55 protein-coding genes, 1 rRNA gene and 1 pseudogene (1 of these 57 only partly in view) are annotated in these 55,039 nt (G+C 35.7%); 24 read left to right on the plus strand and 33 right to left on the minus strand.

What is annotated here, in order from left to right:
* From plsB to I593_RS13040, 8 genes are all read left to right on the plus strand, one after another.
* Nucleotides 1-2,345 carry the 3' portion of a glycerol-3-phosphate 1-O-acyltransferase PlsB gene (gene plsB, locus I593_RS13010; protein ID WP_016168044.1) on the plus strand. 157 nt of this gene lie to the left of the window's left edge, so 2,345 of the gene's 2,502 nt are visible here — the last part of the coding sequence; the start codon falls outside the window, past its left edge; it ends in the stop codon at nt 2,343-2,345.
* Nucleotides 2,346-2,521: 176 nt separating this feature from the next.
* Nucleotides 2,522-2,842 carry an ArsR/SmtB family transcription factor gene (locus I593_RS13015; RefSeq protein ID WP_016168045.1) on the plus strand — a complete coding sequence of 107 codons (321 nt, stop codon included), beginning with the start codon at nt 2,522-2,524 and terminating at the stop codon, nt 2,840-2,842.
* Between the two features lie 79 nt (nt 2,843-2,921).
* Nucleotides 2,922-4,655 carry a SulP family inorganic anion transporter gene (locus I593_RS13020; protein ID WP_016168046.1) on the plus strand — a complete coding sequence of 578 codons (1,734 nt, stop codon included), beginning with the start codon at nt 2,922-2,924 and terminating at the stop codon, nt 4,653-4,655.
* A 227-nt stretch (nt 4,656-4,882) separates the two neighbouring features.
* Entirely contained in the window at nt 4,883-6,076 is a 1,194-nt protein-coding gene (gene sstT / locus I593_RS13025) for a serine/threonine transporter SstT (RefSeq protein WP_016168047.1), read from the plus strand.
* 52 nt (nt 6,077-6,128) lie between these two features.
* Entirely contained in the window at nt 6,129-6,797 is a 669-nt protein-coding gene (locus I593_RS13030) for a YoaK family protein (protein WP_016168048.1), read from the plus strand.
* 17 nt (nt 6,798-6,814) lie between these two features.
* Nucleotides 6,815-7,351 (plus strand): DUF2058 domain-containing protein, encoded by a 537-nt coding sequence (locus tag I593_RS13035; protein WP_016168049.1) that lies wholly within the window; start codon nt 6,815-6,817, stop codon nt 7,349-7,351.
* A 69-nt stretch (nt 7,352-7,420) separates the two neighbouring features.
* On the plus strand, nt 7,421-7,573 hold the full coding sequence (locus tag I593_RS20455; RefSeq protein WP_016168050.1) for a hypothetical protein: 153 nt from the start codon (nt 7,421-7,423) through the stop codon (nt 7,571-7,573).
* A 203-nt stretch (nt 7,574-7,776) separates the two neighbouring features.
* Nucleotides 7,777-9,063: a mechanosensitive ion channel family protein gene (locus I593_RS13040; protein ID WP_016168051.1), complete on the plus strand. Its 1,287-nt coding sequence runs from the start codon at nt 7,777-7,779 to the stop codon at nt 9,061-9,063.
* Nucleotides 9,064-9,164: 101 nt separating this feature from the next.
* Here the strand turns inward: I593_RS13040 and I593_RS13045 are convergent, their stop codons facing one another.
* From I593_RS13045 to I593_RS13055, 4 genes are all read right to left on the minus strand, one after another.
* Nucleotides 9,165-9,485, minus strand: a complete 321-nt coding sequence (locus I593_RS13045; protein ID WP_016168052.1) for a hypothetical protein — start codon at nt 9,483-9,485, stop codon at nt 9,165-9,167.
* Between the two features lie 123 nt (nt 9,486-9,608).
* Nucleotides 9,609-10,220: a LysE family translocator gene (locus I593_RS13050; RefSeq protein WP_016168053.1), complete on the minus strand. Its 612-nt coding sequence runs from the start codon at nt 10,218-10,220 to the stop codon at nt 9,609-9,611.
* Nucleotides 10,221-10,498: 278 nt separating this feature from the next.
* On the minus strand, nt 10,499-10,693 hold the full coding sequence (locus I593_RS20460) for a hypothetical protein (protein WP_016168054.1): 195 nt from the start codon (nt 10,691-10,693) through the stop codon (nt 10,499-10,501).
* Nucleotides 10,694-10,905: 212 nt separating this feature from the next.
* Nucleotides 10,906-11,133: a hypothetical protein gene (locus I593_RS13055; protein ID WP_016168055.1), complete on the minus strand. Its 228-nt coding sequence runs from the start codon at nt 11,131-11,133 to the stop codon at nt 10,906-10,908.
* 304 nt (nt 11,134-11,437) lie between these two features.
* Between I593_RS13055 and I593_RS13060 the strand changes: the two genes are divergently transcribed.
* The 5 genes from I593_RS13060 (at nt 11,438) to I593_RS13080 (ending at nt 16,793) form a co-directional block, all read left to right on the plus strand.
* On the plus strand, nt 11,438-13,291 hold the full coding sequence (locus I593_RS13060; protein ID WP_016168056.1) for an ABC transporter ATP-binding protein: 1,854 nt from the start codon (nt 11,438-11,440) through the stop codon (nt 13,289-13,291).
* Nucleotides 13,291-13,743 (plus strand): MaoC family dehydratase, encoded by a 453-nt coding sequence (locus I593_RS13065; RefSeq protein ID WP_016168057.1) that lies wholly within the window; start codon nt 13,291-13,293, stop codon nt 13,741-13,743. The genes I593_RS13060 and I593_RS13065 overlap by 1 nt, the downstream gene beginning before the upstream one ends.
* Before the next feature lie 143 nt (nt 13,744-13,886).
* A complete protein-coding gene (locus I593_RS13070; protein WP_016168058.1) occupies nt 13,887-14,915 on the plus strand; it encodes a helix-turn-helix domain-containing protein in 1,029 nt (342 codons plus the stop codon).
* Between the two features lie 72 nt (nt 14,916-14,987).
* Nucleotides 14,988-15,362, plus strand: a complete 375-nt coding sequence (gene gcvH, locus I593_RS13075; RefSeq protein ID WP_016168059.1) for a glycine cleavage system protein GcvH — start codon at nt 14,988-14,990, stop codon at nt 15,360-15,362.
* A 258-nt stretch (nt 15,363-15,620) separates the two neighbouring features.
* Nucleotides 15,621-16,793, plus strand: a complete 1,173-nt coding sequence (locus I593_RS13080; RefSeq protein WP_016168060.1) for an MFS transporter — start codon at nt 15,621-15,623, stop codon at nt 16,791-16,793.
* 44 nt (nt 16,794-16,837) lie between these two features.
* Here the strand turns inward: I593_RS13080 and I593_RS13085 are convergent, their stop codons facing one another.
* From I593_RS13085 to I593_RS13100, 4 genes are all read right to left on the minus strand, one after another.
* Nucleotides 16,838-17,884, minus strand: coding sequence for a 3-deoxy-7-phosphoheptulonate synthase (locus I593_RS13085; protein WP_016168061.1), 1,047 nt, complete (start codon nt 17,882-17,884; stop codon nt 16,838-16,840).
* A 441-nt stretch (nt 17,885-18,325) separates the two neighbouring features.
* On the minus strand, nt 18,326-19,468 hold the full coding sequence (locus I593_RS13090) for a fatty acid desaturase family protein (protein ID WP_016168062.1): 1,143 nt from the start codon (nt 19,466-19,468) through the stop codon (nt 18,326-18,328).
* Nucleotides 19,469-19,492: 24 nt separating this feature from the next.
* Entirely contained in the window at nt 19,493-20,518 is a 1,026-nt protein-coding gene (locus tag I593_RS13095) for a flavin reductase family protein (protein WP_016168063.1), read from the minus strand.
* 249 nt (nt 20,519-20,767) lie between these two features.
* A complete protein-coding gene (locus I593_RS13100) occupies nt 20,768-21,883 on the minus strand; it encodes an S-(hydroxymethyl)glutathione dehydrogenase/class III alcohol dehydrogenase (protein WP_016168064.1) in 1,116 nt (371 codons plus the stop codon).
* 166 nt (nt 21,884-22,049) lie between these two features.
* Between I593_RS13100 and I593_RS13105 the strand changes: the two genes are divergently transcribed.
* Entirely contained in the window at nt 22,050-23,558 is a 1,509-nt protein-coding gene (locus tag I593_RS13105) for a phospholipase D family protein (RefSeq protein WP_212750024.1), read from the plus strand.
* 41 nt (nt 23,559-23,599) lie between these two features.
* Here I593_RS13105 and I593_RS13110 read toward each other — a convergent pair whose 3' ends face one another.
* Nucleotides 23,600-25,042 carry an aminotransferase-like domain-containing protein gene (locus I593_RS13110; protein ID WP_016168066.1) on the minus strand — a complete coding sequence of 481 codons (1,443 nt, stop codon included), beginning with the start codon at nt 25,040-25,042 and terminating at the stop codon, nt 23,600-23,602.
* Nucleotides 25,043-25,183: 141 nt separating this feature from the next.
* Between I593_RS13110 and I593_RS13115 the strand changes: the two genes are divergently transcribed.
* Nucleotides 25,184-26,047: a DMT family transporter gene (locus I593_RS13115; RefSeq protein WP_016168067.1), complete on the plus strand. Its 864-nt coding sequence runs from the start codon at nt 25,184-25,186 to the stop codon at nt 26,045-26,047.
* 33 nt (nt 26,048-26,080) lie between these two features.
* On the opposite strand, the gene I593_RS13120 is transcribed toward I593_RS13115, so the two are convergent.
* The 3 genes from I593_RS13120 to I593_RS13130 form a co-directional block, all read right to left on the minus strand.
* A complete protein-coding gene (locus I593_RS13120; protein ID WP_016168068.1) occupies nt 26,081-26,671 on the minus strand; it encodes a uracil-DNA glycosylase family protein in 591 nt (196 codons plus the stop codon).
* A gap of 362 nt (nt 26,672-27,033) precedes the next feature.
* Nucleotides 27,034-27,726, minus strand: a complete 693-nt coding sequence (locus tag I593_RS13125) for a hypothetical protein (protein WP_016168069.1) — start codon at nt 27,724-27,726, stop codon at nt 27,034-27,036.
* Between the two features lie 286 nt (nt 27,727-28,012).
* Entirely contained in the window at nt 28,013-28,468 is a 456-nt protein-coding gene (locus I593_RS13130; RefSeq protein WP_016168070.1) for a hypothetical protein, read from the minus strand.
* A 117-nt stretch (nt 28,469-28,585) separates the two neighbouring features.
* On the opposite strand from I593_RS13130, the gene I593_RS13135 reads away from it, so the two are divergent.
* Together I593_RS13135 and I593_RS13140 are read left to right on the plus strand one after the other, a co-directional pair.
* Entirely contained in the window at nt 28,586-29,518 is a 933-nt protein-coding gene (locus tag I593_RS13135) for an IS5-like element ISAha1 family transposase (protein WP_016165566.1), read from the plus strand.
* A 626-nt stretch (nt 29,519-30,144) separates the two neighbouring features.
* Nucleotides 30,145-30,477 carry a hypothetical protein gene (locus tag I593_RS13140; protein ID WP_016168071.1) on the plus strand — a complete coding sequence of 111 codons (333 nt, stop codon included), beginning with the start codon at nt 30,145-30,147 and terminating at the stop codon, nt 30,475-30,477.
* Between the two features lie 320 nt (nt 30,478-30,797).
* Here the strand turns inward: I593_RS13140 and I593_RS13145 are convergent, their stop codons facing one another.
* From I593_RS13145 to I593_RS13170, 6 genes are all read right to left on the minus strand, one after another.
* Nucleotides 30,798-31,754 carry a hypothetical protein gene (locus tag I593_RS13145; protein ID WP_016168072.1) on the minus strand — a complete coding sequence of 319 codons (957 nt, stop codon included), beginning with the start codon at nt 31,752-31,754 and terminating at the stop codon, nt 30,798-30,800.
* The gene (locus tag I593_RS13150) at nt 31,751-33,088 is read right to left on the minus strand and encodes a glycosyltransferase family 2 protein (RefSeq protein ID WP_016168073.1); all 1,338 of its coding nucleotides are present in this window, start codon (nt 33,086-33,088) and stop codon (nt 31,751-31,753) included. The genes I593_RS13145 and I593_RS13150 overlap by 4 nt, the downstream gene beginning before the upstream one ends.
* 586 nt (nt 33,089-33,674) lie before the next feature.
* Nucleotides 33,675-34,418 (minus strand): SDR family oxidoreductase, encoded by a 744-nt coding sequence (locus I593_RS13155; protein ID WP_016168074.1) that lies wholly within the window; start codon nt 34,416-34,418, stop codon nt 33,675-33,677.
* Nucleotides 34,419-34,431: 13 nt separating this feature from the next.
* Nucleotides 34,432-35,130, minus strand: a complete 699-nt coding sequence (locus I593_RS13160) for a histidine phosphatase family protein (protein ID WP_016168075.1) — start codon at nt 35,128-35,130, stop codon at nt 34,432-34,434.
* Nucleotides 35,127-36,248: a phosphotransferase family protein gene (locus I593_RS13165; RefSeq protein WP_016168076.1), complete on the minus strand. Its 1,122-nt coding sequence runs from the start codon at nt 36,246-36,248 to the stop codon at nt 35,127-35,129. The genes I593_RS13160 and I593_RS13165 overlap by 4 nt, the downstream gene beginning before the upstream one ends.
* Nucleotides 36,249-36,303: 55 nt before the next feature.
* Nucleotides 36,304-37,542 (minus strand): acyl-CoA dehydrogenase family protein, encoded by a 1,239-nt coding sequence (locus I593_RS13170; RefSeq protein ID WP_016168077.1) that lies wholly within the window; start codon nt 37,540-37,542, stop codon nt 36,304-36,306.
* 92 nt (nt 37,543-37,634) lie between these two features.
* Between I593_RS13170 and I593_RS13175 the strand changes: the two genes are divergently transcribed.
* A complete protein-coding gene (locus I593_RS13175) occupies nt 37,635-38,552 on the plus strand; it encodes a LysR family transcriptional regulator (protein ID WP_016168078.1) in 918 nt (305 codons plus the stop codon).
* A gap of 233 nt (nt 38,553-38,785) precedes the next feature.
* Here I593_RS13175 and I593_RS13180 read toward each other — a convergent pair whose 3' ends face one another.
* Nucleotides 38,786-39,388 carry a nitroreductase family protein gene (locus I593_RS13180; RefSeq protein ID WP_016168079.1) on the minus strand — a complete coding sequence of 201 codons (603 nt, stop codon included), beginning with the start codon at nt 39,386-39,388 and terminating at the stop codon, nt 38,786-38,788.
* 281 nt (nt 39,389-39,669) lie between these two features.
* Nucleotides 39,670-40,164, minus strand: coding sequence for a hypothetical protein (locus tag I593_RS13185; protein WP_016168080.1), 495 nt, complete (start codon nt 40,162-40,164; stop codon nt 39,670-39,672).
* A 578-nt stretch (nt 40,165-40,742) separates the two neighbouring features.
* On the opposite strand from I593_RS13185, the gene I593_RS13190 reads away from it, so the two are divergent.
* From I593_RS13190 to I593_RS13200, 3 genes are all read left to right on the plus strand, one after another.
* On the plus strand, nt 40,743-41,390 hold the full coding sequence (locus I593_RS13190; protein WP_016168081.1) for a hypothetical protein: 648 nt from the start codon (nt 40,743-40,745) through the stop codon (nt 41,388-41,390).
* Nucleotides 41,359-41,844 (plus strand): hypothetical protein, encoded by a 486-nt coding sequence (locus tag I593_RS13195; protein WP_016168082.1) that lies wholly within the window; start codon nt 41,359-41,361, stop codon nt 41,842-41,844. The genes I593_RS13190 and I593_RS13195 overlap by 32 nt, the downstream gene beginning before the upstream one ends.
* 176 nt (nt 41,845-42,020) lie before the next feature.
* Complete coding sequence (locus tag I593_RS13200; protein ID WP_016168083.1) at nt 42,021-42,506, plus strand: GNAT family N-acetyltransferase; 486 nt, start codon at nt 42,021-42,023, stop codon at nt 42,504-42,506.
* A 374-nt stretch (nt 42,507-42,880) separates the two neighbouring features.
* Here I593_RS13200 and I593_RS13205 read toward each other — a convergent pair.
* Nucleotides 42,881-43,297: pseudogene (locus tag I593_RS13205) on the minus strand (DNA breaking-rejoining protein); the annotation flags it as partial.
* 259 nt (nt 43,298-43,556) lie between these two features.
* Between I593_RS13205 and I593_RS13210 the strand changes: the two are divergent.
* Nucleotides 43,557-44,006 carry a hypothetical protein gene (locus I593_RS13210; RefSeq protein ID WP_228130580.1) on the plus strand — a complete coding sequence of 150 codons (450 nt, stop codon included), beginning with the start codon at nt 43,557-43,559 and terminating at the stop codon, nt 44,004-44,006.
* Nucleotides 44,007-44,263: 257 nt separating this feature from the next.
* Here I593_RS13210 and I593_RS13215 read toward each other — a convergent pair whose 3' ends face one another.
* The 4 genes from I593_RS13215 to I593_RS13230 all read right to left on the minus strand — a co-directional run bounded on the left by I593_RS13215 (nt 44,264) and on the right by I593_RS13230 (nt 45,978).
* Entirely contained in the window at nt 44,264-44,785 is a 522-nt protein-coding gene (locus tag I593_RS13215; protein ID WP_016168086.1) for a hypothetical protein, read from the minus strand.
* Nucleotides 44,786-45,183: 398 nt separating this feature from the next.
* Nucleotides 45,184-45,381, minus strand: coding sequence for a hypothetical protein (locus tag I593_RS13220; protein ID WP_016168088.1), 198 nt, complete (start codon nt 45,379-45,381; stop codon nt 45,184-45,186).
* A 62-nt stretch (nt 45,382-45,443) separates the two neighbouring features.
* A complete protein-coding gene (locus tag I593_RS13225; protein WP_016168089.1) occupies nt 45,444-45,671 on the minus strand; it encodes a hypothetical protein in 228 nt (75 codons plus the stop codon).
* Between the two features lie 91 nt (nt 45,672-45,762).
* On the minus strand, nt 45,763-45,978 hold the full coding sequence (locus I593_RS13230) for a cold-shock protein (RefSeq protein ID WP_016168090.1): 216 nt from the start codon (nt 45,976-45,978) through the stop codon (nt 45,763-45,765).
* Nucleotides 45,979-46,481: 503 nt separating this feature from the next.
* On the opposite strand from I593_RS13230, the gene I593_RS13235 reads away from it, so the two are divergent.
* Entirely contained in the window at nt 46,482-47,696 is a 1,215-nt protein-coding gene (locus tag I593_RS13235; RefSeq protein WP_171069599.1) for an alpha/beta hydrolase family protein, read from the plus strand.
* Between the two features lie 99 nt (nt 47,697-47,795).
* On the plus strand, nt 47,796-48,572 hold the full coding sequence (locus I593_RS13240) for a glucose 1-dehydrogenase (protein WP_016168092.1): 777 nt from the start codon (nt 47,796-47,798) through the stop codon (nt 48,570-48,572).
* A gap of 154 nt (nt 48,573-48,726) precedes the next feature.
* On the opposite strand, the gene I593_RS13245 is transcribed toward I593_RS13240, so the two are convergent.
* From I593_RS13245 to rrf, 8 genes are all read right to left on the minus strand, one after another.
* The gene (locus I593_RS13245) at nt 48,727-49,083 is read right to left on the minus strand and encodes a hypothetical protein (RefSeq protein ID WP_016168093.1); all 357 of its coding nucleotides are present in this window, start codon (nt 49,081-49,083) and stop codon (nt 48,727-48,729) included.
* Between the two features lie 44 nt (nt 49,084-49,127).
* Nucleotides 49,128-50,087, minus strand: a complete 960-nt coding sequence (locus I593_RS13250; protein WP_016168094.1) for a hypothetical protein — start codon at nt 50,085-50,087, stop codon at nt 49,128-49,130.
* Nucleotides 50,088-50,364: 277 nt separating this feature from the next.
* Nucleotides 50,365-50,907, minus strand: coding sequence for a GTP-binding protein (locus I593_RS13255; RefSeq protein WP_016168095.1), 543 nt, complete (start codon nt 50,905-50,907; stop codon nt 50,365-50,367).
* Nucleotides 50,908-51,441: 534 nt separating this feature from the next.
* Nucleotides 51,442-51,771, minus strand: a complete 330-nt coding sequence (locus I593_RS13260) for a DUF2834 domain-containing protein (RefSeq protein WP_016168096.1) — start codon at nt 51,769-51,771, stop codon at nt 51,442-51,444.
* A gap of 530 nt (nt 51,772-52,301) precedes the next feature.
* Nucleotides 52,302-52,631, minus strand: a complete 330-nt coding sequence (locus I593_RS19800; protein WP_154653745.1) for an energy transducer TonB — start codon at nt 52,629-52,631, stop codon at nt 52,302-52,304.
* 378 nt (nt 52,632-53,009) lie between these two features.
* On the minus strand, nt 53,010-53,447 hold the full coding sequence (locus I593_RS13270) for an invasion associated locus B family protein (protein ID WP_016168098.1): 438 nt from the start codon (nt 53,445-53,447) through the stop codon (nt 53,010-53,012).
* A gap of 1,012 nt (nt 53,448-54,459) precedes the next feature.
* On the minus strand, nt 54,460-54,789 hold the full coding sequence (locus I593_RS13275) for a cupin domain-containing protein (protein WP_016168099.1): 330 nt from the start codon (nt 54,787-54,789) through the stop codon (nt 54,460-54,462).
* A 113-nt stretch (nt 54,790-54,902) separates the two neighbouring features.
* Nucleotides 54,903-55,017, minus strand: a 5S ribosomal RNA gene (gene rrf, locus I593_RS13280).
* Nucleotides 55,018-55,039 lie beyond the last annotated feature (22 nt).

Genomic DNA, 55,039 nt, shown 5'->3' on the forward strand with positions numbered 1-55,039 from the left:
CTCTCAGTAATGCTGTATTGATTGATCATGAAGCGCAAAAGAGACAGTTACCTTCAGTCTATCAACCTTTAAAGATTGGAACGGTACAAGAAGAAGATTCCATTTTAGTTTTGAATGAAAAGAACCATCTTAAACAAGGATTACATTATCCTGCGAAACTTATTCATTTAATTGAAGTTCTGGATAAAAACCCAGAATTGGATGTCGATTTAGTACCTGTGACTATGTTGTGGGGACGTGCACCAGAATACGAAGATTCTTGGTATAAAGCCTTATTTGCTGATGCATGGTCAACACCATCTCCACTCAAACAAGCCATGAATATTTCATTGTATGGCCGTGAAAACTATCTAGAGTTTCATAAGCCACTTTCTTTAAGAAAGTTACTTACTGAAGCGCAGGAATTGAGCCCGAATTTCTCGCCTGCTCACTACATAATGAAAGAGCTGAATGCCAACTTTAATAAATATAAAGAGGCAATTTTAGGGCCAGACTTATCTGACCGTCGTAATGTCATTAATAACCTTTTGATTAGTGATAACGTTAAACATGCCATTCGGAAAGAAAGTATTGATGAAAATATCAGTATGTTTGAAGCTGAGCATCGCGCACGTCGATATTTAACTGAAATTGCTTCTGACTTTTCCTATTCCACGTTACGCTTTGGCTATCTTGCTTTAACCAAATTATGGACTCAACTTTATGATGGTATTGAAGTTCATAACTTTGATACCGTACGTGAATTGGCTCAGGACTATGAAATTGTTTATACCCCCTGCCATCGTAGCCATATTGATTACTTGTTACTGTCTTATGTAATTTTTAATCGTGGTTTGATGGTGCCGCACATTGCCGCAGGTATTAACCTGAATTTACCGATTGTCGGTCAATTGTTCCGTGGTGCGGGTGCTTATTTTATTCGCCGTAGCTTTAATGGTAATGAACTGTATACTTCTGTATTTAAAGAATATTTACATAGTCTACTGATGCGTAATACCCCTTTAGAATATTTTATTGAAGGTGGACGTTCACGTACAGGGTTATTGTTACCAGCCAAAAAAGGCATGTTGTCGATGACCATTCAAAGTCACTTAAGAGGCAATTCCAAGCCTATTGTCTTTATCCCAACTTACTTTGGTTATGAAAAATTATTGGAAGGAACTTCATACCTAAATGAACTCAGTGGCAAACCTAAAGAAGCTGAATCACTTTGGGGAATTTTAAGTTCTGCACGCAAAATTGAGAAAGTGTTTGGTCAAGTTTATGTTAACTTCGGCGAACCTGTTTTTCTAAATGATGTATTAAAACAGCAAGATGCTGAAAATATTAAACTAAAAATCAATGATAAACTGCCCGCTTCAGTGGTTAATACTGTTGATCAAACAGCACAATCGATTTTAGAAAATATCAATAAAGCTGTGGTGATAAACCCGATATCTATTATTTCTTTAATTTTATTGAATGCTCCAGAGCATCAATTGACTGAATCAAGTTTAGTTGCAACGCTTGATCAATATCGTAAATTACTGGAACAGAATCGGTATGATGACCGCATGATCATTTCTGGGCTTTCTAGTGCAGACATCATTCAATATGCTGTGAAGTTAAAGCAAGTTGAAATTCATCATCAAAATTCAGAAACGTGGGTTCGTGTTGCCGACAGCCAAAAAATTCTATTAAGTTATTTTAGTAATAATATTCTGCACTGCTTTATTTTAGCTTCGCTAGTGGCACGAATTATTCAGCATCATGAAAAAATTGAAATTTCTGAGTTAATTCAATTGGCACAGTCTTTATATCCATTTATTCAAGAAGAATTTTTCTTAAAATGGCAGCTTGAAGATGTCGAAATTCAGATACATGCTATTTTAGATCATTTTGAGGATGCCGAGTGGATTGAGCGTGATGCTAGCCACGTTATGCAATCATCAACGGAAAGCACAGGATTACAGACACTCGCTGCCTTATCCGAGCGTAGTTTAAATAACTTTATTGTGATGCAGAGCATAATCTCTCACTATGCAAATACGCAAACATTCTCAGAAAAAGTGTTCGAAAAAATGGCAAAAGCTGCATTGCAGCAGCTAAGCCAAAATCAGGTTATTACTCAAGGTTACTATTTTGATAGTGCAACTTTAAAAGGTTATTTAACGACCTTGAAAAAGCTAGGACTTGCCGAAATTACCCGTGAGCATCTACTACTGGCTCCAGATTTTGTACCCCAAATGCAACATCGTTTAGCATGGTATGCGCAAGATCACCAAGATGCATTTGACCATGCGACACAATTTAATGAAAAAGAATTGAAAAATTTTTATGACAGTATAAAGGTCAAAAAAAGTTAAGTTCGATGTTTAACAGGCATGTGATTGAAGTCGAATGACATGCCCGTTACATACGGCCCTTATAAATAAATCTGATAATTGTTTTCATTAAAAACCATCGACATTGAAATCTTAGCTACATGTAATCTCTACGTTGTACGCTTATAATATCAAACTGATTTTAGTGAGGCGTTCTAATGGAAAATGATTTTGAAATTACATCAATGCGTAATTCCGCTGAGCATGTTGTGAGTATTTTAAAATCACTAGCCAATACTGACCGTTTACTGATTTTGTGTCATTTAGCCAAACAAGAACTGAATGTGTCTCAAATTGAACAAATCACACAAATTACCCAACCTACACTTTCTCAACAACTGATGATGTTAAGAAAAAGTGATGTGGTTAGCACACGCCGTGACGGCAAGCAAATTTTTTATTCAATTAAAGATGAAAAATTAGTACAGGTTTTACAGACTTTATATGAACTGTATTGTACCAAGTCTGTATTAAGTTAAATAAAATCATTATTCTATTTCTCATTATTACTGTGATTTCTGTGCATAATATATTCAAATTTGCGCTTTAGATCAGTCTATGTCTAATTCAAAGAAATCATACTCGAAGTATTTTCCAGCTTATATTTGGCTTGCAGATTATAGTTTCGCTAAATTCAAATCTGACCTACTTTCCGCACTCATTGTAATCGCAATGTTAGTACCACAAGGTATGGCATATGCAATGCTTGCTGGCTTACCACCAATTATGGGCCTATACGCTAGTATGTTGCCCATGATTGTTTATGCTTTTTTTGGCAGTAGTCCGACACTTTCGATTGGCCCCGTGGCCATTATTTCGATGATGACTTTTGCCACACTGACCCCATTTTTTGAGGTAGGTTCGGAAGCTTATATCCAAGCAGCCTGTTTACTGGCGATGATGGTTGGGACTATTTCTTTTTTATTGGGCATCTTTAAATTCGGATTTCTCATCCAACTGATTAGCCACCCTGTCATTCATAGCTTTATCATTGCCTCTGCGCTACTCATTGCTTTAGGGCAAATCAAGTTCTTACTGGATATTCCGCTGCAATCCAATAACATTCTTGAATTGATCGTTAGCTTTTATCAACATGTAAACCAAACACATTGGGGTACTTTGCTATTTGGCATGGCAGCTATGCTGTTGTTAATTTATATACCCAAATTGCTCAACTTAAGTCATATCCAACAACGGTTTAAATTTTCAACATTTCTAATTAAAGCAATACCGCTATTTCTCGTTGTTTTTTCAATTGCTTTGGTTTCTGTTTTTCAACTTGAAAGTATTGGAATCAAAACAGTAGGCGAAATTCCATCTGGCTTTCCACCGTTAAGTATTCCAAACTGGAACTGGGATTTAGTGCTGCAACTTCTGCCAGGAGCCAGCATGATTGCCATGATTAGCTTTGTAGAATCACTTTCAATTGCTCAGGCAACTGCTTTGCAGCAACGCAGCGCATTAAATAGCAATCAGGAACTGATTGCTCTTGGACTTTCCAACTTAAGCGCAGGTATAAGCTCTGCTTTTCCAGTGACTGGAAGTTTGTCACGTACCGTCGTAAATGCCGATGCAGGTGCCAAAACACCGATGGCAGGTATTTTATCGTCCTGTTTTATAGTGGTTGTCAGCTTATTCTTTACGGTTTTTTTTAAAAACCTCCCTTTAGCCATTCTTGCTGCAACCATTATAGTGTCAATTTGGAAACTGGTTGATTTGAAACCATTTTTGGAAACATGGCATTACTCTAAAGCAGATGGGATTGCCATGTGGATTACTTTTTTTGCTGTGATTTGCATTGATATTTCTACAGGATTAATTTTAGGGGTTATTTCAACCTTTCTATTAATGCTCTGGCGTATTAGTCGTCCGCATATGGCTGTCATTGGATTGGTGGAAGGTACACAACATTTTCGGAATCAGCAGCGTTATCCTGTCAAAACTGTAGATACAATTCTCTCCCTACGGATTGATGAAGGCTTGAACTTTTTAAATGCCAGTAGTTTTAAAAGCTTCTTTATTAATGCGGTCAGTGAACAGAAACATGTGCAATTTGTAATCGTAAATTGCTCTGGGGTAAGTAGTATTGATTATAGTGCCTTGGAAGTATTAGAAGAATTAGATGCTGAACTGCATAAACTTAATATCGAACTTCATCTTTCTGAAGTTAAAGGTCCTGTAATGGATAAACTGATTCATTCCCGACTGTATGAAAAGTTAGATGGACGAATTCATTTAACCCATTACCAAGCCATTCAGGCTTTAAATCCAGAATTTTTAAGTTCAACTTGAAAAGCTAAGTAAATAATTTCAAAGCTGTTATTACAGATAAAATGCATTAAAAACCGTTTTTTGCAATAAAATTCTGTTTTTTGTCATTTTAAATCAGAAAATATCAACTTTAAAAAGAATAAGTTAGTTTTTATATCAAAATATCTTTTATTCATTTTAAATTTTAGGTATAGAATTGCACACTTAATTTTAACTCTCTGCCCTCGTAATACTGACAAGGCTAACCTATGTTTTCAGCTTTTGCGCGTTTAAGTTTAGTTACGCGAATCCTCATCGCCATTATTTTAGGGATGGTCGTTGCCTTTGTATTCCCTAATGCTGCTCCTTACTTGAGCCTTTTAGGTGACTTATTTATTAAGGCCCTAAAATCCGTTGCGCCTATTTTAGTTTTCGTTTTGGTCATGGCCTCCATCTCCAACTTTAAAGTTGGACATAGTGCAAACCTTCGCCCAATTATGATCTTATATGCGGTGGGTATGTTACTTGCTGCATTTAGTGCAGTGGCTGCGAGCTTGGTTTTTCCGAGTACGTTATTTTTGGACATTCCTGCACAGGGTGAATTACAACCACCAGGAAACTTGGCAGAGATTTTAAAGAATTTACTTTTAAGTTTTATTGCGAACCCAGTTACAGCAATTAGCGAAGCAAACTTTATTGGTATTTTAGCTTGGGCGATCGCACTAGGTGTAGCTTTCCGTCATGCACATGACAGCACCAAAGTGTTTATTGCAGATGCTGCAAACGCAGTAAATCATGTTATCCGTGTTGTAATTAACTTTGCCCCTGTCGGTATTTTTGGTTTAGTCGCAGTTACATTTGCAGATTCAGGTTTAAAAACCTTGTCAGCTTATGCGCAGCTTTTAGCTGTATTGCTTGGAACAATGTTCTTTGTTGCATTGGTGATTAACCCAATTTTAGTTGCTTTAACAACTCGTCAAAACCCTTACCCTCTAGTATTCCAGTGCTTACGTGAAAGTGGAATTACTGCATTCTTTACGCGTAGTTCGGCTGCAAATATTCCCGTCAATCTTGATTTAGCAAAACGCTTAGGAGTAAACGAAGCTACAGCCAGTGTTGCCATTCCTTTGGGGGCGACAGTCAATATGGCAGGTGCATCAGTGACTATTACGGTATTAACTTTAGCAGCAGTCCATACTTTAGGTATTTCTGTAGATTTCACAACTATGATGATTTTATCTGTTGTGGCATCAATCTCAGCATGTGGTGCTTCAGGCGTTGCAGGTGGTTCTTTGTTATTAATTCCAGTTGCATGCGGATTATTTGGTATTACTTCAGATATCGCAATGCAGGTGGTGGCTATTGGTATGGTTATTAGTGTACTACAAGACTCAACAGAAACAGCATTAAACTCGTCTACAGACGTTTTATTTACTGCAGCAGTTGATCGTGCGTCACGTTAATACTATTTTATAAATAATCATTTAGACAACTCTTGGATGGTTGTATCGCGATATGCCATTTCAAACTTTACCACTTTGGATGCAATTTGGGGCATTCTTTCTCGCAACCAATGCGGGCATGATTAATGTCCTCGGACTGGTGACCGTATTACACCAGTCCGTTTCTCATATGACTGGAAATGTCAGTATGTTGTCGATGGCAATTGTCCATTGGGAACCTGCGTCAATTCTCTATCTTCTTCTCGTCATCCTGTGTTATGTCGCAGGGTCTTGCTATAGTGGACTGATACTGGGAAATGGCAATTTTCAATTGGGACGGCGCTACGGTGTTCCGCTCAGTTTGGTTGCTTTCTTTATTCTGCTGTGTTGGTTACTTTTGCCCTATTTTCCACGTTATGCCTTATTGTGGGCATGTGCTGCTATGGGCGTTCAAAATGCAATGGTCAGCCATTATAAGGGGACAATTATTCGTACCACACACTTATCCGGTGTTTTGACGGATCTCGGACTCGCATTAGGCTATGGACTGAGAGGTTTAAACGTCGGCCGACGGCGAATTATTTTACATTTGCTTATTTTATTTGGCTTTCTACTGGGTGGACTGGTTGCAAGCCTGATTTATCCTTATTTAAAATTAGACGCATATCTCATTCCAGTCGGTTTAAGTTTCTTCTTAAGTCTAGTGTACTGGATCATTTACTTTAAACATCGTCATCATTAACCCTTTTGGAATTTCTTATGGTTAAAAATGCTTTACAGGCACAGTTATTAAAAGCGGGTCTGGTAGACAACAAAAAGGCAAAAAAACTGTCTAAACAAGCGGTGCATGAGCAACGTACTGGGCAAAATGATGATGCTGAAATCAAAGCAAAAATTGCTCAAGATAAACAAGATAAAATGGCAAAAGACCAAGCTCTTGAACAAGAAAAGAAAAGCATCTTACAAGAGAAAGAATTAAAAGCTGCAATTGTACAAATGATTCAGCAACACAAAATTAAAGACGTTGCTGGTGATGTGGTCTATCAATTTATTGATGACTCAAAAATCAAAAAAGTGTATTTACAGCAGCAAATATATAACGCCTTGGTTTCTGGTAGTTTAGTGATTGCGAAGGATCTAGACAGTTATGCATACTTGCCTAAAGCACTGGCAGATCGTATTAATGAAAAAATGAAAGGCTTCATTATTGTGAATAATTCTGAAAAGAATGAGCAAGTAACAGATGAAGAAGATCCTTATGCAGCGTATGTGATTCCAGATGATTTAATGTGGTAATCAAAATCAAAAGGGCGTCATTTAGACGCCCTTTTCAATAATGATAAAAAATATCTTTAGGACTTCATCGTGGCTTTTAACACTGCTGAAGTATTGGAATTGAGCATTTCTACTGATTTTGACGTAAGTGAAGAATTATTCGTCTATGATTGCAAGGGTTTAAATCTTCAAGATATTGATTTGAAAATATATTCTAGTGATCGCCACGAAAAAAGAGAATAACTAATATCTATCTTATTCAACGCTTTGAATAAATTCCCATATTTGTTTAATTATTTTAATAAGAATGGGCCGTATTCAGAATTTTTAGCGCATCAAAGAACACTGAAAAATAATGATATGTTTAAAAAATGTTATTCAACTTCAATCAAAAGCTATTAATTTATAAAATATCAATTAAGTAAAAAATTACATTGAGGAAAATTTTGGAGCATTTCACTTTTATTGAACGTATTACAGCGTGGTCAAATCAATATGCTTGGTTAGATATGTTTTTATCATTAAGTCTATTGATATTACTCGCGATTTTAACCAATTTTATTGCGAAAAAAGTTGTTGTTCGCGGTATTCGTAAAGTGATCTCCAAATTAAAGTTTGCCAATCATGATATCGTTACTCAGCATCATGTCATTAGTAGAATTGCCAATATTGTTCCTGCTCTAGTCATCATGAATGGGATTGTGGCCATCCCTCATCTATCTGTGAAAATTATTAGCTTGGTTCAAATGGCAGCCCAAGCTTTTATCTTTCTTACTTTTGCACTTGCAATCGGTGAAAGTTTAAATATCTTTAATGCAATTTATCAGCGTAACCCCAAGTCTAGAAACAAGCCGATTAAAGGCTATTTACAGTTGGTGAAGCTGGTCATATTTGTGGTCTGTGCTTTGATGATTATTGGTACATTCTTAAAAAAAGATGTATTCACCTTGTTGGCTGGTTTTGGCGCTATGGCTGCCGTATTAATGTTGGTGTTCCAAAATACCATTTTATCCTTAGTGGCTTCTGTACAAATTTCATCTTATGACATGGTCCGCATTGGAGATTGGATTGAAATGCCTTCTTTAAATGCGGATGGTGATGTCATTGATATGTCATTACATACAGTCACCGTTCAGAATTTTGACAAGACTTTTACCACCATTCCAACCAATAAACTGGTGACCGACACCTTTAGAAATTGGCGTGGTATGGCGCAGGCAGGTGTACGTCGTATAAAACGTTCGATCTTTATCGATCAAAGTAGCGTGCACTTTATGAATAAGGAAGAACAACAGAAATTGAAGGAATTCTTACTCCTAGATCAGTATTTAAATACGAAACAAGAAGAACTAGAAGAGTTTAATTTGCAACTCTCAAATCAAGCCGTTTATAACCAACGTCGTTTGACCAATTTGGGTACATTTCGTGCCTATGTCGAGTTCTATTTAAAACAACATCCTGGTATCGCTCAACATCAAACTATAATGGTACGTCAATTACAACCAACCAGCGAAGGTCTACCTCTGGAAATTTATAGTTTTGCCAACACTACGGTGTGGAAAGATTATGAAGCCATTCAAGCCGATATTTTCGATCATTTAATTGCAATTTTACCTGAGTTCGGTTTAAGAATTTACCAAGCGCCGTCTGGTTCCGATATGAAAGTTTTAGCACAACATTCGGTACATGCACCGAATGACTACCTGCTAGACCGTACTAAATCGCATATCTAATCGTATGTATCCCCTTGCTTTTTGTGAGGGGATTTTTTAACTCAAATGTACTATTCAAGGAATCAGTAAAAATACTTGATTTAAATTGTTCTGCCTGAAAATTATTCACTGACTTCAGCATGTTCACAATAATCAAAATATTCTAATTTAAAACTTTCTACGGCTTGCTGCTTTTGGGCATCGTTGAGAAGTATAGGTAAATCATAAGCATCTTCTACAATTGCCTCATACAACTCTCTTGCACCATCTTCATATTCAAGTGCAATACTTTTTTGGACACTGAGAGGCACATCATCTTGTCTTTCTTGCATCACATTCCCTGCGACAATCGCAATTGCTTCGCAGAGGCTGATATTGTCTTGAACAGAGGCAAATAGCGCGCCAGAATACAAACAGCAGAAACACATTATTATTATTTTCATAATGCACCTGTTTTATATGCTTTAGTTGTATTTTAACAAGCAAAATGTGAAGCTGTTGTAATTTCTTGTTGGACCAAAACGAAGTTACCCGCCCTTCATTTTGTTCTGTTCCTCAACTTTGAACTAACGCTTACTCATTACAAGCTTGATAGCAAATAACAAGAAAATAGTTCCTGTGATTTGATCTAAACGTCGAACAATTTTGGGTTGTTTCAAAAATCTGGAAATTGGCTGCATCATGAAAATAAGTATGCTTGACCAAAGTAAACCCAATACAACATGTATCGCAACCAGTCCCATAATCCAGAAAAATGGGGTTACATCGCTAGGAATAAACTGCGGTAAAAAAGTGACATAAAACAGTCCAACCTTAGGATTAAGAATGTTGCAGAAAAAGCCTTTAAGAAAATAGTTGGTTGTTTTCTTAATTTCTATTTGATTTTCTAAATGACTGCGTGGCTTTATTAATAACTGTAGTCCTAACCAAGCCAAATAAGCTGCCCCTATCCACTTTAAACAGTTAAAAGCGAGTTCTGAGGTGGCTAATAATGCGCCTAGTCCACATGCAACAATAATCCCCCACACCATACATCCAAAGCTAATTCCTAATGCCGTTTGAAAAGCACTTTGACGGGTTTCAAGCGAAGCTGTGCGAATAATTAACGTGGTATCTAAACCAGGCGTAATCGTTAAAATAATAATCGCTATAGTAAAGGGTATGAGTATTTCAAGCATGTCTAACTCACTTTTTAAGTATGAGTACAATGAATAGTGGATTCATTCCGATTTGGCAAGTTTTTACTTAAGCCTTTAATATAAAAAGTATTGTAATAAAGATAGTATGAACACTTCATTCTACTTTTAAGAATTTGCAAGCAGCCAACCTTACATTCAGACCAAGTATTTCGGTAGCGAAATTAATTCTGTAGCAAATGCAGAAATTAATGAATAAGGTCTACCTAAGTAGACCTTATTCGATATTTTTTGAAGAGCGGGTAAAGATGAAAAGAAAATTAATGTGTATTTTTTACTTCCCAAACAGAAGTGACTTCAGCACCGTCTATAATAAAATCAACAACGAGACCATCAATCGGTAAATTATTCGGATCATTCCATTGCTCTACAGCAAAATAGAACCATTCACCACATTCATCACGAATCATCCCCAATTGTGTTTGGGAGTCGTATCGTTCTACACTTCCTCTCATATTGTCACCTTTATTATTGATTCAATTATTTAAGTTAACAATTACAGGATTTTAAAGTTATCAATAAACCTGTATCGATAAAAATATTATCATCTTTTTTTCAAAAAATACGATGCTTTGCACATTCTTTTAATAATTTTCGACTGTGTCTGCTATGTTGCAACAAATTTTAATCGAAATCACTTTCGTCTATTTTCAACTCAATTGTCTCATTATTTCACTTGAAAATAGTGTTTATCCGTGACTAAGGTAATTTTGAGTTTTTTATAAAATCTAACGATTGGATTTTCAGTCCCTTTCATGATCTGGTCTGCGAATTTATCATCTTGCATAAGCACCGCGTAAGTTTTATAGCCAAAAACTAACTCGCTTGGTATCTTTCCACTTTGTGTAAATTCATCAATTTGCTTATTTATTTTCTTCACCGATAAATCATTCATTGGGTTTCTAAGTCTCATATTTGTCTTACTTTTTTATAATTTAAATATGTGACAAAAGTGTGAACACCCCCGTGATCTGCACGCTTAGACTTTGTGATGGTGAGTTAGATTGATATGGATTACAATGAATCCCAACAGATTTTAGTTGTTCTCCCGCACGTGAAAATCGCGTTGAATGAAACTTTTCGTCTTCATAATCTGTTATTTTTGACAAGATAGCCCATACTTTTTCTTGCAAAACTGGTAATTATCTTATTGTTTTTTAATTTTAAAATTATGCAACTTTATCAAGAGGTTAATATTAATGCTTAGATGGTTCGAGAAGCGAGTAGATCCCTATCCTAGCAAAGGTTTAAAAGATCCACTGCCTACAACTTTCTTTGCATTTGTCTGGAGTGCATCCAAAGGTGTACGACCTTATTTGCTTATTTTGGTACTTTGTACTGCTGGTGCTGCAAGTTTTGAAGCCCTGTTGTACGCCAAAATTGGCGATTTAGTCAATTGGCTCAGTAAAAGCCAACCCGATACATTCTTGGCAGAACATCGTCAAAACTTAATGTTACTTACCATGATATTACTCGGTAATATCTTTTTTGCTAACTTCCAGTCCATTATCAAACACCAAATTCTGTTTAGTAGCTTTCCAATGCGTCTGCGTTGGAAGTTCCATAATTTATTATTACAACAAAGTCTGGACTTCTTCCACAATGATTTTGCAGGACGACTTTCTGCAAAAGTCATGCAAACAGCCCTTGCAGTGCGTGAATTCTGGATGATTTTGGGTGATATGCTGGCTTATGTCCTGATCTACTTCTTTACAGTCAGTATTGTACTCGGCTCAATCTCGCCATTTCTGATTATTCCCCTATTGGTCTGGTTGGCTTTATTCCTACTCGCAGCTTGGTACTTCATTCCTAGACTCAGCAAAATTTCCAATGAACAAGCCGATGCACGTGCAGTGATGACCGGTCGAGTAACTGATGCCTATACCAATATTCAAACTGTTAAACTGTTTGCTCATGCAGGTCGTGAAAGTGAGTATGCCAAGTCATCGATGCAAGAGTTTATGCGCACGGTCTATAAGCAAATGCGGTTGGGTTCAGGCTATGAAATGAGTATTAACTCGCTCAGCATTGTGCTCTATGTCGGTGTACTTGGCACAGCATTATGGTTGTGGCTAGAAGGTCGTGCAGAGTTGGGTATTATCGCGGCAACGACTGCCATGATTTTAAAACTCAACAGTATTGCTGAATTTATGATGTGGCAAACTTCTGCTTTATTTGAAAATGTCGGCACCATTCAAGATGGTATGAAAACATTAGGACGTCCGATTAGTATTCAGGACAAACCGAATGCCACCACACTTGAGGTGAAACACGGCGAAATTAAGTTTGAAGATGTCTGCTTTGCCTATAATGAAAAAAATGTCATCGATCACTTTAATTTAACCATACGCCCAGGTGAAAAAATTGGCATTGTTGGTCGCTCTGGTGCTGGAAAATCTACGCTCATTCAATTGTTATTACATTTCTATACTATCAACCAAGGTCGCATTTTAATCGATGGACAAAATATAGAGGATGTAAGCCAAGATAGCTTACGTAAAAGTATTGCCTTAGTGACACAAGATACATCGCTATTGCATCGTACAGTTGCGGAAAATATTAAATACGGACGCCCAGATGCCAGTGGTGCGGAAATGTATGACGCTGTTCGCAAAGCCAAAGCAGAGGATTTCATTCCACAACTAACTGACCTTCGTGGTCGTAAAGGCTATGAGGCTTATGTGGGCGAACGTGGGGTTAAACTTTCGGGTGGACAACGTCAGCGTATTGCTATTGCGCGAGTATTTTTAAAAGATGCTCCTATTCTGATTCTTGATGAAGCGACCAGTGCCTTAGACTCTGAAGTAGAAGCAGCAATTCAGTCCAGTTTGTATGATTTAATGCAAGATAAAACGGTTATTGCAATTGCGCACCGACTTTCTACGATTGCGCAAATGGATCGTTTAATTGTGCTCGATCAGGGGCGAATTGCCGAACAAGGTACACATGATGAATTGGTTGCTTTGAATGGCATTTATGCGCAATTATGGCAACGTCAAACTGGTGGTTTTTTAATTGAACAACATGAACTAAAAAATAAGGATAGTGCTTGATGTTGTATTTGGAAGATCTACATGTAGGGGATCGCTTTATCAGTCGTGCCTATGAAATGACTGTAGATGAAATTAAGCAGTTCGCGCATCAATTTGATCCGCAGCCTTTTCATACCAATGAGATCGAGGCAGCGAATCATCCAATTTTTAAAGGCTTGGCTGCCAGCGGTTGGCATACTTCCGCAGTTACCATGCGACTTTGGACAGAATGCTTTCCTGTAGCATATGGTTTAATTGGCTCAGAAGCACAAGTGCGTTGGCCAAGACCGACTCGCGCAGGCGATCAAATTCATGTCGAGGTAGAAATTACCGAAATCAAACCGTCAAAATCTAAACCTGACCGAGCTATTGTGAGTTACACAACTGAAACGCTCAATCAAAATGGTGAAGCGGTATTACTCGGCAATACTAAAATTTTAGTATTTAGTAAAAACTATCGACCTGATCTTTAAAAGACGATGATTCTAAAATCACGTGTGGTTTTAGAATCTGCTTTGTTTGGTTTGTCGAACAATTTATAAGGTGCATGCTACGATTTCATGCCAATATAAAAAACTGACTGATATAACAACATTAAACGTGCAATGGATCGCGCATGAATACTATTTCGTCTAGACAAGACCAAGGAATTCCTGGAGTCTATGGTCTGTTACTTTTAGATGTCGTGTCACGCTGGGGGTATAACGCAGATACTTTATTTGCTCCATTCCAGCTCAATAGTGAAAAATTAGCAGAGCCAGATTTTCGAATCTCGACGTCGGTTGCCAATGCCTTAATTCAACATGCCTTAGCCTTAACTGGCGAATCAACTCTAGGCTATCATTTGGGTACGCAAATGCGTATCTCTATTCATGGTTTTATTGGTTATGCCATTATGACCGCAAATGATATTACCGATGCGCTGGTCCTTGCCAACCGCTTTGTGCAATTACGACTGCCCTTCCTGCAAATCTATTTTTCTACTTTTGCTGAAAAAGCAACTTTGCAGCTTCGAAGTGATGTCAGTATAGAACCCTTGCGTTCAGAAATTTGTATTGCATTAACAATTGGCATCATTTCTATGGCCAAGGCCATGACAGGTGTCACTGATTTGGGGGGTGAAATTGATTTTGATTTTCCCCAACCCGAAGGTTTTGAACGCTATATTACCAAGTTTCCAAATCATCAGTTTCGTTTTGATCAACCTCATTTATTGATCAGCTTTGACAAAAAATATCTCGCGTTAAAAATGGTGAATGCTGACCCGATTGCCAGTCAAATTGCAATCAACCAATGTGAAGCTGAGCTTTCGGCTTTAGGTGAGCGTAGACGGCTTTCTATGGCAGTTCGCGACATTTTGACGCATTCAGAGCAGCATTATTTAAGTATTGAAAATGTGGCATATCGCTTACATATGTCAGATAGAACCTTGAAGCGCCAGTTAGCGACTGAAGGAACCTCTTTTTCAACAATCGTCGATGAAGTTCGCTACCGACATGCAACGTCGCTACTCTCCCGAACGGATTACACACTAGAACAAATTGCAGATGAACTAGGCTATAGTGATGTTGCAAATTTCAGCCGTGCTTTTAAGCGTTGGAGTGGACGTAGCCCAAGTAATTGGCGTAAAGATCCGTACCTATAAACCTTTTGTTTTTATGTAAAAACATGTATAAAGCATGACAAAAATAAATGAATACTTTTAAGGAGTGTCATCATGAATCATCCTTCAGATTTAAAATATGCGAGCACGCATGAGTGGGTGAAAATTGAAGGTGATCTTGTTGTAACTGGGATTTCAGACCATGCGCAGGATGCCTTAGGCGATTTAGTTTATGTCGAAATGCCAGAAGTAGGACAACACGTTACTGCAGGTGAACAAGCGGGTGTAGTTGAATCTGTAAAAACAGCTTCTGATATCCATGCCCCTGTTTCTGGGGTTGTCGTAGAAGTGAATACTGCACTAGAAGACGATCCTGACTTTGTAAATGATGCTCCATATGGCAAAGGCTGGATCTACAAAATCAAGCCAAATAATATCGATGATGTAAACACGTTGTTGTCTAGTGCGGACTATGAAGCGGGACTCTAAATGAGCTACGCATCTTAAAAAAATCAGCCTTCGAGCTGATTTTTTTATGGGTTAAATTGATCGATAATCAAATAATGATAATTTAAATATACATTAAAAACTTTAATAGAAAAAAATATATCAAAATATCAATTTACTTTATTTTTCCTCTTTAATTGGTTAATATTAAACCTTATCTTCATGACCTTGGTACGCTTAGGGAATACATAAAAAGTTTAGCTACGTTGTCATGATTCCCTTACTACTTCTGGGTCAATTATGCCTCATTCAGCTTCAGTACAGCTCTGGAATAAGTCTTTTATTCTGTGTTTAGCCAATAACTTATTTCTATTTGTTTTTTATTTTGCACAAACCACAATTCTACCTATCTATATTTTGCAAGACTTACATGGCAGTCTTGCTCAAGCTGGGCTGGCCATGACTTTATTTATGGCATCGTCTATTGCGGTACGTCCATTTAGTGGATTGATTATTGAAAAATTTGGTCGTAAAAAAACGTTTTTTGTTTCCGAGTTTTTGTTCTGTTTATTCTCAATAGCCTATATTTTTGCAGATAATTTAGAAGTCTTACTCTGGTTACGCTTTTTACATGGAATTTGGTTTAGCATTTTAACCACAGTTACTGTACCTATTGCGAACGAATTCATTCCAGATTCACGCCGTGGAGAAGGTATGGGTTACTTTGTCATGTCAGTCAACTTAGGCATTGTCTTAGGTCCACTCATTGGTTTATCGCTTATTCAGCCATTATCTTATGCTGTTGTAGCAACTATTCTTGCTGCGATTGTATGTCTAGGTTTTGTGTTTTGTTTTCTCATTCCCGTGCAAACTGAGACTTCAACTATGCAAAAGATGCAGAAAAAGCAGTTATATATTCATGATTTTGTTGAGAAAAAGGCGCTGCCTGTTTCTATTATGGCCATGATGGTTTCATTTGCTTATGCAAGCATTATGTCATTTATCTCAACATATTCTGCATCAAAAAATTTGCTTGCGTATGCCAGCCTATTTTTTATCGTTTTTGCGATTTCGATGATGAGTCTACGACCTTTGACTGGAAAAATTTATGACCGCAAGGGTCCAAGCTATGTCATTTACCCTGCTTTAGCATTATTTGCAGTAGGTCTTATTCTATTAAGCCAAATCAATAGCTTGATCGGGTTTATGCTTGCGGCCATTTTTATTGGAATGGGATTTGGTTCTGTACAACCCTGTTTACAAACACTGGCGATCCAATGCGCTGCGCCTCAACGGATTGGGCACGCAACCTCCACCTTCTTTACTTTTTATGATTTAGGTATTGCATTCGGTTCAATACTGTTAGGTATTCTGATCACAGCACAAGGCTATAGCATGTCTTATATCTTATGTGCGGTTCTCGTTCTACTGAGCCTATTATTTTATAAATTCTTTGTGGTCAAAATAGCATAAAAAATTAAGCCCCTGTTTTCAGGGGCTTTTTTACTATTTACTTTTTATGAATGTAATTGTTTTAATTGCTGTGCAGCTTCTAGCAATAGATGTTCAGTTTGTTCCCAACCAATACAACCATCTGTTACCGATTGACCGTAGATCATATCGCAAGAAATCTTTTGATTCCCTTGAACCAAATGACTCTCCAGCATGACACCACGTACTTGTGTTTCTGCTCGTTCTTTCACAATTTGACGCAGCACATCTGGCTGTAATGCTGGATTCTTGCTGCTATTGCCATGACTACAATCAATCACTAGCGCAGGCAAATTGCCTTTTACTTTCACTTTAATTTTATTGATTTCTTCCGCCTGATAATTCGGACCAGTATTTGAACCACGTAAAATTAAATGCGCAAGTGGATTACCACGAGATTGAAGCACACATGGCAAACCAGACTGACTCATCCCTAAAAATTGATGAGCATGGGATGCCGATTGAATAGCGTCTAACGCAATTTGAATTGAACCATCCGTACCATTTTTGAAACCAATGCTATATGGCATTTGGCTTGCAATTTCACGATGAATTTGAGACTCACTCGTACGTGCTCCAATTGCACCCCAAGCCAATAAATCATCGAAGTAAGCCGTAGCCATTGGGCTTAAGATTTCACTCGCAATCGGCAAACCCATTTCAATAATGTGTAGATAAAGTTGGCGTGATTGCTCTAAACCCGCTTGTAAATCTGATGATCCATCTAAGTCAGGATCATACATAAAACCTTTCCAACCCACTGTTGTACGTGGCTTTTCAATATAAGTACGCATCACTAGAAAAATTTGATCCGAAACTTGCGCTTGTAAGTGTTGTAATTTTTGTGCGTATTCTAAAGCCGCGACAGGATCATGAATGGAACAAGGTCCAGTAATGACCAAAAGACGTGAATCTGTACCAGCCAAGATATTTTGAATAGTTTGACGATGTTCGGCAATCTGTGCCGTAAGTGACGCAGAAAGAGGAAGTTGTGTTTTGAGCTGCTGTGGCAAACTCAATAATGTTTCTTGTGAAGTCGGTTGATGTTGTAGTGCAGTATTTAGAGCATTCATTGGTCTTTCCTTTGGACTGTTGTTCAGTCCGATCTTTTATTTGTGCGTTTTGGATCTATGGGATGATAAGGATTGCGTCATAAACTGACTAAAGTAAAACCAATAACCGTTGCTAAAATATGAAGTGTTAAATGCGTACATGTGAATCTCCTAAAAAATATATAAAAAACAAAGCATAAAAAAACCTGACCGGGGTTGCCGATCAGGTATCAACTGGTGGGCAACCTTTATTTTGCCCAAACGCGTTCAGGCAATTAGCTAAACTGCCAGAAATAAAAATAAGCGTTTGCAATTAAAGGTTGCTTTAACATCTTTGTTTCATCAAAAAAGTATCTGAAATTAAAAATACGCCTTATTGCTACTTTTGACAACCTTTATTTTTGGAAAAATAGTTATGTCTAGAGCAACTTTTACTTATCAATCAATTAAATGATCTTACTTTTAAATCCATCGCTTGAATTGCGTTTGCAGAGTCAACTTGAATTGTTCCTTCGAGCCATTTGGTAATGAACATTGGCCGAGTCGAACCCAAACACTTGCGAACTGTTTGATAAAACTAGCTTCATTGTAGTGTACGCCATACTCAGCGCACAGGGCTTTAACCTTTGGTGCTACTTCTGCGTAACGGTTGGCAGGCATATCTGGAAAAAGGTGATGCTCAATTTGATGGCTTAAGTTCCCACTTAGAATATGGAGCCATTTCGTACCTGAGAAATTACTCGAACCTCGAATCTGGCGTAAGTACCACTCCGCTCGAGTTTCATTTTCTGTATTGTCTAACTCAAAAGTTTCAGCATCTTCAGTAAAATGTCCATTAAAAATCACAGCGGATGCCCATAAACTACGGATCACATTGGCGACCGCATTCCCTGCCAAAACTGGAATGGCATTTGGCCCTGCAATTAAAGGAAAAAATACATAGTCTTTAATGACTTGGCGCTTTACTTTTTTACGTAATTTAATCGAATCTTGCCAAACTTCACGCCATGTCTTGGTTTTATATGCCAGCACATCTTCCAAATGTAAATTTTGTACGCCCACATACCATTCAAAAAAAATCATCAATTGGATGGCCAGCGGAATGTTGAATAAAAATCTTGGCTCCCAAGGTTGGCTTTCACTCACCCGAATCAGTCCATAGCCCACATCATGGTCTTTTCCAACAATATTGGTATAAGTATGGTGCACATAATTATGGGTATATTTCCAATCATCACCTGTTGCAATGGTATCCCAATCGTAATTTGCACCGTTTAAACTTGGGTCATTTAACCAGTCAAACTGACCATGCATGACGTTATGCCCTAATTCCATGTTTTCTACAATTTTGGAAATACCCAACAACCCAGTTCCCAATAACCAAACAGGTGGTAACCAGCCCGCGACCATTAACATACCGCGTGAAGCAATTTCACTGTAGCGGACAAAATTTCGGATTTTGTAGATATAAGCAGCATCTTGTTCACCTAAACTTTGCATTGTGTCACGGCGAATGACTTCGATTTTTTCTCCAAAAGACTGAATTTCTTCATCTGTAAGATAACGAGATTTAGTATTACTTTGAAAATTAACGGGTTTATTCATTTTATTTGTCCCTACATTAAACTTTTATAAATTTATAACCACTGGGCTAATGGCCTGTGAAATACATAGTTTGATCTGTGTATTACTCTGCTCATCAATTTCACCTGTGAGTACATTTCGAACTACCCCCTGTACTTTGGTACAAGAACATGTATTACAAATACCCATACGGCAGCCATGTGCAGGTTTAAGCCCTGCTTTTTCAGCACTTTCTAATAAATTATCTGTCGCTAAAAATTCCTGCTGCGCACGTAGAAAAGTCACAGGTTGTGCTTCTAGTGATTGATCAATCTGGATTTTAAAATATTCCATCTTGAGTAAATGAGAGATGCTTTGATTGACGTAAAGCTGCTGCACACTTTGCATCATGTTGTGTGCACCACAGACATAACACTCACGGCGCTGATAGTCAGGTACAAGTTGCTGAAGTAGTTGCTCAGTTAAGTGCTGTGAATTTTGTAAAGTATTCAATGGATGGTATTTAAACTGCGGATATTGTGCTGTTAAGGCTTCTAGTTCTGTGTGGTAGGCATTATCACGATTAAAATACAATAAATCGATTGGTTGTTCGGTACTTTTCAATGCCTGTTTGACTAAAGCGTAAATTGCAGTAATACCGCTTCCAGAGGCAAGGAATAGCATTGCTGTTCCAGAGCGTTGATTCAACACAAACTCGCCTTGAGCTTGAGAGATTTCGACGACGGAACCTAATGCTGAATTTGTTAAAACGTTTGAAACAGTGCCTTGTTGTTTTACAGCAATTAGTACATCTCCATTGCCGAGGATATCGACTATAGAATAACTCCGCTGTTGTCGAACACCTGCAATTACAACCGTGATCAGCAGGCTTTGCCCTGACTGAGCTTTCTCTGGTCTAAAATTTTGATTTGGGCGTAACTGTAACTGAATAAAGTCAGCACTTAATACTTTGCGCGCAAAAAGCTGAGCTTTGACTCTTTTCCACGCCCAAGTCGGATGCACTTTTTCTGCGATGAAATCGACAAAATCTTCGCGTATCCATTCAGGCTTATATTGCACATGATTTCCCATAATTGTACTCATCTGAATCAATCTATATTTTTATACAACTGTCTTTTATTGCTGCGTTAACAATAGATTTAACTGATTCAGGGCTCTATGTCAGATGAGGACAAAACATATCATTTGGCATTTATTATCATTTTCTGTCTAACAAAATGTCATTTCTTGCCAATTTAGACGTTCAAAATAGCAATATTGATGTAGAACAAATAAAAAAGACCAAGCTTTTGCTTGGTCTTTAGTCGTCACTAGGTGAATTTATTCAGAAAAATGTACCACTGAACGGATAGATTTTCCTTCATGCATTAAATCAAAGGCTTCATTAATTTTATCTAAACCCATCGTATGAGTCACAAAAGGTGCAAGTTGAATCTCACCTTTCATTGCATCTTCGACCATGCCTGGTAGTTGTGTACGTCCTTTTACGCCACCAAAAGCTGTACCCATCCATTTACGCCCCGTCACCAATTGGAATGGGCGTGTTGAAATTTCCTGACCAGCACCTGCTACGCCAATAATCACTGATTGTCCCCAACCTCGGTGTGCACATTCCAGTGCTGAACGCATGACGTTGGTGTTACCAATACATTCAAATGAATGATCGACACCCCAACCCGTCATTTCAACAATGACTTGCTGAATTGGTTGTTCGTAGTCTTTAGGATTTAAAAAATCTGTCGCACCAAACTGTTTCGCCAATTCAAATTTGTCAGGATTCATATCTACTACAATAATACGACCTGCTTTCGCTTGTTTCGCACCTTGTACTACGGCTAAACCAATCCCCCCCAAACCAAATACCGCAACTGTGTCACCTTCTTGTACTTTGGCTGTGTTATGTACTGCACCAATCCCTGTTGTTACACCACAACCCAACAAGCAAACTTGCTCAGGGTTAGCTTCAGGATTAATTTTAGCTAATGATACTTCAGCAACAACGGTGTATTCACTGAAGGTAGAACAGCCCATGTAATGGTAAATTGGTTCGCCGTTATAAGAAAAACGTGTCGTACCATCTGGCATTACACCTTTACCCTGAGTTGCACGGACTGCAACACAAAGATTGGTTTTTCCTGATTTACAGAATAAGCATTCACCACATTCTGCAGTATACAGTGGAATAACATGATCGCCTGGTTGAACGCTGGTTACGCCTTCTCCCACTTCAATCACAATACCTGCACCTTCATGCCCCAATACAGCAGGAAAAACGCCTTCAGGATCATCACCAGATAAAGTAAATGCATCGGTATGGCATACACCCGTATGGGTAATTTTGACCAATACTTCTCCTTTCTTAGGCGGAGCAACGTCAATTTCTACAATTTGAAGTGGTTGTCCTGGCGCAAAGGCTACGGCTGCACGTGATTTCATGCCATGTTCATCCTTATATCAATATTTAACAGATGAACTACAGTAACCGCTTTTTAAACCTTAATACAACCATAACAGCATGATAATATGTATTTATATTGGTAATAATGAATTAGAAAAAATGCAGAAAAATACCAGGTACTTCTCCTTATTATTATGTGCAAGCATGAGTTCACTGACTGCTTGTAGTCTCCCTCAAAACGAAGCCAAAAAACAATCTGCATCAGACTACCACACGGAACATTGGATACAACGCCAAAATATTGATGCCCAACTCAAACAAGGTCTTACAGCCTATTTAGCATTAGATGATGCATTTATGAGTATTGCATCACGTATTTACCTAATACGCGATGCGAAACATACCCTCGATTTGCAATATTATATTTGGGAAAATGACTCATTAGGCCACATGATGCTGGCTGAACTGTTAAAAGCAGCAGACCGCGGTGTTAAAGTCCGCCTTATGATTGATGATCAAAATGGCACCAAATTAGATCCATTACTGAAAAAGTTAGTTGCACACCCAAATTTTGAAATCAGACTCTACAACCCTTATAAATATCGACATTTTAGGGCTATTGATTATGCTTTTCGGTTGAAACAGATCAATCATCGTATGCATAACAAACTCATTATTGCTGATGGTGCCATTGCAGTGACTGGAGGACGCAATATTAGCCGTGAATATTTTGATGCAGGTCAAGATTTTCAATTTACTGACATGGACATCCTGTTTTTTGGTAATGCAGTAAAATCTGCCAATCAAATTTTCATTAACTTCTGGAATAGTAACCTGAGTTATTCAGTACAACAACTGATTGGGGTCGAATCGGCTGATGATTTGGATCTGCTTCGTAAAAGTTATGCGATGAACGATCATGGAAAAGAACGGTTCATTAACCAACTAGATTTGGCACAGAAACAAATCATGGCGCAATTGCAGGAACGTCAGGTTGAATGGGTTAAAGCCCAATTCTTGGCTGATTATCCTGAAAAAACGCTTGGCGACATTGCTCAAGATAAATTGCTGTATTCTCAACTCAAACATGCAATGGGTATTCCTAAAGAACATTTGGAATTGGTATCAGCTTATTTTGTGCCCTCTAAAGATGGTGCTGCTTTTCTTGCAGATCTTTCACATCAAAATATTAAAGTTCGTGTTTTAACCAATTCTTTTTTAGCTAATGATGTGGCTTTGGTCCATGCTTTCTATCAAAAATATCGGAAAGAGCTGCTTAAAAATGGCATTCAACTTTATGAGTTTAAACCAGATATTCAACGAAAACAGCGTACTTGGTATGAGGTATTAACAGGTAATGCAATTCCTGCCAAAGGGAAAAGTTCGTCAAGATTACATGCCAAATTTTTTGACGTAGATGGCAAAGTTTTTATTGGTTCATTTAATTTTGACCCTCGTTCAGTGAACTTAAATACTGAGGTTGGATTGGTGGTCGAATCTGAACATTTACAAAACCAAGTCACAAGTGCGATGGATCACTATTTACCGCAAATTGCATACGAACTAAAACTTAATCCTCAAGGTGAAATTATTTGGTTAGAACATCATGAAAATGGGCAAATAACTGAATATCATGTTGATCCGCACACCACAAAGTTTCAACGTTTCACTTTTAAGAGTTTGTCCTACTTACCCATTGAATGGATGACGTAATGACAAAATCATTACATCTCATACATTTTCTCATCAAAAAATTAATTCCGTTGCATTTCATTCTTATTAATCAACATTTTGGGATTTGGTTTTTCATGATCAAAACTAAAACTATCCATCACTTGCGCAATGATCTCAAATATTTGGGGATTCATGCACTGCGCAACATTAAAACGCATTAAATGTTTTGCACCTTCTGATTGGCTAAATGCATGCCCTGGAGCAAGAATTAATCCACGTTTTAGACATCGTCTAGATAATTCTGCTGCATCAATCTCTGAAGGAAGTTTACACCATAAGAAAATTCCAGCTTTGGGAATAAGTACAGGTTCTATATGCAGTTGCCTTAATCGTTGAATACATAACCCCATACTGGTATTGAGTTTCTTTTTTAATGACTCGATATGTTTTAAATACTGACTGTCCATGAGTGCAGAAAATATGATTTCTGCATTCAAATGTCCACTACTAAAATTAGTTGCTATTTTTAAATCAATATATTTTTCAATATCTTGTTGACTAGAAACAATATAACCACAGCGAAGTGAAGCGGTTAAAGTTTTAGAAAAACTACCGATTTGAATCACCCGCCCTAAACCCATAAGTGTGCAATAACGAGGTGCGGGAACATATTCAAACTCTGAAAAAATATCATCTTCTACAATCATTAGATTCGCTTGATCCGCTAATTTGGCAACTTGATAGGCTCGTTGTATGGATAAGGTCGCACCAGTTGGATTATGAATTCCAGAATTGGTTAAATAAAGCTTGGGCTGATATTGTAAGGCTTGTTCGAAACGTTCAATATCAGGACCTTGGGCTGTAAATGGAATTGCAATTGCCTGTAAATGGTGGGCTTGAATCAATGCCTGAAAATTAAAATAGCATGGATCATCGACTAGAATGACATCCCCAGCTTTCAAATGTACACGAAAAATTAGGTCTATAGACTGAGTACCAGAATCTGTAATTAAGATTTGTGAGGGTTCAACTTGTATTTCATATTGATTATTTTTACGGGCAATCCATTGTCTTAAGCCCATATGACCTTGCGGTACAGGATATTCTACCAGCATCTTTAAAGATGATTTCGCTGCATGTTTTAAAGCTTTACGCAAGCTGCTTTCAGGCATCCACTCTGGAGGTAACCAGCCGCAACCAGGTTTAAGCGTTTCCTCATTCGCATCCAAAGATTGGCGTGAAATCCATAAAGGATTAATTTCTCGATCATATTGAACATGATGCTCTGCTATTTTCTTCGCTTGCATCTGTCCTTTAACATAAAACCCAGAACCCGCTCTTGCCTCAAGTACCCCCTCTGTAACTAAGCGTGCATATGCTTCCACCACTGTCGAAATTGAAAAATTCATATCCTGCGATAAACGCCGTACCGAAGGTAAGCGTGCTCCAGCAACAAAACGTTGGTTTGAAATTTGGGATTTGATTTTTTCAATCACAATATCAATTTTGCTGTGTGTATGCATGATGGCTAAATATTCAACTTAATCGATTTCTGACAGTAGGAATTGTATACCAATACAGTTATTTAAAATTGTACTGGATTGTATCTGTTTAGAGCTTCCCATTTGGCATGTAATTGAATCATAGAAAAATGAGATTTAAGCATGAAGCAAAGTAATATGGGTTGGATACATGGCTTTCTAGGTATGGTCATTTTCGCGGGTTCTATGCCTGCTACACGTCTTGCTGTGGTGGGATTCAGTCCAGAATTTCTCACAGGCGCTCGTGCTGTGATAGCTGGTGGACTCGCAATGTTATGCCTTCTATTATTTAAACAACCCTTTCCAACCCTTAAACAAATCAAATCTTTAATTGTAATTGCATTGGGCGTTGTGTTCGGTTTTCCCTTTTTCACAGCACTTGCTTTAGAACACATAACTGCGGCACGTGCTCTTGTTTTCGTGGCATTACTCCCTTTAGCAACTGCTATTTTTGCCTTGTTACGTGCAGGCGAAAGACCTTCAAGTAAATTTTGGCTTTCTGCAATCATAGGCAGCAGCTTTGTTGCCATATTTATGTGGTTTCAAGATCAGCAAAGTTTTCATCTTAGCAGTGATCTATATATGCTTATTGCTGTATTGGTTTGTGGTTTAGGTTATGCCGAAGGTGGACAACTCTCAAAACAGCTTGGTGGTTGGCAAGTCATTTGCTGGGCATTGATTATTGCTTTACCTTTAATGTTGCTGTTATTTGGCATTTATTATCCTAAAAATTGGGCATCAATTCCTGTTACAGCATACGCAGGATTGTTCTATGTTTCCCTTTTTAGCATGCTGATTGGTTTTGTTTTTTGGTACAAAGGTTTGGCATTAGGCGGCGTTGCACGTGTTGGGCAAATTCAACTTTTACAACCTTTTTTGGGGCTCATACTTTGTACTCTAGTACTTCATGAATCTATCGATTTTGCCATGATTTTCGTGTGTTTCGCCGTCATTATATGTGTCTTCTATGCCAAAAAGTATGCCTAAGACTCTAGGCTCTAACTTGAAAGATACATCTATTTAAATTAAACCAATTTTTTGGAAAAGCTGTTCATAGGCTTCAGCTTTTTTCTCTAATGCTAATGGGTACGCGCGCGAAGATGATGGCATTCGAGATAAAGTTAACTCCCGATCTGCAAAAAATGTCTGTGAACTTGTCCCAATTATAGGTTTTTCCGTGCCTTCAGGCATGGATAACATAAGCGTGTCGGTCGCTTTATCCCCTGTAGTGACAATGTTTTGACAAAAAGGAATCTTGGCTAATAAGGTCGTTAGATCGGTCGGAGTTTCTATATGCAAAAATTTATCTGAGGCATTATCTTTTAAACGAACAACTTGATATGCCGTATCAAAAATAGCGATCCCTTTTTCAGTTAAGAAATCACGGATTTGCTGCTCATAAAAATTCTTATTTGGAAGATCTAGAAAATACGCTTTGTCTTGAAAAAAGATAAGACCAAAGATTCGCCACATGTCGTTCTGATAATTCGGATAATAAAAATCCATTTTCCAACGTGTTTTCGGTGGTGGAAAACTGCCCAGCATCAGTAATTTTGCATTTGCTGGTAAAAATGGTTCGAGTGGGTGAGTTTCTATTTTAAATTCAGACATTTAGTTCAATATAAAAAAGAGTTTTTTACTCACCAATCTTAGCATAATTGTATGAAATTTATCGAATGAGCTTTTCAGATTTTTGAGTTCTAAAAAATCATTCACAATATTTATTTTTAATTGATAGACTAATTCGCTTAAATGACATTGATTTGAAAAGTAATTTTAACTTTATAGTATCTGTTATTCTTCTGTTTTAGAATGATCAGCATACGCATGATTACTAACTATACCCCTGCTGCATCTGAAATCATGAAGATACCGATAGCTACAAAATAGATTAGAAACTACCGAGTCTTTTTTATTGCCATTAATGAAGTAAATCCTATCAAGAGCTCTAATTAATCATTTACGATGAATTATTACTTTTCATCTATCATTTCTAAGGCTCTTTTCACGTCTCCAACTTCTATAAAATCTAGAGCAAACTCATTCATTAACAAGTTGCATAGAAACTTTCTTACTATTATTGACTGAAGGGGGCTAAATAAAATTAATGATTCACGACTAGCTTCTTCCATTAACAATCTAGAAAGCCAACTATCAAAAGCCACTCCTTTAAAATACTCTAGGTTTGAAGCCAAATATAAAATTAAGGCTGGGGTGTAAAATATATATGCTTCAGGTGTAATGAAGTAAAATCCATTTGCATATTTATTCAAATAATCAAAAGGAACCTCTTCCCATGTTTGGTAATGATTATAAACACGTTTCCCTTCACTAATTGCTAAAATTAAATCTCTTTTCTCATCATCTAATAAGTCACTGTTTTTTATTTCACTGAGTAAATTACTCTTTGAAAAGTAACCTATACTATTCTTATCATAAGGATGTTGATGTGGATACTTTCTTAAGTAACTCGTATCTGCAAAGTCTTCTTCTAGAAGCGTAAATCTATCTTCTAACTGAACATCATCAAAAGCATCACGCAACTCTTGAATAAAAATTTGGTCTACTTGAGATAACTCGTACATTTTACCCCCAATTTCTAGGATCTTATTCTTACTGTAAAATAGTAAATATACTAAATCAGGAGAACCAACAAGAATTTTCATTTCTTCTTAATTCCACTTAAGTTTCAACCTCTAGATTTAATTAATCTATAAAATTACCCCGAGTGAATGCTTAAATGGATTTTTAGAAATGATCTTTACCATCTCTATTGTGAGTCAAATAAATAAGCAAAATAGTTATTGTGAGTGCGGTTACTTTCAAATAAGTGAATAAAATTATTTAAAGCAATATATATCAAATTTGGATCTTGGTTCATATTAATACTTTGCTTATTTTCAGCTACTGTAAAAAAAGAACCAATTTCACTTTTAACTTTAACAAGTCAACTCAAAATTTCTTAGATACGGTTGGATAAACAGGTACGCGAAGTTCTTTTCGATTCTCGTTTAAACCATCAATATCTGATTGGTTGATTTCACTGATCGTTGAATTTACAAGAGACCACACTAATTCTTTTTCTTCTTCTGTAGTCCGAGTCGAACTCCAGTCCATGTTCGAGTTAGTGTAAGTCGAATAAATAGGTTTATCACTGTCCTTCACACGAATAAAAACAGCAGCTATTGTTTGATTATTAGTAATACTTGAATTGTAATTGATTGAGACACTAGCTTTGGCTTTTTCTAACAGTTCACAAACTTCATCATAGTTTTCAAAACTAAATCCATCTTCCTGAATTTGATCAGATAACTCATCATTTGCATGATAGTTAATCGTACATTCTTCAGCAGCAAAACTATTTTGTACAAGTAACGCGAAAGTAAATCCTAACAAAACCTTTTTCATAAAATTATTCTCAAGTAATAAAAAAACTAATCAAAATCCACCTCCCAAAGGATAACTTCAAATGGCTTTGTTGCACAAACCTATCTCTAAAGGCTTATTCCACAATATAATTCTCAAATGAATAAGCCCACACCTAAAATCTATCGTACAACCAATTGGTCTTCTTATAACAGTGCATTAATAAATCGAGGAAATCTTTCAATTTGGTTTGATCCCAAGACTCAATGGTACGCTCAACCCAAAGGTAAACATGGTCGAAATCAAACTTATTCAGATACAGCCATCCAATGCTGTTTAATGATCAAATCCTTATTTCGTCTTTCTTTACGCATGGTCACTGGCTTTGTGCAAAGTCTCATTCATCTTTGTAGATTAGATTGGACAGCACCAGACTATTCCACCATCTGCAGAAGACAAAAGCATATTGATATTGCAATTAACTATCAAAAAAGCAGTAATGGTCTCCAGCTACTCGTCGATTCTACTGGCTTAAAGTTTCTAGGCGAAGGTGAATGGAAGCGTAAGAAACACCAACCTGAATATCGTCGCCAATGGCGTAAACTTCATATTGGTATAGATGCTGAAACCCTTCAAATACGCGCTATTCAACTCACTACAAATAATGTGAGTGATTCACAAGTGCTTGGTGATTTACTCGATCAGATTCCACAAGATGAGCAGATTGACTCTGTCTATACTGATGGGGCTTATGACACCAAGCAATGCCGTCAAGTAATTGCAGACCGACAAGCACATGCGGTGATTCCGCCAAGAAAAAATGCGAAACCTTGGAAAGATACAAAGACCAGCTCGCTAGAGCGAAATGAATTACTTCGAACAGTTAAACGTTTAGGAAGAACAATATGGAAAAATTGGTCAGGCTATCATCGGCGAAGTTTGGTTGAAACTAAGATGCATTGCATCAAGTTATTAGGCGATAAACTCCGTGCGAGAAACTTTCAAAGCCAAGTCAATGAGATTCATGCACGTGTGGCCGTATTAAATAAATTTACAGATTTAGGCAGACCTCACACCCAAGTTGCCACTTAAATTTAGATAACTTGGAAGAAGTTTAGCTTTTGAATGTTTGTGCAACAAAGCCACTTCAAATATTTAAATGAAATATATGAAATTCCAATGAGGTCTTCAGTATATATAGTGACTTTGATTTTAAGTTGTGGATTCTAGATCCTTATTATTTAAAAATCAATTTTAACAATTTTACTTTTAAACAAAATAATAAATATAATTTAATAAGCACAAAGTATATTTTGCTGCCAAATTTTTCCATAAACTTGTGATTTATTAATTACTTATGATGCTTATACAAAGCCTGTCACAGATAAGTCATGCTTGCAAGTTCATGAAGTCTATGTAAGTAAGTTGAACTAATAAGTTTGAGAAGGACGCAATAAAACTGTTTAGAACTTGATCTTAAATTTTTGATAAATCACAATCTAAATTCAAATAAAATGGGCTTTAGTATGAAAAATTTTCCCTACTTTATAATTTCAACATTTACAATTTGTCTATCTTTGCAAGCTTATGCAGACCCCAATTTAGTTTCTAAAGAATATACTATCGATCCTCAAACAAAATTATTTCATAAAAAAATTGTCACTGATACCAGCTTTCACGAGTAACAAGAAAATTTAACTGAAAATGTTAATTACATTATGGATGTAATTGATAAGAAGAATAAATTTGAAACAGAAAAAAGGCTTTTGAGTACTCAAGAAAACTATGACTTGGCCTGTCATTTGAGAGACTATTCTGAAAAATCACTAAAATATATAAATCAGTATCCTCAATATAAAAAGCAAGTTTACAACTACTTTGAAACAATCCAAAATTTCAATACTAATTTTCAAAATACCATTAAAAAATACAATATTACATGCTCGAACGGTTATGTTCCCCCACCATTTAGCCCTGAATCAAAATGGAAAGAAATTCCATCAAATGATGACTTTAGTATCACATATGTGGATATAGATTGGCATATTTAAATATCTTCCATAACAACCCATATTCTATATATTTAATTTAATATCAGTAATTTACATAAATTTTCAATCTTTTCATAAGTACACCCACCAATAATCCCCCCTACTGACACCTGTTATCAAATTGAACTTTGTCATTGAAGAGTTTAATGTTCTCCTTTATGTGAACCAACATTAGCTGCAACAAAGCAACCCGAGCAGAATTGAGGAAGTTAGGAAGGGCTTAAATTGATGTATTTGATACATTGAAATGCAAGATTTCAGCCCTATCCTCAATAAGGTGAATATCAACAAGAATTTCATTTCTAACTTATAAAAAATATCTAAAACTGTAAAATCCATTCACCTCTGACATAGGGATAATTATAATTTGGACCATTGAAAGAGGCACTTTTATTATATCCAGCATTCATACGGAAAAATTGAGATCCATACACTGGACTTTGCAAGTTTAATTCAAAAAGTTGAGTTGACTGACTTGGATCGTCATTAATTTTTTCCCGCCCTAGGCCAACTGTTAAGCCTGTAGACCATTTAGCAAAGCGCTGACGCCAACCAACTGCCAACATAGATTCTTTATAGTTCTTTGGATTGAAATACGCACCACCACCATCCTCTTGACGACTATGATAGGTTCGATAGCGTGCTTGAACCGTAAGGCCTAGGTTGAGTGAAGGTTGATAAATCACTTTAATTCGACCATGATCGCGGCGATTATCATCTGAAAAAAATTGTGTTCCAGCCAGACCGACTAGTGTGACATGATCACCTAAGCCCTGATCTAAAGCAGCACCTACGAAGGTGAAATTAATCCCCTGATCCAGAGCAGATTGCGTTTCTACCCAGTCACGATTGGCAAATACTTCTAAGGCAGTTTTATCAAAAAACTGTGTTCGATAGCTACCATCAAGTGTTAACAATGTATGGTTATCCTGCTCGAATAGACCTGCATCTAAAAACCAGCCATTCGCAGTGGCTGAATCTACATCTCTCCCTACAAAGGATATTTTCTGTCCATCTCGATTCCAGTTATCGGCCTTATACTGATAAGCACTAGCACGCACACCTAGATAACTATCGCCACTTTCATATTTCGGAAAAAATTCTGCTGATAGCTTACGAGTTTGAAATCCCTCACTATCATCACTGAAAAAGAATTCTGTTCCAACAGCCCGTCCACTTGTGCCTTTTTTTTCTTCTAATTCATTAGCAAAACAGCCCATGCTAATCATCATTAATAGAGGAATAGTAATACATAAATTTGTTGGTTTTATTTTCATTTCGTTCCCCATGTTTTTCGCGTTCTCAAAATTTCGTCCAAATATCCGAGAATACTCGCAGGTTGTAATAAGAAGCTATATGCAAAAACATATATTAAAAAACCAGTAAAATTCTTACGTACTTTCAGCCCCATTTCATCAAACATCTGTCGTTCAATAAAATAATTTAAGAGACCTAACAATAAAGCCATAGGAAGCAGAACCAACGTCATAATGCCGACAATCCAGTAATAGCCAAAACACGCCAATACTAACCCTGGCAAGAATCCAAAAGTAAAGGCCAGATCTAACCAAGGAAAAAGCAGATTCCAATAAATAAAGAATGTTGAAAGTCGTGGTTTGATTAAAATGGATGGATGTTTAATAAAAGCTTCCATCATGCCTCGTGCCCATCGCTGGCGCTGCTTAATAAAAACTCTGAGTGTGGTGGGTGCATTGGTAAAAAGACAGGCATCCTCACAGTGCCCAACTCTGTACCCTGCATTCAGTAATGACCAAGTGAGTACAATGTCTTCGCCTACGCATTCTGGCCAACCACCAACCTCAATCAATGCAGCACGGTCATAAATAGAGAAAGCTCCTTGCGCAACTAAAGTACCTTGATAAAGCGATTGCATGCGCTTGGTTGCTGAAATTCCAAGAAAATAGTCCCATTCTTGAGTTTTAGTCAGCAAATTCTCTCGAGAGTTACGAACCAAAATCTTACCAGCCACAGCGCGAGTATTTGGTGGATCTAAAAGATAGCGTTCAACAATATTAATCAATGCAATACGATGTAAATATGAATCAGCATCAATGGTGACTACAAGGTCATGTTCAACCAATTTAAACCCTTCATTTAAGGCATGTGCTTTACCAGCATTTTTTTCTAAATCAAGAAAAGTAAGCCATGAAAACTGTTCTTGTAGATTTCTAACAATATTCGCTGTCTCATCTTTAGATCCGTCATTAATGACAATGACTTGTAACTTACCAGGATAATTCTGTTGACTGATACTCACCAAAGTATCTTTAATCGAAGCAGCTTCATTATAAGCAGCAATCAGAATACTGATGCCAGGATAAAATGGAAGTGCCTCTCGACGAGGCCTTTTATCCATCATTAAGCTCAAAGCAGCGAATGAGTTCATAAAGCCTGGAATAATAGCAATTCCATAAATCAGAAAAATAGCAGCAAACATACCAATGTGCGTACTAAGATCATGTATCCACGCTTGTGCTATCCATATTGAAAACCAAGTCCAAAGACAAGCACCAATCAAAGCGATACAAAATTTAAAACGTATCGAAAAATAAATTAGAGATATTTCTTTGTCAGTATCAGTACTAATCATTATATTTTTCCATTAATTTTTTTATAACTATAATCATACTTAATAACACGACTCAAAAATAAATTTAATAGTTACTAAACTTATGTGAAGTCTTAATTATTGTTATACCAAATGCTTTTGATTTTGTGGATACTTTTTAATCAGCTCTAATAGCTAAACATCAACCAACACAACAGAATCTAATGACCCAAATGCAGAAATTTAGAAAAAGGCATAAAGAATCACTCTTCACAAACAAGTCAAAATGATATACACCTTATTCTGTGCAACCAGTACCTAGAAACGGTTAAAACTTCCTGTGCTAACTAATCAGTTTTGGTTAGTATGTGACAGAGTCTATGAGGATCATGAGATTCATCTTATTTGAAAGATTTCGGTGAAAACTGTGGAATTGACCAAGCCCATTCTCTCATGAAAACAGATGTTAAAAAGCTTTCGGAAGTGAGCCTCTCCGAGAGAATTGAATTTTTTGTTAAATTAATAATACTTTTATTTTAAGTAAGTTAGCCGAAAGGCCCACATTGAAATCAGTGGGCTTCTCAAAATAAATAAAATTACTTAGGAATATTTCTAAGCTAAAAGAGAATTAGCCCAATTTATTCACAATCCTTAAAGGTAAAACTTTCATCGCTAAGCCCATTGGTAGCCACGGCCACTTTGGCACATAAGCTTTCACTGGCGCTTTTTCAATCGCTTCCGCAAGTAAATGCGAACCTGTCTTTTCATCGACTTCAAACGGCAACTTTTTTGCCCCTTCATTCAATTCAGTACGAATATAGCCTGGGAAAATGGTCGAAACTTTAATAGGTGTATCAATCAGTTCGGCACGAATCCCTTCTGCCAAGTGAGCAACAGCAGCTTTACTGGCGGCATAAGTTGAAAGATGTTTTGGTAAGCCACGCATCGCACTCATAGAAGAAATCACCACCAAATGCCCTGAATTTTGCGCGCGGAAAATTTCAACAGCTGCTTCACATTGTGCCAATGCTGAAATAAAATTAGTCTCGGCTGTTGCTCGGTTAATCTCAAAATTACCTTTACCAATACGGCGACCTTGTCCGACTCCCGCATTCACAATAATTCGATCTAGTTTGCCAAAGTCTTGTTGGAAAGCCTTAAACACTTCGAAGACTTGATCGTAATTGGTCACATCTAAAGTTTTGGCAATTACCTGAATACCATACAGACTTTCAAGCTCTTGTTTAAGTGCTTCTAGTCGTTCTAGACGTCGCGCACAAATGGCAAGGTTATAACCTTTTTGAGCAAATTCACGCGCCATACCTGCGCCTAAACCTGAACTCGCCCCTGTAATTAAAATGGTTTTTGCCATGGGTCAATCCTTGTTATATCCATGTTAAAAGTTCTGAGTCATCTGCTTTAATAAAATGATGCTCATTTAAACTAAGTAATTGCGGTTCATTTCCAACTAAACGCAAAGTGGTCATGCTGGTATTAGTAATCGCCCAATTCAGCGCAAAAGTTCGATTGGGGTTCAGCTCCAAAATTTTTCCCGCAGCCACAGAAATTACACCACCCGAAGTAAATACGACCGCATAACGAGGTTTGGTCTGTGCAAGCTCATCACATAAGTCTTGCAATGCTGTTTCAACACGAGCTTTAAATATCGGCCATGACTCTTCATATTCATGATGATATTCACCACCTGTCCAGCGCTTTATTGCCCCTTCAAATATTTTTGCCAGATAGGCACGTGGGTTTACATGCTGCGCGACATCTGATTTCAACAAATGTGGCTCATTGAATCTTGGCTCATACTGAGCAAAAACTTGTTGATGATTGAATTCATTCCATTGTGAATCTGTCACGACTTGGCTATGAGGAAAACATTCCGCCAAAGCCAATTGCGCCGTTTGCTGATGGCGATGCATTGAACCAGCGACCACATACGGTGATTCTTTTAAAATATTTTTGAAATATTGACCTAATCGTTGCGCTTGTAATTCACCTTTCTCCGAAAGTTTGTCATAACTCTCGGCACCGAAAGATGCCTGCCCATGACGAATCAAATAAATGGTGGTCATTTTTCTAAAATTTCCTTAAATTTTTCCATATATTTATGTGCAATTTCATTGGCTTCGAGTTTTTGAATACCAATCAGTTTCAACGCTCGGATATGCAGAGCATGAATGATCACCCAAAAATCTTTAAAGGCTGGATTGTTAGTTTGCTTATGGAAATAGCGATAGTAAATTTGCTGCGCGATAACTGCTAGACGGAAGATGCCAAACACCTCGTAAAAGGTCCAGTTTTCAGGCTGTAATCCTGTTTTCTCTAGGTAATATTCTACGACTTGCTTTCGGGTAAACATGCCTTTCATGTTAGTTGGTTGGCGTCGTGTCGCTTTAAAAATTTTACTGTCAGTTTCTTCTACCCAGTATGCCAATGCTGAACCCAAATCCATGAGCGGATCACCAAGCGTTGCCATTTCCCAATCCAAAACCCCAATCACTTGTGTCGGATCTTCTGGATTTAGAATTACATTATCAAAACGCCAATCATTATGGATCAAACAGGTTGCCGAATCCTCTGGGATATTATCTAAAAGCCATTTACGCACAAACTTGAAGGTCGGAACATTGACCGTGTGTGCTTTTTCAAAACGCTGATCCCAACCTTCGACTTGTCTACGGCAATAACCTTCACCTTTGCCCAACTTTTCCAGTTCTGTACCCTGATAGGGTACTTGGTGCAATTCGATGAGTTTATCAATCACATTTACACATAACTGATGCACTTGCACTTCAGAAAAATGTAATTCTGGTGGAAGTTTTGCGCGCGGAATAATACCCGCAATCCGTTTCATGACATAAAAGTCAGACCCCAATACAGACTCATCCTGACAAAGACCAATCATCTCAGGTAATACAGGATAAAACGGGGCCAGATTTTTCTGCACTGTATATTCACGAGCCATATCATGGGCAGATTTTGCTTTAGTACCTTTCGGTGGACGACGTAGAATCAGATCAGTGTTGTCATATTTGAGTCGATACGTCCAATTTGAAGCCCCACCAGAATATTGTGTGATTTCAACTTGTCCCTCTAACACGACGCCTTGTGACTTAAGCCAATTTTCTACAGCTTGTACATCCAGCTCTTCGCCTTCTCGTACACTGCCACCAACATCAATTACCGACATACTTATTATCCCTGATTCTTAGAATATGAATACTTTACCTAGTTTTACCACAGCTTTATTTTTTACGCGCGCCGTATCCACGTTTTTTCAGTTCAAGTTTGGCAATCATCCCTTTATGCACTTCATCAGGGCCATCGGCTAAACGTAAACTACGTGCTTGAGCAAAGAATCCTGTTAATGGTGTGTCTCGAGAAACACCTGCACCACCGTGAATTTGTATTGCCATATCCACCACTTTTTCCAACACACTTGGTGCAACCACTTTAATGGCTGAAATTTCAGTTAAGGCAGCCATATTGCCTAAAGTATCCATTTTGTATGCAGCGTACAAAGTCAGTAGGCGTGCTTGATCAATAGCAACTCGAGCTTCTGCAACACGTTCTAAGTTACCACCCAATTTCAGAATTTCTTTTCCAAATGCAGTTCGACTCATTCCACGGTCAATCATCAGTTCTAATGATTTTTCCGCAGCTCCTATACAGCGCATACAGTGGTGAATACGACCAGGTCCTAAACGACCTTGTGCGATTTCAAAGCCTTGACCTGCACCACCAATAAAGTTAGATGCAGGAACACGCACATTATTGAAGCTAATTTCGCCATGGCCATGTGGTGCATCATAATCCCCAAATACGGGTAACATCCGCTCGATGGTTACACCTGCTGAATCAATCGGTACAAGAACCATCGAATGTTGATGATGACGATCTTTAGTTTCATCAGGCGTATGCGCCATAAAAATAATAATTTTGGCATTTGGATCACCTAAACCTGATGACCACCATTTACGTCCATTCAAGACAATTTCATCACCCTCAACCACAGCAGTTGCCTGCATGTTGGTTGCATCACTCGAAGCAACTGCGGGTTCCGTCATACAAAATACTGAACGAATTTTTCCTTCCAATAATGGTGTTAACCATTGCTGTTTTTGTTGATCGCTACCATAACGCCATAACACTTCCATATTGCCGCTGTCTGGGGCATTACAGTTAAATACGGTTGGGGCAATTAAGCTACGACCTGTAAACTCTGCAATATGCGCATATTCTTGTACGGAAAGCCCTGTACCCAATATTGGATCGGGTAAGAACATATTCCATAAACCTGCTGCTTGAGCTTTAGCTTTTAATTGTTCTAATTGCGCTGGCCATTGCCACTGAGTCCAATCCCTACTTGGATTTAAGCGATGTACTTCATTCCAAAACTCAGTTTCTATTGGCTCAATTTCATTTGTAATAAATGCTTTTGTACGTTCTATATAGTCTTTGGCACGTGCTGAGAGTTCAAACATAGGTTTATCCTGTGAATTTTGTATATTTTCGCTTTACAGTACATTAGCTTGAAAATTAGTATGAATGAAATGATTTTATTTAATCTAAAACTATGATTAATATTCATAATAACGTAGACATGGATTTAGCGACGTTCTACCGTATCGATATCAATCTTTATCCTCTTTTTATTGCTATTTATGAGCTAAAAAGTATTTCAAAATCAGCACATATACTCAATATTACACAATCTGCTGCTAGCCACGCCTTACAACGTTTGCGCTTACAACTGCAAGATGATTTGTTCATTCGTGCAGGCAATCAGATGTTGCCTACGCCGTTCGCAGAACAATCTTATCCCATCATCAAAAAAGCTTTGCATGCTATTCAAAGTGTTTCACTTCAGAAACAAAGCTTTGAACCCATCATGATTAAAACACTTAAAATTGCAATCCATGATGAAATTGAACCGATTATTTTCCCACGCCTTTTTCAACACTTCCAACAACTCAATTTAGAGATTCAATTTACAAGTTTTAAACTAGATCGTAAAACTGTTGTTGCGGATTTGGCCGCACAGCAAATTGATTTTGTAATGGATTTAGAACAAAATTTTGGAGAGAAAATTCAATTTCAAGCACTGGTAGATGACCGTTTTGTTGTCTGTACTCAACAAGCTCAAATGAATGAAAAGCATTATTTTTCTTCTCCACATATTGGCGTATCTTCCCGCCGTACAGGGTTATTATTAGAAGATATATATTTTCAACGTCAACAATTGAATCGGAACATTTTATTACGTTGCCAGAACTACTCTACGGCCCTCCAAATATTAGAACAAAATGATCAAGCGATTTTAACTCTACCAGAGACAATTTTGTCTCACTTACAAGTCGGCTCGTCTTTAAATATTTTTTCTGTTCCTACTGAATTACCTTATATGAAAATGGGTATGTTTTGGCATAAAGATTTAAATGAAAATTTAAGGCATATTTTTTTGCGCGAGCAGATTAATCTTATTTTTGCTTAGGCTATTTTGTAATATATTTAAAAATGCTTAGGTTATTTATCTTTCTTAAATTGGTTCGATACTAAATAAAAAAAATGGTTTGCATTGCAAACCATTTGAATTGAAAGATTCATCACTTAATAATTTAATCTAGATTTATTTTCATCTATCCAAATCTATTTAATTTATTGATTAGAACCTACACCACTTAAAAAAAGAAATCATAGGACTTATTTCCTCTTTCGAATCTAGGTTTATTGGAAAACTCTAAATCGTTCGGCATTTTCAATATATGTTTTTTCTTTGGCTTCTGCCTCTATTGAACCAAATACAAGTTGAGCACGTAGTTTCCAATTTTTAGGAATGTCCCATTCATTATGAACTTGCTCATCTACAATTGGATTGTAATGCTGTAAAGATGCCCCTAGCCCTTCTGTATGCAAAGCTGTCCACGTTGCAAATTGAGCCATTGCGGTAGAATGCTCTGCCCAAATTGGGAAGTTTTCTGCATATAAAGCAAAACGAGTTTGTAAATCTTCTACCACGCTCATATCTTCAAAAAATAGAATCGTACCCAATCCAGCGGCAAAACTATCCATTTTAGCCGCGGTTTTAGCTGCTGCTACTTCATCAGTTGCGTAAGTCTGTAATTCTTTTTTCACGAAATTCCAAAACTTTTTATGCTCTGCATTAAATAAAATTACGGCGCGTGAAGATTGCGAATTAAATGAAGATGGACTTTCACGAATTGTTCGCTGAATTAAATCCGTTAAATATTCAGGTGTTTGTTTTACATTTTTTGCCAATGCATAAATGGTACGACGTTGTTCAATTAAGTTCAGGAATTCATTTGCCATGTTGCATGCCTTGAATGAGGGTTTAATAAAAGGAGAATTCTTAGCCTGTGCTTTGCTAATATCGAATATTATGCAAAATCAATTCCAACTTACTTATAAATATTAATAAAAAACATATCTATATTTTTTATATTTGGTAAAAAATAGCTTTAATAGACACTTATACGATATTTAGAATAAAACTAAAATTCATAAGCCGATCAAATCATTTACCCAATAAAAAACCATTCAGCCGTTGATACCAAATGGTTTCTTGTTTTAAATCAGAGTTTTAATAAATCTTAAGCTAGATTCGCTTGCAATACATTATTTGGAAGATGGGCTTTCCAGATTTCTCTTAATGTTGGTAAGTAGAACTTCTCGCCCAGTTCAACCAATTCAGCATCAATCAATGCATGAATTTCGTGCATAAATAGATAATCAAGTTCTACTGTTTTTAATTTTGCGTGTTTTTGGGCTTCAGTTTTGCGCTTTTGTTGTGCACGCTTAACTAATTCATCCGCAAATTTTTTATCCTTAAATTTTGCCAAGGCTGTCAAACGTAGTTCAATCACACCCCAACCACTTAAAAGCAACTTAAATAGTTCAAAATCCTCAGTGTTTGATTCCCATGTCATTTCCTCTAAATTTTCATTTTCAGGCAATACTGGAAGTAACAGCTCCATCACACTTGGAAAAATCTTTTTAAAATTTAGAATAAATTTAACAGGATGCTCGCCTGGGTAATCCTTAAATTGAATACGTTTCTGAACATCTGTCAAATAAATAGAGAGCATTAAAAAAATCCTAGCATAAACCACTGTTTCCAAATGAGTTATTTTTTACCCTGCAAAATAAATGCGAAATAAAAACAAAACGGAAACAAAAAAAGAAAGTCATTTTAGCAATTATGACATTTTATTCAATGTAAAAACACGCTTTCTACGATGAACATTCATATGAAATGAACACTATAAAAAACCGCCCTTTCAGGCGGTTATTTTCACTTCAATAAATTGTACCTTTGATGTGGCAAAGTGTTCAGCTTAAACGTGTGTTGGTAATCATAAGCTAGCCGTTTTACGTTGTATTTTTGGCAATACGGAATAGGCTATGGATTTTAGATCAGTCTTAATCGCTCATTCGAACTTAAGTTCCATTGGTAAGAATCCAATTTCTTTCTTAAAGATGCCTCCCCAGTTAATGGTAAGAAGCGCCAGAAGAAGAAAAGATAAGGATTTTTAAAAATACAACCACCAATATTGGTCGCATTTCAACCTATTGGATTTAAATATAATTTAATGTATTTAAGTCGTCATATATTTTAAGTAAATTGTGCACACCAAAAAATATGACTAATTTTGGATTCATGATAATGCAAATAAAACTACTTTTACTTATAGGGCTTTTGGGCTCCCTTTCTGGATGTCAGGTTGTTACAACTGCAGATAATAAAAAATCTGTATCTATGTTGCCATTAAACATCCCTGATGAAGTACGTTATTTAAACGTATCACCGAAAGCATCAATTGAAGAAAAGCGGGAAGCATATACTAATCAGCTGGTCAGCACAGCTCAACAATATGCAACTATAAAAACCATTCCATACGAATTTTTTCAAGGATCTGGTTCTCTAAGTGCCTATCCATATACCCTTTATACCTTTGATCAAAAACGCGTAAAGTTTATTGAAAACTCTATACTCAGTCCTTCAACGACTATGACTAGATTTGATTATTCTCAAGCAAAGTTAAAGTTACCAGTCGGACAACATGACCTTGTTTTTGTGAGTGGCGTTGGAAGTCACAGCTATTTCACACAGATTAAAAATGTGATTTTAGAAGCAAACAAAGACTATGTAATTGGGGTAGACAGAATCCCTAACGGCAAAGCACAAGTTTTCATTGCTGAATATGAAATCGATTCCAAATTTAAGCTTAACGAACCTGAATCAATTATAGTAAAAAAAAGAATCATCCAAGGTGTGGAACATGGGAATTTCAAACGTGTATCAGTTTATTAAGTTTGGAAGCACTTTTGGTCTGTTAGTTTCTGTTTTAACATTACAAGGTTGCGTCAGAATGATGCTACCCACTTCAGATGTTGAATTAGTAACGAAATCAATTAATGGTGGTGGTTCAGTAGAAGTCCCTTTGGATTATGTACAATCATATGCAAATTTAAAGCAAGCATACATCAAATGTATGGAATACCGAACTTTGAATGATTCCTTAAAAATTGATGCCTATTTGGATCGTGAAAACAGTATTGGGACTTTTTACGGCAGACCACCATATGGGACTTATATTTTTAAAACAACCATTACGCCTATTAATTCAAATACATCAAAACTCACTCTATATACAATTCGAGGTAGTCTATTAACGGACAATGCCAATCAAAATGTATTAAATAAACGTTTAGAGCAAGATAAAATCCGTGCTCTAGGGCAAGATGCTAAATGCAATAAAGATTAGTAATTTTAGACTAAAGCTAAGCAAGTAAGGCGCCTCACAGCGCTTTATGTTTTAGAAAAGTGTACCTACTTGTTTAAGCATCACATTCATAATACCCTTTCTACTCATGATCGTTGTCATACTCTTTTAATTTTAGTTTCTTAAATCTACGACTATATAAATTTTAGGAAAATATATTGGATATCCAGTTTGACCGCTTAAGTAAAATAAGCATTGTCGATATTATTGAATTGAATACGAATGATCGAGTTCTTAAACAAATGCCTTTAGCTAATGGCACTATTTTTGATGAGGAGAAATGTATTGCATGGGTAAATGAAAAAGAAAAACAATGGACCGAATATGGTTATGGTCCTTGGGCATTTACAATTGATGGAAAATTCATAGGTTGGGGAGGATTACAATATGAAGATGGCGATGCTGATTTAGCATTAGTACTACATCCTCAATACTGGGGCGTTGGTAAGCAAGTTTTTAATGAAATTATAAAAAGAGCTTTTAATGAAATGGGGTTTGAATCAATAACTATTTTACTACCTCCTACAAGGAAAAAACTAAAGGCTATCTACTCATTAGGATTTGAATTGGATGGTGAAGTTACTCTAAGTAATGAACATTTTATAAGATACCGTCTACATAAGTTAGTAGCTGATTTAACATGATAGTTGTCATACAAAAACGAGGATTATAAATCCTCGTTTTTACTTTGAATTAGCAATATTGTACTAAAAAATAAGTTCAAAGATATTTAACCGCCATAAATCACAGCATCTGGTATCTCAAAACGTTCATGTGTATTTAATTCAATTAAAGATAGATCTGCTCTTTTCTGAGTTTTTCCCGAAGGAGATATTAATTTCCCATTTTTAAATTTCAGCATATATTCTTTATTTTCTTGACCGAATATCGTTACTGTGGATGTCCCATTTCCTTGACGAACAACTCCAAATGGACATTGCCTAGTAGGCTGTCCTACACTTAAAGAGCAGGGTAAATCTCCTGTAGCATCAAATTTTTTAGCACCTTTACTGGTATTTTGATCTAATATTTGAATATAAAGCTGGAAACTTACAGTCTTATTTTGACGAGCAGTGTTTCTCATTTGATAAACTTGTATGGTGTATTCACCATTCGAAGGTAAAATAATTTCTCCAACCTGCCCTTCAGTCGAACCAATAAAAATTGCCTCATCTTTCCCTGGTTTTTTATCAGGAGAAAAAATATTGATATTTGCTAAATTACTATTGCTCTTTACGTTAAATTTAAGAACTTGTCCTTTTTTTGCGTAAATTTTATATTGCACATCATCATAGCCTTCAAATTTTCCCGTTTGAGTTTTTTGATTTGTACCCTTTGAAAACACTATAGATTGTTCAGCTGTTTGAGCAAATGTAGCCACAGAACCTAATGATACAAGCATTGATAGAAGACCAATATGTATGGTTTTTTTCATTTTAATCTCTCATATAATGACATATATAAGTATAAAGGGCTCTAGATTTTATTCTGTAACATTTTTTCTTTTAACAGAGTGGTAGTAATAACTAAGACCATCACTTTAAAGGCCTTTTCATGGCTTCACATTTTTTGGAACTACTCTTGGTAATACTCTCAATCATCAATCGCTGTTCTCTGTGTTGAACCCTAAGACGGGTTTAGTTAAGATATTGATGATTATAGGAAAATATCAAGTATTCCTTAGAAGATATTCTATGTTAAATAATCAGGAAATAATAATGGGAATTGAGTATTTTATTATAGGAATAAGTAGGGATGGTGCACCTACTCAGGAAGATGTTTTAGAACTTTTTAGTCCATATTGGACTGAAAAAGAAGAAAATTACTATTTTTTAGATTATGGAAAAGAAGTTTATCAAGGACTTATAGTTCATAATGAATGTCACTTTAATATTGACTTTCATGAAGATAATTTAGCTGTAAAAGGCGTAACAATCTTTAAACCATGCAGCGATGTGAAACTGGAACAAGCTATTTTTCAGTTAATTTATAAGTTTCCAATGTTTGTAACGTACCCTTCTGAACCATTATTAATTATTACAGCAAACTTCAAATGTACTGAAATGATAAAAGAACAATATCCTGAACTAATAGAAAACTTAACCGTAGTATCATCGTTTGAAGAATATAATAGTCTTAGTTAAAGGGTAACGAACTGTTAGTAAAGAAATAAAAACACATTAAAGATTAAAATTGGAACTTAATAATCCCATTTCTGATATCATACAAAGTCTTTTATGTTAATTTTAGAAATGTTAAAAAAATGAAAAATCATCTTTTCATTAATTTTAATTCTAGCTATTTCCTGAAGCATAAATTAGACATTTCACGGCTTTCCAACAGAACTTTAAAAATCGTGCGTATAAATTTCCAATAATCAAGATTATATTGACCCGAATAATTAAGGCTTATCTAGATAGCTCAACATTTTCATATCATGTTTATTATTTTTGAAAGCATCTATGTCTTTAAAAGAATTTTTAGCTACAGCTTCAGGGCTAGAGTTTACGCCACTTGTGGATAAATAATTTATATTATTAAATTTATTAAGAAAAATATTAATTTTTGTTATATCTCCTCCCATAACCAAAGAGTTTGTATATTTCATTTTTGCATACTTATTTCCATATTTCGCATAAATATAATAATCACTATATTCATTTATTTTAGTTTTCTTATAATCCTGTAAATTGGAGTTTTTATATAAAAAGAAATATGTGTTTGTCTCACCAACATACCTACTTGGTTCATAACCATCTAGTAAATAACTATATGTATTTACTATGATTTTTAAATTTTCCTTGCTTATACTTTCATCTAAATTGATATTTATTTCAGTATCGTATTTTTTTTCAAAATTAGCAGCTATTATTGAAATAATTAGACCTATAAGAATGATCACTATCCAAATTTGTTTCTTCAAATTAATTATTCCTATGATCATTAAATTGATTTTGGAATGCAGTTTCGATTAATACACTTTTACATCTTCTGCTTAGAACTACCCTTCACGAAGTTCACCGACCCTTCAGCATCAATCCCCTATTCCAATTGCTGAATATTAGAACAACTTAGACTAAGACATTGATGTTAAAAGATATACTTCTAGCTTTTCGTACAAGGTCTATTATGTTAATTCAAAAAATACCCAATTATCAAATTAAAAAGATAAATAAGAAAATAATAACTTTACATCAAAGTACAGGCTTTCTAGCAAATACTTTGCTACATACAAATAAGGTTCTATTGCAACTATATACCAGTGTTTTACTACCTATTATTGAATACAGATAATCTTGAACTAACACAAACTATTATTATCTATATAATTTTAAAAATTTTTCCACTTAAATTACTTTGGAAAAGCATTTCAAAACTAGGTCGAATATCTTCACCATCAACCGTGATATGTTTTATATTCGAATGACATTGCGTATTGGCAAATTGATGGTCCACTGTTGCTTGAATAGTGAGTTTAACTCCAAACTGATCTTTCACGCTAAGACTATGTTTAAACATATAAATATCCTCAATAAAATTGTATTAAAAACTTAAATTTTTAATGTTTATTAGTTTTATCTTTAAGAAACCTTATGGTTTAATTTAAATAATTGATTCGGGGAAGCATAAAATGTACGGCCATCAAAATTTAAATCAACCTCAATTCCAGATTCCAACAGAACTCTTTTACCGACTTCAATTTGTTTGAAACCTTGGCGTGTATTTTGCATTTTATTAAGGGGAATTAATGAAACAACAATTTCAGTACCATTTTTAGATTTTGCAATTAAATCATTTATTTTTAACAACTTATATCCTTTTTTAGAGATTTTTGACTTTTGAAAACAAATTTCAAAGTATAAAAAGCACTCGTAAGTGCTTTTCTCTGCTGCCTATTATTTAGATAGCAACAATATTTACAGCATTCGGTCCTTTTTGACCTTGAACTACACTAAATTCAACTTGCTGGCCTTCATATAAGGTTTTGAAACCTGAACCCGTGATTTCTTTGAAATGAGCAAAAACATCTGGACCAGATTCCTGTTGAATGAAACCAAAACCTTTCGTTTCATTAAACCACTTAACAGTACCTTTAACAACATTTGAGTTTGACATAATATATCCTACTAATTTTTAATAATTTTTAGTCATTTGATTGACTGATTATAACTTTGAAATAATAAAGAATGAGACTTAAAATCTGAAAAAACGAAGGATTATGACTAAAACTGCGATACTTAAAGAAGATTTACCGAAACAAGACTTTTTTCTAGTTAAGTTAAATATACACTAAAAATAGGAATAATCAAATTTTTAAATATATATATTTATTATTCTTATAATTAAAGTAAGAAAATCATTTAAATTCAACTAGATAAATTCAATTTTACATTTTAATCATCATTAAATTTTTTTATTTGCTCAGATGGCTTTTTTAATCTAGTCAATCTATAAGTTTATATAATTTTCATAATGGTGTTAGTTATTCAAATTTTAGAAATGATGTTCTCCCGATACAAAATGCTTTTTCGATGTTTTGGCCTCATCTCAACTTTTTAATATTTTGTTTAGAAAATTAGTTAAAGCTGATACATTAAAAATGAAATTATAAAAATGAAATGGTTCAACTAATGAAAATTAAATACCCTATTTTGCAATTAACGGTAAGCTGCTTATTTTTAGGGTCATCATATACTATAGCCTCTCCTATATTACCTAATAATAGCAGATACCAAACATCTGATATTGTGAGTAAAAATCCTGGTTCAATATTATCTATACAAGAAGAAAATACAGATCTATTTACAAATGCTTCACAGCGATTCTTAATCACTTATCATAGCCGTGGAGTTCATTCAGAACCAATTATAACTTCAGGGTATCTCTTACTTCCTAAAGGGAAAGTGGCTAAAGAAGGTTGGCCTATTCTCGCTTGGGCTCATGGTACAACAGGTGTTGCAGATACTTGTGCTCCGTCTGGAGATTATCCTGGTGGGCCAGTCCATGTCTATCAGCAAATTGCTGCTAAAGCACTCAATGCTTGGCTCGCTCGTGGATATGCTGTTATCGCACCTGATTATCAAGGTTTAGGTACTCCAGGTGGACATCCATATATGAATGCTGAAAGTCAGTTGCATACTGTTGTTGATGCTGTCAGGGCAACCCACTATATGAAGCAGTATAAATTCAGTAAAAACTGGTATGTCATGGGACATAGTCAAGGAGGTGCTGCATCTCTAAAAGTAGCAGCAGACGGCCAAAAAGATGCACCTGAGTTTAATCTACGTGGTGCGATTGCCCTCGCACCAGGTGGCTACCAATATGAGGGAATTGCTGAATATGTTGCAAATAATTCAAAAATTACCACAGATGTTGCTGCTTTTTTTCCAATCGTTCTTCTTGGTGCAGAGGCAGCAGATCCAAACCTGAACCCCACCAATCTAGTCAATCCAGAAATGGGGCAAATCCTTAATTATGCACGCAGTCGTTGTTTGTCTGAATTGCAAACAGATCTGAAGGCTGCACCTAACACTGTATTTAAACCGAATATAAATTTGCAACCTTTAACAAATTATTTAAAAAAACAGTCTATTGAAAATATGACCCCTACTGTACCGCTACTGATTGTACAAGGTGAGAAAGATCAACTCGTAGATTACCGTGGTACTTATGCTTATTATCAAAAAATATGTGCAAAACAAAAACCTGTTGCATTTCATCCTATCAAAAATGGCGATCACCGTGATTCTCTGAGACAAAGTGAATTTCTGATTGGAAGCTTTATCAACTCAGTTGAGGATGGTAAATCTGTGAATACGTGCTCTTCAAAATAATACTTTAGACTCAGTAATTTAAAAGTTTAAAAATACTTATATGAAGACCGAGAAATTAAATAATTCGATTTTTTAATATAGATGAGGAGATAAATAAAAATGAAGCCAGAAAGTCTACTATCATTGAGGGATAAAACTGCCCTTGTAACAGGTGGTGCAGCAGGTATAGGAAAAGCTAGTGCTCTCATTCTTGCACAATCTGGTGCAAACGTGATGATTGCAGATTTAAATTTAGAAGCCGCTGAAAATACAGCGCAAGAGATCAATAAACTTACTGGCGGCAATATAAAATGTGTTGCATGTAATATTCTGCAAGATGATCAATTGGTCAATGCGGTAAATAAAACTATAGAAAACTTTGGTAAAATTCACATCTTAGTGAACAATGCTGGGGGCGGTGGTGGTGGCCGTGAATCTCCTGATCAAATTACTGTAGATACAATTGAACGTGATTTTCAGCTCAATGTTTTTGCTGCTTGGCGATTATGCCAGCTTGTAGCACCACATATGAAAAAAGCTGGTTATGGTTCAATCATAAACATTAGCTCTATGAGTTCAATTAACAAAAGTCCAGCTATGAGTGGGTATGCATCATCAAAAGCTGCCTTAAACCATATGGTGGCCAATTTAGCACACGATTTGGGTCCTCATATCCGTATCAATGCTATAGGGCCTGGAGCAATTCGAACAGCCGCACTAGAAACTGTTCTTACGCCTGATATAGAGCAAAGAATGCTTTCTCATACTCCACTATGCCGATTAGGTGAACCTGAAGATATTGCCAGAGCCGTATTATTCTTTGCTGCACCTATTTCATCTTGGATTTCAGGACAAACATTATTTGTAAATGGGGGTGGTGTACAAACACTGGATTAAATTTAGATTTCAAACCATATTACAAAGTACTTATTTCAAGCAAAAAGTACCAATATAAAAGCTCTCATTGCGAGAGCTTTTGATAAAATTTATTCATTTCAATGAATAAAAATTGCCACAGTATTATTAGCTAGACTTCCTTTTAACACTAAACCTAAGAAAAATCTAATTCCTTTTCAAATGCTTTTAGTTCAAAGCGAGCCATAGCTAAATTTGATTTAGAACGATCTAAAACTAGATACAAGAACAAGTTATGGTTGCTTTCAAGAGGTCTAATTGAATGATATTGCTTACCTAAAGTAATTAAAATATCTTCAATATTATCATTTAATTGTAGAGCTTTCGCTACTTTACGTTTCGCGCGAATCACTTCTGTATTACCTGCTGCTGCAAGTTCTAAATCTATCGTGGTTCCTTGAACAGCTAAAGCCAAACCACTCTCACTATCGACCAATGCAGTTGCAATAAAACCATCTATACAAGTTAAACGATCTAAAGCTATACGAGCCATATTACTTTCTGCCTTATATTAAGAGTTTCTTGAGGAATATTGATTTAAAGACCTAATTTTTTACGTAGTTTCATAAAAAAACTGCGGACTTTAATCATCTGACCTTCATCAACTGCTGCATCGCTTTTCATGAATTGAGCTTCATGAGAGTCAATCCATGAACCCATTTTGAGCATATGGGAAAGTGCAACGAAGCGGATAATCTGTTGTCTTGAAATCTTTAGTTGATCAATTACCGTTTTAATCTGAGCCCCTTGAGCAAAACAAGCAGCAATTTTTAATAGCTTTCGACGCTCATAGCCTGACTCAAATTTTGGCCAGAGCTCCAGTTTAAAATATTGATTAATATCTATTTCTGGAAGGTCTAAGTCACTAGAGTAATAACCCTTCTGCCATAACCAGCTACGTAAATCCTGAGCATCTAAGTTTTTCATTGTTTCTTGAGCAAATTGATTTGTGGCGTAAGTTTGATTCAGACTTTTATCAAAAAAAGTTATAGGATAATCGGTGTTGACCCACACTCTCTCAGTCATGGTGTCAACCAAAGCCAAAAAACCTCGACAATCGAATAACTGTATAAATCCATTTTGAGCCGATAAACATTGAGCAACCACGGTTGAAATTGGAGTAGATGTTTCTAAAGTTGTTGGATTTAAGTAGAAATGATCATGTGGTTCATAATCAAAGAATTTTTCTTGCAGCCATTCGCGCAAATCATCTGACTTGGTTACAGGATAAGATAAGGTATCCTCTACAATCTTGCCCTGCTTTTCTGGAACTTTAATCAGACGTAAATACTGCACATGAACATGAGAGAGAATTTTCTGAATGGTGAGTGAAGAAAAAAAAGCATCATTAATTATGAGGAGGTCAATATTTTTATCAGCGATATTCACCCACCGCACCATCACTTTATCAGGGACTGCTAATAGTATTTGGCTTTTAAGTTGGTCAAGCACATTCAGGCTTATCCCAAATACAGCAATATTTAAAAACTTTTTCATACTCTAACCACATTAAGCTAGGGGTCATTACAATAGGCAATTCATTACTTTCATAAAAAAGATATCTATCTATTTATTTTGGCTCAAGATTCAGATGTTTTTGACTTCATACTTCATTCGGCCTATCAAAGCATCAAGTGAATCTAGCGCAATAATGATCATTTCATAGTGAGCATGTTTACCTCCGTTAATATCATATATTTATTCTCCAACCGATCACAATCGAGGATTGAGGATCTGAAATGAAGGCATACTTATATTTACTTTGATTTCATGTTTAAAGCATTTCAAGGCTTCGGGTTTCAACAGCAGTAATTAAGACCTCAACCAAAAGTAAGACATCATCTTTCTGTCTGGCATCAACAGCAAATAAAGGATAGTTATAGTGATGTAAAGCCATCCACTCTCTATAGATCTTGAGTACCTGATCCGCTTGTTGATCAAGATGTGTAATACCTATAACTATATTTTCACTGTAGCTTTGAAATGCATTGATAAAAGTTTGCAATTCCTGCAAACGCTCCTGATTTGAATGATCAATTAAAAGAGCAACTCCAATCGCACCTTTGCAGATAATGGGCCACATAAAATCAAAACGATCTTGCCCAGGAGTACCATAAAGTCCAATTTTGGTATCATCCTCGAGCACTATTTCGCCATAATCGATTCCAACCGTAGTGGAGTATTTACTGTGTCTATTAATATCTGTATTAATTGCTTCCGTTTCTATTACTGGAATATCTGAGAGTGTTTTAATAGCTGCTGACTTACCAGCCCCCATGCTTCCCCCAAAAACAATTTTATGCTGCTGTAAAACCATATACGTACTTCTTCCCTTCAAGCTTTGATAAAGTCTTAAATGAGTTGTATTGGGAAGCTTTAAAACTAAATTAGACAGAATTTGAGCCTATATTTAATTAATTACTTCAACTAGTAATCTAAATAAATAGATGCTTAGTGAATCTTTTAGCCATCATCACTCTTCGAAATAGAACTTACGATTACATGTGTGAACAAATTGTGAATTAAATTAACATTTTAGGTTTTTATATAATTATTACTAATATATTTATTAAGTATTTCTTATTTAAAGGGTAAATTAAAAAGTTTGTTTAGGAGAAGTATCGTTAATTACACAACAGACGTAAAGGAGTAATAATTCTTTTCCGCTTTAACAAAAATGAGCCGCAAGCATGGTCCAATATTTGAGTTTTCATAAGGCTATGAGTATCTGTACTACATCATCATGTTTTGCCTAGCAACCAAGGAATATACGATTACTATACGTACACGCTCAACAGAAAGTGACGCAGTTAAGCACCAATATTCACGATTGTTGCAATCAAATTTTATATCAATTTCTTACCAAACCATTTTTTTCTAAATGACATTGTTTCATGTATAAAAATAATGGAAGCCCTACAAATGCACCTCCTACAAATGATGCAATTATAGGAATCCATAATCTTTTAATTTTATCGTTTTTACCTTCATTCATCACCATAACAACAATAACAATTACCGTTACGATGACATCTAGCCATGCAAAAGTTGCCAATGGATTTTCAATAATTTGGTCTATAAACAGAGATACATTAAATCCATATTCAGTCAACCAAAGTAGAAATTGTGAAAATGGCAGTATTATCCCGACCAAAGTGAGTAGAGCATATATTTTTCTCATATCTTATATCCATTTAAATTATTTATTCATATTTAAATTAGCATAATAAAAATTATATAAAATAGTACTTCTACTAAAGAATTTTTAGACCGCATATCAGCTTTATAATCACGTAAAAAAATGCCTCTTTCAGTCAGTCATTTTCATTTCAATAATTTGTGTCTTCGATATGGCAAGAACTTCAACTCGAATATATTTTGATGTGTAATAATTTCTTTACTCTGCCACACTTACATAGCCTCCATCAATTCATTTCAAACTCATTTAACAAAAAACTTATTTTTACAATATTTATAGTTTTCTTACTTACTCACATGATCATTAGTATGAACACAGGAATAAAATCGCTTTGCTGAACGGAATAATTGCGGGAATATTTACTTCATAGTACTTCGAATCAACATCAGACAAGCAATTAGCAATTCACCATTTCCCAGAATAAAATGGGTAGACAAATCCACTAACCACAATCAAAAAAAGAATAATGATCGGTAAATTACTTTTCATATAAGTAATCATCTACTTTTAGATTAGGCACATGGATTGATTTTGAAAAAACGCATGAAAAAGGAATCTTCCAGTTTTAACTCAAATTTTTGAGTAACCCTAATAGGATGATAAATATTACTTGTTGCATATGGATAAAAACTTGTATTCTTAATACTTGAAATAATTTTCTTATCTAAATCTATAATCCCGCTACTTTTGAGAATAGTTACAGCAGTTATTTCACCATACTCATTTGCCTCAATGTAAGTATTAATAGTTCTGTCTTGACAGCCCAATTCAACATTATTTACGTCAATTTTCGGTATCTGCTTCCATTGTAATCCAGTAGTATAAGGCTGCTCAACTTTCAAGGCCCAAACCGAAGTAGTACACAAAAACGGTAGAAAGACAAAAGTTAGAGGAATCATCCCAAAAAAATTCATTTATTATTTACTCAAAAAAGTCTACATTTTCGATATTTTATTTAATACACTAGTAGTAACTAGCATAGCTCCATATACTATAGCAAAAATATGTTATATTTTGTCTCCAGACAATCAACATGTAAGATTTTTAACTATATTAAATAGAACGTATAAAAAGAAAAAACGATCTTCGCATGTAAAAGATTCTCTTAAAAAGCTTAAGCTGATTCTTGGTATTAAAGAATACTGAGTAGAATACCAAATTAAGAAACTACGGAATATCTATTGAAATGCAATCATTCATAGATACTCCGTAAAGCATCATTAGAAGCTATAATTTCTATCATTGCCTAATTTTGAAAATTGATCTTCCATATCATTGAATGCATCAGTAAAGCCATCCAGTGAAATTTTATTCTCAATAAGTTGTTTTTTATTATTCTGAAATCGTGTAAAAGCATAATTTCCACTTTTGAATTGTTTGATCAGTTCTGAACCATTTCGAAATAATCCCTCACGCTCTTGAAGGATTGCTTTATTATCTACATGAATAAAAGCTGGATTATCCTTTAAATGTTTTTCACCAATATTTACAATGTATTGAGAATTAACATGCAAGATAGAAATAGGTCCTTTACTCATAACACAAGCTTTCATATCTTCAAATACTTTATACTGACACTTTATTTTCCAGCTAGCACGGCCAAGCAACTTATTTTCTATTAAGTCTATTTCCGCATTATTGCTTAGTTTAGCATTCACTCTTAAGATTAATGTAGAAATCTGATCTTCAGATGCATGTGTGTTATTTGCAATGATGGGATTTAGGATAAAAAAAGATAAAAAAAAAATTTACGCATAATGAAATCCCCAGTACTTTAAAAAAGCTATAATAATCAACATTTTCTTGATTTCTATTGCGTAATATATCATTTTTAAAAAATAAGTGTGTTTTTTTACAAATAAATTTAAATATGTTGATCACTACACACTTTTTAGTCAAATTACTTTCAAGTTGTTATTGTCTAGATTTCATTGTGCAAATCTTTAAAATTTGACTAAATTGAATAAGTCGTAGAGGCTATTGCTCCAGAATATCAAAAACATAATTTCACACTTTCTCCTGAAGACAGGACAATTTATTCAGTCTAATAATATAAATATATAATTTCTAAAATTAATGTATTTCTCATCAAATGCTAACTTTAGAAGTTTTTGAATAAAATTCAACTCTCACAGGGAAGACTTTTTCATTTTTATCATCATAACGTTAATCAATACATTTGATACCACTTTATATACAAATATCTGTTAATTTTCTTCACCTTTATATTAATATTCAAATAGGTATCCCATGTTCTTATGTATTTAGCCCCCCATAATCATATTTATAGAAATTTTATATTTGAATAAATAGAACAAAATTCAGACATATAAATAAAAATTTATCATCTTCAAATAGTGAGCCTAAAGTATAAAATTTATTGAACCCCGTATTAGATTAGATAAATATTACTTAAAAGAAGACATTCAATTCGATTAAAAAAATTCAACCTGTGACAACTAAAACTTGAAATATTGCGTGCTATTTAGGGTGTATGATTGCACACTTATAAACCATATCATAAAAACTAGTCTATGATTCCTATTGTGAAATTACAATATAAACAGGATTAGAGTTAATCTAATAGAACTTTAAATATATTATATATTAAATAAAAATCAGCTACTTGAACCAGATAATAATCTGATTAACAATCTATTATATGATTTCTTAAGATTTATAAAAAATAGCAAGCCAGATGGTGATTTGGTTAGGATCCGTCTGAACCACTTTGTGTTTAACGTGTGCAGGAATATTGATATAATCGCCAGTGGATAGCTCACGTTTTGAACCGTCCTCAAATTCTAGTGTTGCTTTCCCTTCAACAACCATGACCCATTCATTCTCATCCTGATCATACCAACCTGTATCAGGAGAGCTATGTCCTTTAGAAATAATCCGCTCTATTCTAATGGCTGAAGTATGAATAATCTCCTCAAATACTTCTAGGCTTAGATCTTTCGGCAATGAATCAAATATATTGGCTGAATTTATTATCATAGATTTGTTTTATGTAGAGTATTTATTCAATTTTATGTTATTAACTTAATAATTTTCTACTAGGCAATAAAAAAACACCCCCTTCTGTATAGAAGGGGGTGTTTGAATTAATGAGCTGGCGATGACTTACTCTCACATGGGTAACCCCACACTACCATCAGCGCTAAGAGGTTTCACTTCTGAGTTCGGGAAGGGATCAGGTGGTTCACTCTTGCTATTGTCGCCAGCACAACTGTTTATGGACTTGTTC

The sequence above is a fragment of the Acinetobacter tandoii DSM 14970 = CIP 107469 genome, assembly GCF_000400735.1.
In the GTDB taxonomy this organism is placed as follows: Bacteria; Pseudomonadota; Gammaproteobacteria; order Pseudomonadales; family Moraxellaceae; genus Acinetobacter; species Acinetobacter tandoii.

Coding starts and splice junctions, on each gene's coding strand:
- I593_RS13240 (WP_016168092.1), top strand. CDS start 47,796: ATGAAGCCAGAAAGTCTACTATCATTGAGGGATAAAACTGCCCTTGTA.
- I593_RS13175 (WP_016168078.1), top strand. CDS start 37,635: ATGATTAATATTCATAATAACGTAGACATGGATTTAGCGACGTTCTAC.
- I593_RS13145 (WP_016168072.1), bottom strand. CDS start 31,754: ATGAAAATAAAACCAACAAATTTATGTATTACTATTCCTCTATTAATG.
- I593_RS13055 (WP_016168055.1), bottom strand. CDS start 11,133: ATGAATGATTTATCGGTGAAGAAAATAAATAAGCAAATTGATGAATTT.
- I593_RS13105 (WP_212750024.1), top strand. CDS start 22,050: ATGAGTTCACTGACTGCTTGTAGTCTCCCTCAAAACGAAGCCAAAAAA.
- I593_RS13255 (WP_016168095.1), bottom strand. CDS start 50,907: ATGGTTTTACAGCAGCATAAAATTGTTTTTGGGGGAAGCATGGGGGCT.
- I593_RS13015 (WP_016168045.1), top strand. CDS start 2,522: ATGGAAAATGATTTTGAAATTACATCAATGCGTAATTCCGCTGAGCAT.
- I593_RS13260 (WP_016168096.1), bottom strand. CDS start 51,771: ATGAGAAAAATATATGCTCTACTCACTTTGGTCGGGATAATACTGCCA.
- I593_RS13130 (WP_016168070.1), bottom strand. CDS start 28,468: ATGAAAAAGGTTTTGTTAGGATTTACTTTCGCGTTACTTGTACAAAAT.
- I593_RS13195 (WP_016168082.1), top strand. CDS start 41,359: ATGGGAATTTCAAACGTGTATCAGTTTATTAAGTTTGGAAGCACTTTT.
- I593_RS13180 (WP_016168079.1), bottom strand. CDS start 39,388: ATGGCAAATGAATTCCTGAACTTAATTGAACAACGTCGTACCATTTAT.
- I593_RS13090 (WP_016168062.1), bottom strand. CDS start 19,468: ATGAATAAACCCGTTAATTTTCAAAGTAATACTAAATCTCGTTATCTT.
- I593_RS13165 (WP_016168076.1), bottom strand. CDS start 36,248: ATGTCGGTAATTGATGTTGGTGGCAGTGTACGAGAAGGCGAAGAGCTG.
- I593_RS13190 (WP_016168081.1), top strand. CDS start 40,743: ATGCAAATAAAACTACTTTTACTTATAGGGCTTTTGGGCTCCCTTTCT.
- I593_RS13275 (WP_016168099.1), bottom strand. CDS start 54,789: ATGATAATAAATTCAGCCAATATATTTGATTCATTGCCGAAAGATCTA.
- I593_RS13150 (WP_016168073.1), bottom strand. CDS start 33,088: ATGATTAGTACTGATACTGACAAAGAAATATCTCTAATTTATTTTTCG.
- I593_RS13115 (WP_016168067.1), top strand. CDS start 25,184: ATGAAGCAAAGTAATATGGGTTGGATACATGGCTTTCTAGGTATGGTC.
- I593_RS13020 (WP_016168046.1), top strand. CDS start 2,922: ATGTCTAATTCAAAGAAATCATACTCGAAGTATTTTCCAGCTTATATT.
- I593_RS13230 (WP_016168090.1), bottom strand. CDS start 45,978: ATGTCAAACTCAAATGTTGTTAAAGGTACTGTTAAGTGGTTTAATGAA.
- I593_RS13045 (WP_016168052.1), bottom strand. CDS start 9,485: ATGAAAATAATAATAATGTGTTTCTGCTGTTTGTATTCTGGCGCGCTA.
- I593_RS13050 (WP_016168053.1), bottom strand. CDS start 10,220: ATGCTTGAAATACTCATACCCTTTACTATAGCGATTATTATTTTAACG.
- I593_RS13210 (WP_228130580.1), top strand. CDS start 43,557: ATGTTAAATAATCAGGAAATAATAATGGGAATTGAGTATTTTATTATA.
- I593_RS13250 (WP_016168094.1), bottom strand. CDS start 50,087: ATGAAAAAGTTTTTAAATATTGCTGTATTTGGGATAAGCCTGAATGTG.
- I593_RS13035 (WP_016168049.1), top strand. CDS start 6,815: ATGGTTAAAAATGCTTTACAGGCACAGTTATTAAAAGCGGGTCTGGTA.
- I593_RS13155 (WP_016168074.1), bottom strand. CDS start 34,418: ATGGCAAAAACCATTTTAATTACAGGGGCGAGTTCAGGTTTAGGCGCA.
- I593_RS13220 (WP_016168088.1), bottom strand. CDS start 45,381: ATGTTTAAACATAGTCTTAGCGTGAAAGATCAGTTTGGAGTTAAACTC.
- I593_RS20460 (WP_016168054.1), bottom strand. CDS start 10,693: ATGAGAGGAAGTGTAGAACGATACGACTCCCAAACACAATTGGGGATG.
- I593_RS13060 (WP_016168056.1), top strand. CDS start 11,438: ATGCTTAGATGGTTCGAGAAGCGAGTAGATCCCTATCCTAGCAAAGGT.
- I593_RS13110 (WP_016168066.1), bottom strand. CDS start 25,042: ATGCATACACACAGCAAAATTGATATTGTGATTGAAAAAATCAAATCC.
- gcvH (WP_016168059.1), top strand. CDS start 14,988: ATGAATCATCCTTCAGATTTAAAATATGCGAGCACGCATGAGTGGGTG.
- I593_RS13235 (WP_171069599.1), top strand. CDS start 46,482: ATGGTTCAACTAATGAAAATTAAATACCCTATTTTGCAATTAACGGTA.
- I593_RS13120 (WP_016168068.1), bottom strand. CDS start 26,671: ATGTCTGAATTTAAAATAGAAACTCACCCACTCGAACCATTTTTACCA.
- I593_RS13140 (WP_016168071.1), top strand. CDS start 30,145: ATGGATGTAATTGATAAGAAGAATAAATTTGAAACAGAAAAAAGGCTT.
- I593_RS13080 (WP_016168060.1), top strand. CDS start 15,621: ATGCCTCATTCAGCTTCAGTACAGCTCTGGAATAAGTCTTTTATTCTG.
- I593_RS13070 (WP_016168058.1), top strand. CDS start 13,887: ATGAATACTATTTCGTCTAGACAAGACCAAGGAATTCCTGGAGTCTAT.
- I593_RS13100 (WP_016168064.1), bottom strand. CDS start 21,883: ATGAAATCACGTGCAGCCGTAGCCTTTGCGCCAGGACAACCACTTCAA.
- I593_RS13125 (WP_016168069.1), bottom strand. CDS start 27,726: ATGAAAATTCTTGTTGGTTCTCCTGATTTAGTATATTTACTATTTTAC.
- I593_RS13185 (WP_016168080.1), bottom strand. CDS start 40,164: ATGCTCTCTATTTATTTGACAGATGTTCAGAAACGTATTCAATTTAAG.
- I593_RS13085 (WP_016168061.1), bottom strand. CDS start 17,884: ATGAATGCTCTAAATACTGCACTACAACATCAACCGACTTCACAAGAA.
- I593_RS13135 (WP_016165566.1), top strand. CDS start 28,586: ATGAATAAGCCCACACCTAAAATCTATCGTACAACCAATTGGTCTTCT.
- I593_RS13030 (WP_016168048.1), top strand. CDS start 6,129: ATGCCATTTCAAACTTTACCACTTTGGATGCAATTTGGGGCATTCTTT.
- I593_RS13065 (WP_016168057.1), top strand. CDS start 13,291: ATGTTGTATTTGGAAGATCTACATGTAGGGGATCGCTTTATCAGTCGT.
- sstT (WP_016168047.1), top strand. CDS start 4,883: ATGTTTTCAGCTTTTGCGCGTTTAAGTTTAGTTACGCGAATCCTCATC.
- I593_RS13245 (WP_016168093.1), bottom strand. CDS start 49,083: ATGGCTCGTATAGCTTTAGATCGTTTAACTTGTATAGATGGTTTTATT.
- I593_RS13170 (WP_016168077.1), bottom strand. CDS start 37,542: ATGTTTGAACTCTCAGCACGTGCCAAAGACTATATAGAACGTACAAAA.
- I593_RS13160 (WP_016168075.1), bottom strand. CDS start 35,130: ATGACCACCATTTATTTGATTCGTCATGGGCAGGCATCTTTCGGTGCC.
- I593_RS13095 (WP_016168063.1), bottom strand. CDS start 20,518: ATGGGAAATCATGTGCAATATAAGCCTGAATGGATACGCGAAGATTTT.